Raw genomic sequence first — 49308 nt, forward strand, 5'->3', positions numbered from 1 at the left:
GCCTCACCGATGTCGCAGACCGGCGTCGTGGCCGGGCGCAGCATCGCGGACCTGGTCAACTCGTCGCTGGAACTGCTGGTGCTCGCGCTGTGCGGCCTGGTGATCGGCTGGTCGTTCCGCGACGGGCTGCTCAACGCGCTGGTGGCGTTCGCGCTGTTCCTGTGGCTGCGGTTCGCGCTGGTGTGGATCGGCATCTACCTCGGCCTGCTGGTCAAGCCCGAGGCGGCGCAGGCGTCCTGGATGTTCCTGTTCCCGCTGACGATGTTCGCGAACACGTTCGTCTCGCCGGAGCTGATGCCGGGCTGGCTGCGGGTGGTCGCGGAGTGGAACCCGCTGTCGTCGACCGTGGCGGCGGCGCGGGAGCTGTTCGGCAACCCCGGGGTCGGCGGCGACTCGTGGGCCGCGCAGAACTCGCTGCTACTCGCCGTGCTGTGGCCGGCGGTGTTCGTGGCGATCTTCTGGCCGCTCTCGGTGCTGAAGTACCGCAACCTGAGCCGTTAGGGCCAGATCGGTCCGGAGCTGGTCGGCGAGCCACCGCGCGAGCAGCCGCCGCCAGTTCCGGACCCTGGCCAGCAGCTCGGGCCGGAGCGTCTCGTCGTCCTCCCACTCCTGCCAGTCCTCGCTCGCGAGCCAGCCGATGCAGCCCGCGATCCGGTGCACGCGCAGGAGGTCCAGGTCCGGCCTCGTGCCGTAACCGATCCAGAACGCTTGCGGCAGCGCGGTTCCGTGCAGGTAGAGGTGCTCCTCGAGCGCCGCCAGCTCGTCGAGCGGGTTGCCCTGACCCGGGTTGTCCCAGTCGATCAGCGTGGCTTTCCCCTCTCCGACAATGATGTTGTAGAGGTTCACGTCGTTGTGCAGCAGGCCGACCTCGTGGATCTTCCGGAACGCCAGGCCGATGCTGCGCCAGACCTCTTCGGACACGGGCAGCGCGTCCGCGAGCGTCCGGCCCTCGACGTACTCGACCAGCACGTCACCGCGCCCGTTGTGCGCGAGGACCTCTGGCGCGCCGGGCACGACGAACTTCGGCAGGTCGCGTGCCACCTTGGGTTGCCGCAGCACGGCTTTGCGGCCGTCGGCCAGCGTCACCAGGTGCAGGACGTTGGTGAGGCCGTCCCCTTCCAGCGGCTCGACGCGCACGGCGGTCTCCAGCAACCGGAACAAACACCCACCTCCAGTAGCAAACGGTGTAACGCGGACCACTTCGGACGAGAGACATCACGGGGGACGCATTCGGCGGCGATGTACGCATGGAGGCACACCGATGGTCCAACGTCCTCGGCGGTTCGCACTGTTCGCGGTCCTGGCACTGGTTCTACCACTGGCCGTGACCGGACAGGCACTCGCTGATCCCAACAACAACTCCCCTGCGAAGCTCACCAAGGCCGTGACGCTGAACGGTGTCCTGCGGCACCTCGACGCGTTCCAGTCCATCGCGGACACGCACGGCGACCGGGCTGCCGGACGTCCTGGATACCAGGCGTCGGTGAACTACGTGGTCTCGCAACTGACGGCGGCAGGGTACTCACCGAGCGTGCAGGCGTTCGACTTCCCGTACGTGGAGGACAACTCACGGCTCGACCGAGTCGCGCCCGTCCCGCGGAGCTTCCAGCGGGACAGCGAGTTCACCCGCAACGGCTTCACCCCGACGTACGAAGGCGACGTCACGGGTGTCATCCAGCCGGTCGACGTGATCGTGCCGCCCGCTCCGGTGGCGAACACCAGCACCAGCGGCTGCGAGGCCGCCGACTTCGCCGGGTTCGTGCCCGGCCGCGTCGCGATGGTCCAGCGCGGCACGTGCGGGTTCAACGTGAAGGCGTTGAACGCGCAGGCGGCGGGAGCGGCCGCGGTCATCCTGTTCAACGAGGGCCAGCCCGGCCGCACCGGCCTGTCGGTGCCGATCGGGGACACGCCGGGGCTCGCGATCCCCGTGGTGTTCGCGACCTACGCCGCGGCCGAGGAGCTGATCGTGCTCACGCCCGGCGCCACGGTCCGGGTGAAGGTCGACTTCACGGAGGAGACGCGGCAGGCGTGGAACGTGTTCGCCGAGTCCCGTGACGGCAACGCGAACAACGTCGTGATGGCCGGCGCGCACCTCGACAGCGTCCAGGACGGGCCGGGCATCAACGACAACGGCAGCGGTTCGGCGGCGCTGCTGGAGACCGCGATCCAGATGAGGAAGGTCAAGACCAACGCGAAGGTCCGCTTCGCCTGGTGGGGCGCCGAGGAGGAGGGCCTGCTCGGGTCCGAGCACTACGTCGCGACGCTGCCGCAGGCCGACCAGGACAAGATCGCGCTGTACCTGAACTTCGACATGGTCGGCTCGCCGAACCACTTCTACGGCATCTACGACGGTGACGACTCGAGCGGCACCGCGCCCGTGCCGATCCCGCCCGGCTCGGCGCAGATCGAGGACGTGTTCGAGAAGTTCTACGCCGACCGCGGGTTGCCGTCGGAGGACACGGACTTCTCCGGCCGGTCCGACTACGGGCCGTTCATCGCGGTGAACATCCCGGCCGGCGGCCTGTTCACCGGGGCCGAGGACGTGAAGACGGCCGAGCAGGCGGCACGGTACGGCGGCACCGCGGGCGTCGCGTTCGACCCGTGCTACCACCAGCCGTGCGACGACAGGTCGAACCTGAACCTGACCGCCCTGGACGTCAACGCCGACGCGATCGCCACGGCGGTGATCACGTTCGCGTTCGACACCTCGACGGTGAACGGCGTGCGCGCGCCCGGCAAGTCGCACGGACGCGCGCCGCGGGGTTCCGCTAGCTAGCCCAGAGGTCGCACCGGTGATCGATCGGTGCGACCTGCTCGGTCGCGAGGAGCCGGACGTCCTGGCGTGTCCAGCCGGGACGTCCGGTCCGCGCGAACCGGGTCCAGGCCTCGACCATCTCCTCGGACAGCGCCCGCTGCTCCCCTTCCGGCTCGACACCGGCGTAGCGGAGCAGGAACGGCAGCTCCGAGCCGTGGTAGGCGCCGTACGGGAAGTCCGGCATGCCCGGGAAGATCATCGGCGGGTGCGGCTCGGCGAACTCGTAGCCGAACGCCCCGGTCTGCGCGCGCAGCTCCGCGGTCGGGCAGTGCGACGTCATGTCCGAGAGCGCGGCGGTCAGCGGCACCCGCTCGTCGCCACCGCGGGGCGGGTAGGCGGCGAGGACGCGCTGGGCCTTGGCCGCGCCGAAGGCCTCGGTCAACGCCTGCTCGTACCCGGCCGCGTCCAGCACCGGGTAGAACATCGCGGCGAACACCGAGAACTCGTCGCGCGCGGTGCCCGCGAGCACCGGAATCCGGTGGAAGCGGCCCTCGCGGAGCGCCGTGACCGGGTTCTCCGGCAACGCTTCCGTGTCGTACGCGGGCGAGGAGAACCGCGGTGTCAGCGCCTTGACCTGCTCGACGGTGAGACGGCGCAGGCACGCGACGTCCGCGCAGCCCGACGCCTCGGCACCGGCCCGTTCGACGTCCTCCCGCTTCGCCCAGGTGTGCTGGACGGTGTTCTCCCCTGCAGGAAGCCCGAGCCGGCACGGTCCACTTTGGATGATCGCCCGGTGGAACAGTCCCCTGGTGCGCGGCGAGGTCAGCTGGGCGCACGTCGACAGGCCGCCCGCCGACGCCCCGAAGAGCGTCACGGTGCGGGGATCTCCGCCGAACCGCCGGATGTTGCGCTGGACCCACCGGAGTGCGGCCTGCTGGTCGCTCAGGCCGAACGCGCCGGAGCCCGCGAGCCCCGGGAAGCCGAAGTACCCGAAGGCACCGAGCCGGTAGTTGATGGTGACGACGACGGAACCCTTGCGCACCAACTGGTCCACGCCGTAGTCGGACCCGGCGCCGCTGGTGAAGCCGCCGCCGTGGATCCAGACGAGGACAGGCCGGTTCGCGGCCTTCGGTGGCGTGGTGACGTTGAGGTACAGGCAGTCCTCGGCGTCTTCGCACCGAGGACCGGGCTTGTCTGCCTCGAGAACGCCCTGCCAGGGCTTCGCGGGCTGCGGATCGCGCCAGCGGTTGTCCCCCACCGGCGGTGCGGCGAAGGGGATGCCCTGGAACGAGCGCAGGGCTTCGACGGTGGTTCCTGACACGAATCCGGTGTCAGTGCGGACGATTCCCGCGGCGTGGGCGGGAACAGCGGTTGCGGCAACGAGTACGGCCGCCATCAATACGGTTGAGGTTGAACGCATGTCACGCTCAACCTAACGATCACCGCAACCGCTTTAGACGACGGCCTTGTTGCGGGACAACAACCGTGCCGCCACCGCCGCTGGCAGGTACATGAGCACGCCGTACACGGCGGGCGGGATCGCCATCGTCTCGTCGTTCAGCACGGTCAGCGCCAAGGTGATCGCGATCGTGGCGTTGTGGATGCCGATCTCCATCGCGCTGGCGATCGCCTGCTTGCGTTCGACCTTGAACGCCTTGGGCACGTAGTAGCCGATCAGCAGGCTGAAGATGCTCAGCAGCAACGCCACCGGGCCGAGCGTGCCGATGTTGTCGATCAGCTGCTGGTAGGCCTGCGCGATCGCGGCGATGATGACGAGCACCAGCACCACGACGGACGCGATGCGCACCGGGTCGTTCATCTTCAGCGCCCACGCCTCGAACCTGCGGCGCACGAGCATGCCGATCGCCACCGGCACCAGCACGATCGCGAAGACCTGCACGAACTTCGCCGGCTGCAGCCCGACCTCGGCGCTGTCCGCCATGAAGTGCGCCATGCTCAGGCCGACCACGAGCGGCAGCGTGAAGACCGCCAGCACCGAGTTGATCGCGGTGAGGGTGATGTTGAGCGCGACGTCGCCGCCCGCGAGGTGGCTGAAGAGGTTCGCCGACGTGCCGCCCGGCGACGCGACGAGCAGCATCATGCCGACCGCGAGCACACCCTTGAGGCCGAACGCGAGCACCAGCCCGAGACAGATCGCGGGCAGGACCACCACCTGGCAGACGAGCGCGATGACCGCGGCCTTCGGGTACTTCGCGACCCTGGCGAAGTCGTCGACGGTGAGGGTGAGTCCGAGTCCGAACATCACGAGTCCCAGCGCCAGTGGCAGGAAGATCTGTACGACTAGCACGGCGGCCTCCGAGAATGTCCAGCTTGTGCAGTGTGATCTGTTCGGAAGATCCTGGCGTTACTCCCCCGCCGTTGGAATCGGCCAGGTGGCGGCACCCAGGCTCCCGGCGCACCCTGGTGCGATGGCGCGTCTGGTGACCCCGCGCTTCGCCCTGCTGACCGCCGCCGACCTGTGCTACTTCACGGCGGCGGGCATCTCCGTCTACGCGCTGCCGCTCTACGTCACCGGTCCGCTGCACGAGTCCAAGGCCGCGGCGGGCCTCGCGTTCGGCTCGTTCGCGGTCTCCGCTCTGCTGCTGCGCCCGTTCGCGGGTCGCCTCACGGACCGTCTCGGCAGGAGGCCGCTGCTCATCGGTGGCGCGCTGGGTGCCGCGCTCAGCCTCGGCCTCACCGCTCTGGCCGCGGACCTGCCGCTGATCATCGGGCTCCGGCTGCTGCTCGGCGTGGCTGAGGCCGCGTTCTTCGTGGCCGGGTTCGCGGCCCTGGCCGACCTCTCGCCGCCTGAGCGCCTCGGCGAGGCCCTCAGCATCAACTCGCTGGGCCTCTACCTGGGACTCGCCGCCGGGCCACCGCTGGGCGAGGTTCTCACGCAACGGTCGTTCCCCTCGGCCTGGCTGGCCGCCGCCTCGCTCTGCGTCGTGACCGCTGCCCTCTCGGCGTTCCTCGGCGAGACCAGCGCGCCGGCGAGGCACGAGGGCACGGCGCTGATCCACCGGCCCGCCATCGGGCCGGGTGTCGCGCTCTGCGCGGCGATCGCGGCCAGCGGCGGCTTCCTCGCGTTCACCTCGCTGCGGGCGCAGGAGACAGGCATGAGCAACACGAGCCTGCCGCTCTTCGTCTACGGCGCCACGGTCGTGGTCGCCAGGATGGTGTTCGCGAAGGTGCCGGACCGCGTGCCGCCGCTGAAGCTCGGCGCGATCGCCATGGCGGTGATCGCGGCAGGGCTGTTCCTCACGCCGTTCAGCCTGCTCGGCGGGAGCGTCGTGCTCGCGTTGGGCGTCACGTTAAGCACGCCCGCGTTCTTCGCCGCCATCTTCGCCACCGCGCGGCCGCACGAACGCGGGGCGGCGTCCGGGACGGCCAGCGCGTTCCTCGACATCGGGCTCGGCGGCGGGCCGATCCTGCTCGGTCTCGTCGCGACCGTCTCCACCGCCGCCGCCCTGGCCGCGGCGGGCGTGATCGCCCTGCTGGGCTGTCTGTGGACGATCCGGCTGCGACACTGACCGTCGTGCAGATCGGCGTCTTCACCGCGGGCGATCTCTCGCCCTCGGAGATCGTCGCGCTGGCGGTCGCCGCCGACGAGGCGGGCTTCGACGTCTTCGCGGTCGGCGAGCACCACAACCCGCCGTACAACTCCTCCTCCCCTGCCACCCTTCTCGCGCACATCGCGGCCGTCACGACGCTGCGGCTCTCCACCGCCACCACGCTGATCACCACGAACGACCCGGCCCGGCTCGCCGCCGAGTACGCGACGCTGGCCCTGCTCGCCCCCGGCCGGACGGACCTCGTCCTGGGCAGGGGCACTACCGCGAAGGTGTTCGGCTGGTTCGGCAGGGAGATCGAGTACGGCCTGCCGCTCACGATCGAGAACTACGCGGCGTTGAGATCTCTCTGGCCGGACGTGCCCTACGTCTGGCACGCCTGCACGCGCTCGCCCGAGGTCGCCGACCTGGCGGCGGAGCACGACGACGGGCTGTTCGTGTTCGCCGGCCAGGCCGAGCACGTCGCCCGGTACCGCGATCAGGCCGCGCATCCCCGGATCGGCGTGCTGGCGCACGATCTGCACGAGGGCCTCGCGCACGGACCCGACCGGCTGCTCGTGAAAGTCGGCAGCCCCGCGGACGTCGAAAAGCTAGGGTCGGCGGTGTGTTCAGCCTTGCCAAGCCGCCGCTCTTCGCCAGACTCCACAAAGCACGGAACGTCCTGATCGCCGGAGCGGGCGGCGGTTTCGACGTGTTCGCGGGCATCCCGCTCGGCGTCGCGCTGCGGGCCGAGGGCAAGCGCGTGCACTACGCCAGCCTCAGCTTCAGCGACCTCGAACGCCTCGACCTCGACGCGTGGATCGAGCCGGGGCTCGCCGCCGTCGAACCGGAGACCTCCGGCGAGGACGCGTACTTCCCCGAACGCGAGCTCGCGCGGTTCCTCGGCGACACCGTCTACGCGTTCCCGCGCACGGGCGTGCGTCCGTTGCGCAGCGCGTACCGGACGATCATCGCGAAGCACGACATCGACGCGGTCGTGCTCGTCGACGGCGGCACGGACATCCTGCTGCGCGGCGACGAGCAGCACCTCGGCACACCCACGGAGGACATGACGAGCCTCGCCGCCGTCGCGGGCGTCGAGGGCGTGGTGAAGATCGTCACCAGCCTCGGGTTCGGCATCGACGCACACCACGGCGTGTGTCACGCGCACGTGCTGGAGAACCTTGCGGCGCTGGACAAGCAGGGGGCCTACCTCGGCGCGTTGTCGATCCCGTCGGACAGCTTCGAGGCTCGCGCCTACACGACCGCCGTCCAGCAGGCGCAGGACGCGACGCCGTTGTCGCCGAGCATCGTGAACGGCCAGATCGCGGCGTCGCTCCGGGGCGAGTTCGGGAACGTGCAGTTCACCACACGCACCGAGGGCAGCGAGCTGTTCGTGAACCCGTTGATGGGCGTGTACTTCAGCGTCGACCTCGACGCGCTGGCCCGTGGCGTGCACTACCTGCCGGCGCTGGAGAAGACGCGGACGGCGTTCGACGTGGCGCTCGCGATCGAGGAATACCGCGAGTCCGTCGACGAACGCCGCCCGAGGCGTGCCCTCCCTCACTGACGGCGCCAGATCACCAGCGCCACCACGAGAACCATCACCCCGATGGCGACCGCCGAGCCCAGCACCCAGAGTCCGTAGATCGCGAACGCCACGAACTCCGACCCGATCGCGGCCACGGACGTGACCGTCGCACGGGCGTCGGACGTGATCCGGTGCTGGAGCTCGGTCTCGACGTGCACCAGCACGAACCGGTACAGGCCGTAGAACAGTCCCAAGAGGATGATCGCGAGCGGAACGGCCAGCAGTGCCGCCGCGATCAGCAGCGCACCCGAGGCGAACAGCACCCAGCCGCGGAACGGCAGCCGGCCGCCCAGCGAGGCACCGGCCGCCCCCATCAGCGGAACGCCGATGGTCGCCATCGGCACCCACACCGTCGGCACGTCCCAGTCCTGCGCCAGCAGCGTGAAGTACTCCTCGAACGCGTCGATGGCGTACACCAGGGCCACTGCCAGTACGGCACGTTTGATCGGCACGGACGCCCGCAGACCGGTCTTCAGCGTCGCGAGGTAGCCCAGCTCGTCGTCGTCCTCGTCGCCGCGCTCCGGTTCGGGGAACCGAAGCGCGATCACGGACGACGCCAGCAACATCACGACGGACACCCAGCCCGCCAGCTCGTAACCGCCCTGGGAGAACAGCACGGTGGCGATGACGGCGACCGGCACCTGCGAGATCAGCTCGATGGTGTCGACGCGCGCGTTGAGGCGCCCGTACTGGTCCTCGTCGCCGTTGGCCGCGAGCGCGTCGTAGACGAGAGCCTCGAACGAGCCGGACTGCAGCGTGCCACCGAGACCCCACAGCACGAACCCGGCCGCGAATCCCCAGAACGACGGGAACAGCACCCAGGCCGCGTGCCCGAGTGCCTGCAGCACACCGGAAGCGACAAGGCAGCTCCGCCGCGAGAACCGGTCCGCCAGCGCACCCGACGGCACTTCGAACACGACCGAGGTCAGCGACCAGATCGCGAGCAGCACCGAGATGGAGGCGTCCGACAGTCCACTGTCGGCGAAGAGCAACGCGTACAGCGCGTAGATCGGGATGAGGTGCGAACACCACGCCCACGCCGTCGCGGTTCGGGATAGATCAGTTGAAGATCAATGTCGTCGTCGCATGACACAAGACTAAGCCGTCAGCGCCACTGAATAAATGGCGCTGACGGCTCGTGGTCGTGCGGGTACAGCTCGTGATCAGAACCCAGCGGTGATCTTCGTGAAGGCGAGCTCGGCCTGCTGGATGCCGGAGCAGCTCGCGGACACCTGACCGTCGCAGCCGCCGCGGTCGCGGTTGACCGACCAGAAGGCCAGTCGCCCGAGCCCGTTGGACTTCGACCAGTCGCGGATCGCGGTCCAGTCGTCGACCGTGGTCAGCTCGCGCTGGTCCGACAGACCGTTCATGCCCGAGATGCCGACGTGCTTGAACGCCTCGGCGTCGCTCCAGCCGAAGGTCGACTTGAGCTTGTTCTTCAGCCCCGTGGCCGCGCCGATGGTGTCCTGGCGGATGTTGGAGCTGCCGAAGTCGAACGGCATGAGCGTGAACACGTCGATGTTCGCGTTCAGCGCCTTGGCCTGGTCGATCAGCCGGTTGCCGTAGAAGTTCGGGCCGGTGGTCGAGGTGCCGAAGGTGACGATCGTCTGGACACCGGGGTTGTTCTGCTTGACGATCTTCAGGGCCGTGATGATCCGGTCCTGCACGACGGCGTTCTCGAACTCGTCGGTGTTCTCGATGTCGATGTCGATCGCCTTGAGCCCGTAGGCGTTGATGACCTGCTGGTACGCGCCGGCCAGCGCCTCGGGGGTCGAGCAGTTCGGGCCCAGCTTGTTGCCGCTCCAGCCACCGAACGACGGCACGACGTCACCACCGGCCGCGCGGATGGCGTTGATCGTCTGCTGGTCCGCGCCACCGGTCAGCGGACGCTGGCCGTCCCACGAGGGGGTGCAGCCGCCGCTGGACAGGATGAACGCGAGGGTGAACCACTTGACGCCGGTGTCCTTCATGACCTGCGTCGCGCTCTGCGGGTTGCCCCAGCCCAGGTACAGGTAGGGCGCGCCGCGGCCGGTGCCGGGCAACGGCGGGTTCGACGTCGTCGTGGTGGTCGTCGTGGTCGTGGTCGTCGTCGGGTTGCCGGTGCCGTCGCACGAACCACCGTTGACCTTGCAGTTCGACGGCGTCGCGCCGGAGCCCTTGACGGTGAAGCCGAAGCTCACCGAGCCACCGACGGGGACACTGCCGTTCCAGGTGTTGCGAACGGTGATGTTCTGACCGTTCGCCCCGTAGCTGCCGTCCCACAGCGACGCGATCGACTGCCCGCTCGGCAGCGTGAACTCGACGGTCCACGACGTGAGCGCGGACCCGCCGCTGTTGGAGATCGTGTACTTGGCCTCGTAGCCGCTGCCCCAGTCCGAGGTCTTGGTGAACGCCGCCGTCACGCCCGACGCGCCACTCGCGGGCGCGGCGACAACGCCTCCGACCACGGTGGCGATCGCCAGACCCAAGGTCAGGATCTGCCAGCGAAACTTCTTCATGGTGCTCCGTTCACGTGCAGGGGGTACGTGATGACGGGCACGTTAACTGGTCTAAACCACCTGTTCAAGGGGATGAACCGGACATCGTTCGCGCTCGTCAGAGCGTTGCGAGGGAACGCTCTCACGCCCAGTCCACTCGACATGGTCGTCAGCTGACCACCGACGGAAGTCGTTGACGTGGGAGAAACCGGTACCGCGACCGGGAGGCGCCGTCCTACGCTGCGAGCATATGGATGCTCACGAAATCGCTCGCCTCATGGCGACTTCCAGTCTGAACCTGGACATCCAGGTAACGCAGACCGCCTATCGTTTCCAGTTGGCTCGGACGTGGCAGATCCCCGAGTCCGCACGGGTCCTGGAGATCGGGTGCGGCCAGGGGGACATGACGGCGGTGCTCGCCGCCCAGGTCGGTCCTCACGGGACGGTCGCCGGTACGGACGTCGCCCGTCCCGGTTACGGCGCGCCGGTCACCGTCGGCCAGTCCGCGCAGCACCTGCTCGACGGTCCGCTGGGGTCGCGCATCAGCATGCGGTTCGAGACGGACGTGCTCACCGACGACGTCGGCACCGGGTACGACGTCGTCGTGCTGGCCCACTGCTCCTGGTACTTCGCGTCCGCCGGTCTGCTCGAGCAGACCCTGGCGAAGGCGCGCGAGCTGGGCTCCCGGCTGTGCTTCGCCGAGTGGGACCCGCAGCCCGCGCACCCGGACCAGATCCCGCACCTGCTGGCCGTGCTCGCCCAGGACCGGATCGACGGCGGCACGGACCTCAACGTGCGCACGCCGATCACCCGCGCGACGCTGCTGGAGGCGCTCGGCCGCACGGGCTGGCAGGTCGAGACCGTGAGCGACGTCGACACGAGCGCGGTGCAGGACGCCGACTGGGAGATCGCCATCGCGCTGGACGAGGCACCGGAGGGCCTGGCCAAGGAGTTGCTGCGCCAGAGCGCCCGCAAGAGCGGCAACGTCCCGCTCCCCGCCTACGCCCTCACAGCACGCTAGTGCGTTCCACCCGCTCCCGGTCGCGCTCCTCCAGCAGCTGCAGCAACGCGTAGGTCGTCTGCCTCTGCTCCTCCAGGAGCTTCGTCAGCCATGACCCGAAGTAGAGGAACCCGCCGACCCCGATCAGCCCGACGCCCAGGATCCCGCCCGACACGACGTACGGGATCTGCTCGAACGTGTAGCCGGTGTGCGCGACACCCCACCAGGCGAAGAGGATCGCCGCGATGCCCGCGGTCATCAGCATCGTGCCCGCGAGGCCGAGTCCGCTGCGCATCCGGGCGCGGCGCCGGTCCTGGATCGTCATGGGTTCACCCGCAGGTCGGGGACACCGGTCGGGTGCCCGGAGGGACAGGGGGCGCCGCCCAGCAGGAACGTGCCGAACGACTTCATGCCGAACGCTCCCGCCGCGGCGACCCCGAGGCCGGTGAGCACCAGCAGTGCCGGTACGCCGGGGAAGTCGAGGAGCGAGCGGGGTTTCGTGCGCGCCGACGCGACGGGCGTGACCGGCTTCGACGGCGGGGTCACGCCCGCGACCGGAGGCACGCCGCCCAGTGCGGGGGGCGGGGCGTCGGCGACCGGGGGCAGCGGGGCCACCGGGGCCGGTGCGTCGGGTGGGGTCAGAGGCGCCGAGGCGGAAGCGTTGGCGACGGCCTCGGTGTCACCGACGATCACGACCATCTTGCGCAGCGGGGTGAGCAGCGGCACGAGTTCCTTGGGCAGCAACGGGGCCACGATGCCGTCCAGGATGCCGCCGAGGCCGAGCTTGGTGCGCAACGCCAGTACGTCGATGGTCAGCGTGAGGCCGCGACTGGACGAGGTCGCCGCCGTGCCTTCGAGTTTGGTGGCGGCCGTGGGCCAGGCGAGAGTGACTCCCAGTGGTTCCAACGCCTTCAGCAGCCCGTCCGGTGGCGCGTCCGGGGCCTTGACCGGGAACTTCTGGCCCAGCACGGTGAACTCGGCGACCGAGAACGTGCTGGTGCCGCTGCCCTTGCTGCCGTCGCTCACGGCGACGGACTCGAACTTCACGCCGGAGATCACGACCAGCCCCGCCAGCACCGAAATCGTGTGCGCCGACGTGACGGCGGTCGACCTCGCCTCCGTCGCGCCGACCGCGCTGACGCTGCTCGACGACAGGCCGTCGGCGGTCAGCAGGAACGGCACCTCCTGCTTCGCGCCCGCGTAGGACTCGGCCTTCGCGGCGCCCGCGGCGGCCCTCATGCCCGGCTGCGACTGGTCGGCCGGGCCGCCGGGGTGTGCCGCGTTGGCCTGCACCGGGTAGGCGAACCCGAGCAGCTGCGGCAGGCCGGTGCCGACGGCCGCGCCCGGCCACAGCGAGCTGGCGAGCGAGCGGCCGATCGGGCCGGAGCCCAGTTCGGTCTGGGTGTAGGAGAGGTGCACCTCGCCCTGCGGTTCGGCCGGCACCGGGATCAGGTCGGTGTGCAGCAGCACCGACACCGGCGCGGCGTGGGCCGACAGCGTGAAGCCGCCGATGTCCGAAGCTTTCGCGGGTGCCGGGGACAGCAGGAGGAGCAGCAGGACGAGCGCGTACCTCATGAAGTCCCTCCGAAGTAGACGGTGGCCAGGTCGTCGTCCGCCGAGATCTCGCCGTGCGTCATGACGACGACCTGGTCGGCGACGGCGGAGGCGGTCTCGGCGAACTGCTCGACGATCAGCATCGTGACGCCGGACCGCGCCAGCTCCCCCACGACCTCGTACAGCTCGGCGACGATGACCGGGGCGAGCCCCATCGACAGCTCGTCGATGACGAGCACGGCCGGGTCGGTGATCAGCGCGCGGGAGAACGCGAGCATCTGCTGCTCGCCGCCGGACATCGAGCCCGCGAGCTGCTTCTGCCGTGCCTCGAGCTTCGGGAACCGCTCGTAGACCACGGCCGCGTCGCCGCGCATCAGCCTCAGGTTCTCCGCGACGGTCAGGTTCGGGAAGATCGCCCGGCCCTCCGGGACCACGCACAGACCGGCGCGGGCGAGCTCGTCGGGCGCGGCGTCGTTGACGTGCACGCCGCCGAGGTGGACGTGACCGGACGTGGCCCTGATCTGTCCACTGAGGACCTTCACCAGCGTCGACTTGCCCGCGCCGTTCGGGCCGAGCAACGCGGTGACGGTGCCGCGCGGCACGGACAGCGAGACTCCGCGCAGCACCTCGATGCGGCCGTAGCCGGCGTGGACGTCCTTGAGGTCGATCATCCGAGGTACGCCTCCCGGACTCCCTCGTGCGCACGGACGACGTCGGGAGTGCCGGAGACCAGCAGCCGCCCCAGGTTCAGCACGTGCACGTGGTCGCAGTACCCCATCACCAGGTCCATGTCGTGCTCGACCAGCACGACCGAGCGGCCCTCCGCGCTGAGCTGCCGCAGCAGCTCGCCGAACGCGTCGGTCTCCGCCCGGTCGAGGCCGGACGACGGTTCGTCGAGCAGCAGCAGGACCGGGTCGGTGGCGAGGGCTCGGGCCAGTTCGAGCAGGCGGGCGGCGCCGGTCGGCACGGTGTCGGCCTGGTTGCGGGCGAACTCGGCGATCCCGACGCGTTCCAGCAGTTCGTCCGCGAGCTTCACCGGCCGGCGCCGGCTTTCCAGCGCCACCACCACGTTCTCCCAGACCGTCAGCGACCCGAACACCTCGAGCCGCTGGAACGTCCGCGCGACACCGAGTCTGGACCGCTGGTGCGGGCCCTTGGCGGTGATGTCGTCGCCGACGAGCACGACCCGTCCGGCGGTCGGCTTGCGCAGCCCGCTGATCACGTCGAACAACGTCGTCTTGCCCGCGCCGTTGGGGCCGATCAGTCCCGTGACACCGGGGTCGACGACCAGCGACACGTCGTCCACGGCGGTCACCTCGCCGAAGCGGACCGTCACGCCCTCCACCCGCAACGTGCTCATGCGCGCCGCCAGGACCAGGCCCGGAAACCCCAGCTGACCAGTCCGTTCGGATCCCGCGCGAGCCCGGCCGCCGCCACGCCGAGCAGCACGACCGCGACCCCGGCGAACGCCGGGAACCCGCTCTGCAGCACGGGAAGCAGCATCAACAGCACCCCGCCGAGGAGCGCGCCGGACACCGACGTCACGCCCGCGATCACCGCGAACAGCAGCAGCGGCAGGTTGTTGAAGAGCTGGAAGTCGCTCGCCGCCACGGTCTCCCGCAACTGCGCGAACAACCCGCCCGCGAGCCCCGCGATCGCCGCCGACAGCGAGAACACCCAGACCCGGATCCAGCGGACGTTCAGGCCGAGCGTCGCGCACGCCGCCGAGCTGTCCTTGACCGCGATCATCCGCCGTCCGAGCCGGCCCCGCCGGATCGCGAGCACCCCGATCCCGACGAGGACGAACGTGCCCGCCGCCAGCAGCAGCTGCCCCGTCGCGGACTCGACCAGCCTCGGCACCTGCAGGCTCCCCCGCACCCCGAACGCGATCGGCGACTGCAGCACGAGCTTGTCCATGAGCTGCGCGAACCCCAGCGTCGCCAGCGCGAGGTACAGCCCGCTGACCCTCAACGCCGTCAACGCGATCAGCGCCCCGACCACGGCCGCGACCCCGGCACCGATCAGCAACGTCAGGGGCGACGGGCTGCCGAGCCGCGCCACCGTCACCGCGCCCACGCCGACGAACGTGAACTGCCCCAGCGACACCACCCCGCCGTACCCGGTGAGCAGCACCATCGACAGCAGCACGATCCCGAACACCAGTGCCAGCGCGAGCTGCCCGGCCACCACCGAGTCCACCAGCAACGCCAGCGCCACGACCACGCCGAGGAACAGCCCGGCACCCACGCCGGTCGTCAGCCCGTTCGGCACGGCGACCCCGCGCGTTCCCCTGACACCACCGATCCGCAGCGGCGACTGCGGCATCGCGAGCAGCACCACGAACAACAGCAACGCCGGAATCGCCGCCCGGAACGAGATCCAGAACGGCGACGAAGGCAGGTACGCCACCGCGTACGACTGCACCAGCCCGAGGCCGAGCGCGCCGACGAACGTCCACGGCAGACTCCGCAACCGCCCGACCAGCGCGGCCGTGTAGGCGGTGATCACGAGCAACGTCATCGTCACGTAGTCGAGCTGCACCACCGGCGTGAGCAGGATCCCGCCCAGCGCCGCCAGCGCCGACCCGATCGCCCAGCTCAGCGCCGAGAGCCGGGTGGGTCGCGTGCCGTACAGCGCCGCCAGTTCCGGCGCGTCGACGCAGGCCCGCATCGCGAGCCCGGTCCGCGTCCGGTTCAGCAGCACGTAGAGCCCGCCCGCGACGAGCACCGCGCAGACCAGCGTCACCAGGTCGTGCCCGCTGACGAACGACTGTCCGATGTGGATGCCGAGCTGGTCGAGGAACGGCCGCACCGGACGTGCCTGCGGAGGCCAGATCACCTGCGCCACCCCGATCAGCCCGACCAGCACGCCGACGCCCGCCACCAGGGTGATCCCGACCGGCGCACCCGCGAGGCGGCGCATGACGAACCGTTCGACCACCAGTCCGAAGAGCGGCGCGCACACGCCGGCCACGAGCAGCAACGCGAGCCATTGCGGCAGGCCGCGGTTCTCGGCGAGCTCCCAGTAGAGGAACGCCATGACCATGCCGATCGCGCCGTGGCCGACGTTGAACACCTTGGAGGTGCTGTAGGTCAGCACGAGGCCGCCCGCGACGACGGCGTACGCGCCGCCGGTGACGAGGCCGAAGATGGTGTAGGCGAGGAGGGCGGTCATCCGCCCACCCCCGTGTCGATCAGCTGCCCGCACGAGTACCCGGAGGCGGGGGCGAGCCGCGACCACGTCCCGCCCTTCAGCTTCACGAGCGTCATGCAGGCCGAGGTCCGCTTCCCGCCGACGTCCTGCGGCGCGACCATCCCCTCGGCCGTGAAGTCGTGCACCTGCCGCACCGCGTCGAGCATCGCCTTGCGCGTCAGCTGCGGCCCGACCTTCGCCGCCGTGGTGACGAACAACCGGGCCGCCGCCCAGGCGAACATCCCGAAGTACGAGGGCGCCGCGCCGGGAGCCACCCGCCCCAGCCACTGCTTGTACAGCGCCACCTGGGCGTTCGACTCCTCGAACAGCGCGCCGTTGGTGTAGACGACGGTGCCGTCGACCGCCGCGCCGCCCTGCCGCACGTAGGCCGGGTCGTAGGCGGACGGGTCCGTGATGAACGCCTCCGGCGTGTACCCCTGCTGCCGCATGGCCTGCTGCAGCCGCACCGCGTACTGCGCCGACCCGATCCAGTAGACGATCTTGGTGCCGGTCTCCTTCAGCTTCGCCACGTACGGCGCGTAGTTGACGTCCGCGATGTCGATGGCCTGCGAGTACACGAACTTGATTCCGCGCGCCTCGGCCGCCTTCTGCATGCTGCGGGCGTTCTGCGCGCTCGCGTCGGCGTTGAGGTACATGTACGCGGCGTTGCCGATCGCGCCGGGGAAGCTCGACTTCACCAGGTCGGGGCCCGCCGACGACACGAGGTTCACGACGTTCGACGCGGCACCGAAGCTCACGGGCGTGCGCTGGCGTTGGGCGGTGACGGTCGAGGCCCGCAGGTCGGGGATGCCGCACCCGGTGGCCGCCGGGCCGCCGCCCTGGTCGAACGCCGACATCGAGCCGACCAGCGCGAAAGCCTGCTCGCAGGCCTGGGAGGTGGCCTGCTGGTCGCCGCCGCTGTCGGTGCGGGAGTCGAACGAGACGAGCTTGAGCTTGCGCCCGCAGACCGAGCCCTGGGTGGCGTTGAAGTACTCGACGAACGCCTTGGTGGCCTGCTGCGCCGACTGGAAGAGGCCGGGTACCGGGCCGCTGATGTCGGAGATGTTGGCGATCGTGATCTCGCCGGCCGTGACGCCCTTGTCCGTGGCGCCGCCGGTGCCCTGGCAGCCGCCCGCGATGCTGCCGGGCGGGTTCGGTTTCTTGTCCGCCTGCTGCGGGTTCGCGGCGCCCGGCTGTTCCGCGGTGCCCTCGGACACCGCGCCGTCCTCGCCGGTCACCACACCTTCCTGGGTGCCCGCCGACCCTCTCTGCGGCACGACAAGGGCTGCCCGTTGCTCGTCGGTAAGCCTGCTTCCGCATCCGGCGAGCAACGCGCAGATCGTGAGTGCGATCAGTGCGGTCCTGCGACGCATGCGAACGAACGCTAGGGGTCTGCATCCATCCAGACCCAAGCAAGCTCTAGAACGCGTTCTACATGCAAACAATCGCGCGCAACCCCGTCACTAAAGCGTGGTCACGTCGTTATTGAAGGCCGCGTGAAGGAACACGTTCTACCTACGAAGGCGGCAGCAGTTCCGGACGGCGCGGCCGGATCACGTCACCGGACGACTCACCGCGCACCCGGCGCATCACCCACGGCACGACGTGCTCTCGGGCCCACTTCCAGTCCTCCGCGCGCCGGACGCGCCGGTCCTGCAGCGGCGCGACGCCGAGCAGCGTCCGTTCCAGCGCGTGGTCGACGCCCAGGCCCTCCAGCGTGGAGATGGCGACCTCGGTGTGACCGAGCGAGTTCAGGTGCAGCCGGTCGGCCGACCACATGCGACGGTCACGCAGCTGGCGCATGTTCCACATGTCGACGAGCACGCACGAGTGCTCGTGGGCGATCGCGCGCACGTGTTCGTTGTAGATGGCCACGCGGCCACGCATCTTGCGGAACACCGGGTCGTCACCACCGTCGACGCCCGTGAAGAGGATTACGCGCGCGCCCGCGGACACGAGCCGTGCGACGGCCGCGCGGTATCGGCGCATCAGGGCGTCAATGTCCACCTTGGGCCGCATGAGGTCGTTGCCGCCCGCGTAGAGCGAGACGAGGTCGGGCTTCATCGCGAGCGCGCGCTCGAGCTGCTCGCCCAGCACCTGCGGCAGCAGCCGGCCCCGCACCGCGAGGTTGGCGTAGGTGAACTCGGGGTCCACCGCACCCAGCACGTCGGCGACGCGATCGGCCCAGCCCCGCACACCGTTCGGACGACCAGCGTCTTCGTCGCCCACACCCTCGGTGAACGAGTCCCCCAACGCCACAAAACGCTTGCTCATGCTCACGACCTTATGTCGGGCATTCGGACCAAGTTCGGCGGGGGTTGCGGCCGCTTCGATAACGTTTCGATAACAGCGACGTCTCGAACTGAGGCAGAGCCCCATTCCTGGCCGTATCCCCGTTCGTGCGACTCCCCCTGGACTTGGCGAAGCCGACGCGACTGATGGTCGCGATGGCCGGCTGTGCGCTGGCGGTGCTTCTGAACACCGGAACCGCTGTCGGCCAGCCGACCACGACGCCGTCCACCCCCATCTCGACGCCGCCGCCCGACAGCGGCGGCAAGGGCGACGAGGTCGTCCAGACGCAGTGGGGGCCGCTCGGTCCGGCCGACCGGGACTTCATGAACCGGGTGAAGCAGGCCGGACTGTGGGAGAAGCCCGCGGGCGACAAGGGCAAGGCCAAGCGCGCCGACCAGCCCAAGATCCAAGAGGCCTGCAAGCACCTCATCGAGGGACACACGCTCCTCGACAACGTGGTGAACCGGGCGGGCGTCCTGCTCGGCCACACGTTGCCCACGGAGGCCTCGGACGAGCAGAAGGGCTGGCTCGCCGAGATGGACGCGGCGAACGGCGACGAGTTCGACGTCGTCTTCGCCAACAGGCTCCGCGCGGCCCACGGCAAGGTCTACGCCTACGCGGCGCAGATCCGGGCCGGCACCAAGAACGAGCTCATCCGCATCCTTTCCACGCAAGCGATGATCACCGTCTTCGACCACATGAAGGTGCTCGAGGAGACCGGCAAGGTCGACTTCGCCGGACTGGAGACACCGCAGCCGCTCGCGCCCCCACCCCCCGCTGCGGACAGCACCGGGACCCCGGACGCGACGGGCGACCAGGCGGCGGCCGACCAGACGGCGAACCCGACCGACGGAGTGATCCCGACCGTGCCGGAGGGCACCAGGTTCACCAGGACCGCCGAGCAGGGCGTCTTCGGTGACAACAACGGTGTCTTCTTCGGCGCCATCGCGGTGCTCGCGCTCGCGCTGGTGGGGATGCGAATGATATCCCGATCGAAGAAAACACGGCGGAAATCTCGTTCGTACTAGAAAAAACAGCACACCCAGGTCAATTCCGAAGATAGCGGCCCCATTCCGCCGTCAGCTTCGCCATGCCGTTTTATCTGACTACCACGAGGTGGCAAATGGCTATTCACCGTAGGAAATCCACGATCTGGCTCACCGCCGCAGCTGCGGCGATGGCCGTGGTCGCGGGCGGTGCCGCGGTGGTGGCCGTCAGTTCTTCTGATGGCACCGCACTCGCCGACGGGCCGGACAAGAGCTTGTTCGTCGACATCACCAAGGTGAAGCCGAACGTCAAGAAACCAAGGCAACAGAACAACGCCACCACCGGCACGTTCACCGTGAACTGCGGGCGCAACGAGAACAAGCACTTCAACCCGGACAACTTCATCGCGCAGCCCGGCGTCCGCAACGGTGCCCAGCACCTGCACGACTACGTCGGCAACCTGTCCACGAACGCGGACTCGAACAACCAGTCGCTGCAGGCCGCCGGAACCACCTGCAAGAACGGCGACAAGTCCGCCTACTTCTGGCCCGTCGTCCGCATCGTCGACGAGGAGGCGGAAGAGGCCGCCGAGCCCGCTGAGCAGGCCCCGCCGAAGCAGGACGACAAGGCCCAGCAGGACAAGGACAAGGCCGCCAAGGAAGCGGCCCAGCTCGAGTGCCCGGACGTCGCGTCGCTGCTCCCCGAGGACGTGCCGGACGCAGCCCAGGCGGAGATCGACAAGGAACTCGAGAACATCGAGAAGGTGACCGCGGAGGCCGAGAAGAAGGTCGCCGGCACCAAGGCCCAGGACCGTGACAACGTCATCGTCGGCCCGACGCGCGAGAAGCGCGCCGCGATCCTCAACCGCATGATGCTGGCGTTCAGCCGCCAGGGTCAGCAGGCCCCCGACCTGAACCCGGCCGCCGCGTGCGCCGTGAAGGACAAGGCCCAGGGCCAGGAAGGCCTCGACAACGGCGGCGAGAACGCCGACGACGCCCAGGCCGAGGGCACCGAGAACAAGAAGAACCAGAACAACCCCGAGGAGAACGCCGAGAACGAGCTCGAGGGCAACGAGGGCGAGATCCAGCAGCCGGCCGTCGTCGACCTGACCTTCCGCGGCTCGCCCGTCGGCAAGGTCACCGCGATGCCCAAGTTCCTCCGTGTGCTCTACGGCGACGCCAAGGCCGGCCAGAACGGCCCGAAGAACGCCAAGGCGTCCTGGACCTGCACGGGCTTCGAGGACAAGGTCCTGATGGACAAGTACCCGATCTGCCCGCAGGGCGCGAAGGTCAAGCGCGTGCACGACTTCCCGAGCTGCTGGGACGGCAAGAACATCGACTCCGCGAACCACCGCGACCACATCGTGTTCCCCGACGCCAACGGCAAGTGCAAGCAGGGCTTCAAGGCCGTGCCGCAGCTGCGCATCTCGCTGACCTACAACATCCCGCTGGACGTCCAGCAGGAAGGTCGCTACCTGGTCGACTCCTTCCCGGAGGAGGAGCACAACCCGCTCACCGACCACGACGACTTCGCCAACGTGATGTCGCAGAAGATCATGAACCGTCTCGTCAACTGCGTGAACACCGGCAAGAAGTGCCGCGAGTGACGCTCTGACCGAGTGACGTGAAAGGCCCCGGTGCACCTCCCGCGCACCGGGGCCTCTCGCTGTCCACAGTGGAGCATCAGTCCGAGTTGGGCCACAACAGGACGCCCGGGCCGTCCGCCGTGATCACCGGGATCCACGCCTCGTCGGCACTGTGCATCCGGCTCTCGTCGAGCCGCAGCCGGACGTGCTCCGCACCAGCCGCGCCCGCCGTCCGGTCCCGGACGGCCTCGACGATCTCGCGCAGCCTGGCCAGATCGGCCTCCGGCCAGTCGTGGCCCCACTTCCCGGCGCCGCCGTACACGTTCTCGAACAGGTCGCGCAACGCGCTCAGCTCGTCCGGACTCGCCAGCGGGACGAGGTATCCCTGCACCTCACCCTGCCGGCAGGCGGTTCCGCCGTACTGCAGCCGGTAGCGGACCCCGGTCTTCATCTCGACCACGACGTACAACCAGTCGTCGTTCGTGTCCATGTCGAGGTCTACCCAGCGAGTGGAGCTCATGAGCCCATTCTCCGGTTCACAACGATGAACCGGTTCACCACCGTGAACCTTGTTCCGGAATGATTGACCACAAAGGTATAGACCACTAACACTGACCGCATGGTCACCCGCTCCTGCACGGTGCTGATCGCACTGATCGCATCCCTTCTGGTCCCGGTCACCGGCCCAGCCCAAGCGGCGCCGGCGACGTTCGTCCACCCCGGAGTCGTGGTCTCCCGGCCACAGCTGGACTTCATGCGCACCAAGGTCCTGGCGGGCGCTCAGCCGTGGAAGACCGCCTACGACCGCATGATGGCGTCGAAGTACGCCGACCTGAACCGCACGCCGAAACCCCGCGCCGTCGTCGAGTGCGGTCCCGTCAGCAACCCCAACAACGGCTGCACCGACGAACGCGAGGACGCGCTCGCCGCCTACACCCTCTCCCTGGCCTGGTACGTCACCCGCGACACCAGGTACGCGACCAAGGCGATCCAGATCATGGACGCCTGGTCGAACACGATCCGCGACCACACCAACTCGAACGCCCCGCTGCAGACCGCGTGGTCGGCCAGCAGCTGGCCCAAGGCCGCCGAGATCATGAAGCACGTCTACGGCACCTGGCCCAACAGCGCCCGGTTCGCCACGATGCTGCGCACCGTCTACCTGCCCGAGATCCAGAACGGCCGTGCGAACACCAACGGCAACTGGGAGCTCAGCATGATGGAGGCGTCGATCGGCATCGCCGTCTTCCTGGAGGACAAGGCCGCCTACGACAAGGCCGTGAGCATCTTCCGGACGCGCATCCAGGCGTTCATCTACCTGACCACCGACGGCGCGCTGCCGAAGACGCCGCCGGGCAGCGGCATCGACACCAGGGCCGAGATCATCTCTTACTGGCACAACCAGTCCACGTTCGTCGACGGCCTCACCCAGGAGACCTGCCGGGACTTCGCCCACACGGCCTACGGACTGAGTGCCGCCTCGCACCTCGCCGAGACCGCGCGGATCCAGGGCCAGGACATCTGGGGTGAGATCAAGGACCGCATGCGGCACGCGTGGGGCCTGCACACCAAGTACCAGAACGGCGAACCGGTGCCGTCGTGGCTGTGCGGCGGGAGCTACTCCCGTGAGCTCGGGCCGACGCCGGAGGTCAGCTTCAACGCCCTGAACACGCGGTTGGGGATCGCGATGGCGAACACCAAGCTCTACACGGAGTCGAAGCGTCCACACGGGACTGACAACCTGTTCATCGCCTGGGAGACGCTGACTCACGCAGCCAACCCCAGCTAGAAGCGACCTGGTGCCGCGGACCGAGGTCGGACGAGCCGATTCACGCTCAGCGGGGTGGATCGCGAATCGTCACGGCAAATTTCGGCCCGCGGCACTAGCGTGCCCTCATGACCGAGACACCGGACGTGAAGCCACGCAGCCGCGACGTGACCGACGGCCTGGAGCGCACCGCCGCGCGCGGCATGCTCCGGGCCGTCGGCATGGGTGACGAGGACTGGGAGAAGCCGCAGATCGGCGTCGCCTCGTCGTGGAACGAGATCACGCCCTGCAACCTGCCCCTCGACCGCCTGGCGAAGGCCTCCAAGGACGGGGTGCACGCGGCGGGCGGGTATCCGCTGGAGTTCGGCACCATCTCGGTGTCGGACGGCATCTCCATGGGCCACGAGGGCATGCACTTCTCGCTGGTCTCGCGCGAGGTGATCGCGGACAGCGTCGAGACCGTCATGATGGCCGAGCGGCTCGACGGGTCGGTGTTGCTCGCGGGGTGCGACAAGTCGCTGCCCGGCATGCTGATGGCGGCGGCCCGCCTCGACCTGGCCAGCGTGTTCCTCTACGCCGGGTCGATCCTGCCGGGGCGGGTCACGCTGTCCGACGGCACCGAGAAGGAAGTCACGATCATCGACGCGTTCGAGGCCGTCGGGGCCTGCGCACGCGGGCTGATGAGCCGCGCGGACGTCGACCTCATCGAACGCGCCATCTGCCCCGGCGAGGGCGCGTGCGGCGGCATGTACACCGCGAACACCATGGCGAGCGCGGCCGAGGCCCTGGGCATGTCGTTGCCCGGCAGTGCCGCTCCCCCGGCCACCGACCGCCGCCGGGACGGGTTCGCGCGCCGGTCCGGGCAGGCCGTGGTCGAGATGCTCAGGAAGGGCATCACGGCACGGCAGATCATGACGCGTGAGGCGTTCGAGAACGCCATCGCCGTCGTCATGGCGTTCGGCGGGTCCACCAACGCGGTGCTGCACCTGCTGGCCATCGCGCACGAGGCAGGGGTGGAGCTGAGCCTCGACGACTTCAGCCGCATCGGGTCGCGCGTGCCGCACCTCGCGGACGTGAAGCCGTTCGGCCGGCACGTGATGACGGACGTCGACCGCATCGGTGGTGTGCCCGTGGTGATGAAGGCGCTGCTGGACGCCGGTCTGCTGCACGGCGACTGCCTCACCGTCACCGGCCGCACGGTCGCGGAGAACCTCGCCGACATCGCCCCGCCCGACCCGGACGGGCTGGTGCTGCGCGCGCTCGACAAGCCCATCCACCACACCGGCGGCATCACGATCCTCAAGGGCTCGCTCGCGCCGGAGGGTGCCGTGGTCAAGTCCGCGGGCTTCGACTCCGACGTCTTCACCGGCACGGCCCGCGTGTTCGACCGCGAACGCGCCGCGATGGACGCCCTGGAGGACGGCACCATCACCGCGGGCGACGTCGTGGTCATCCGCTACGAGGGCCCCAAGGGCGGGCCGGGGATGCGCGAGATGCTCGCGATCACCGCGGCGATCAAGGGCGCGGGCCTCGGCAAGGACGTCCTGCTGCTCACCGACGGCCGGTTCTCCGGCGGCACGACGGGCCTGTGCGTCGGGCACGTGGCGCCGGAGGCGGTCGACGGCGGGCCCATCGCGTTCGTGCGCGACGGCGACCAGATCACGCTGAACGTCGCCGAGGGCACGCTCGACGTGGACGCCGACCTGGAGAGCCGCAAGGAGGGCTGGGCGCCGTTGCCTCCCCGCTACGAACGCGGCGTGCTCGCCAAGTACGCCAAGCTGGTCGGCTCGGCCTCGCGCGGAGCCGTCTGCGACTAGCCCTGTCCTGCAAGTCTGTTCGATGAGAGTCACGGTCGAGAGACTCGGAGGGGTGCCGCCGCGACGTCCTCATACCGGAGGGCGGTGCCGCCTCCGCGGCCCTCGGCCGCGACTGTCGCGGACGAGACCTGCAGGGCCTAGAAGCGGAGACTGGCCGCCGAGCGCACCAGCGAGGTGACGGGAGCGCCCGGCGGCCAGGCGAGCAGTGTCGTGACGTCCGGCGCGTCGACGACGGGCACGGCGACGTGTTCCGGCCACTGCCACGCGCGGCTGGACGCGGGGATGACGAGCAGGGTCAGGCCGAGCGCCACGAGCTGGGCGAGCTGCGACTGGGTGCGCACCTCGGGCCCGGGGCCGTCGGGGTAGGTGCCGTCGAGCCGGGGCCAGCGGGCGATCGGCAGGCCCGGCACGTCGCTGACCTCGGCCAGCGTGACGCTCTCGCGCTCGGCCAGCGGGTGCGCGGCGGGCACGATCGCGACCTGGCCCTCGACATGCAGGTCCTGGGTCTCGAACCCGGCGAGGTCGTCGTAGGGCCGGTGCATGATCGCCACGTCGGCCTGGCCGTCCCGCAGCCGGTGCGCCTGCTCCCCCACCTCGCACAGCAGCACCTCGACCGGGTCGCTCACCGCGTCGAGCAACGCGCGCAGCAGCTCGTGGGACGCGCCCGCCTTCGTCACGAGCACCAGCGGCCGGTCGGGGTCGCCTGCCCTGCGGGTCCGGTGGGCGGCCGCCTCGACCGCGGCCAGAGCCGATCGGGCCTCCCGCAGCAGCACCCGGCCGGCCTCGGTGAGCGCCGCGCCACGACGGTCGCGGTCGAGCAGCCGGATGCCGAGCCGCCGTTCCAGCTGGTGGATCGCCCGCGAGAGAGGTGGCTGGGCGATGCCGAGCCGTGCCGCCGCGCGTCCGAAGTGGAGCTCCTCCGCGACGGCGACGAAGTACCGCAGTTCACGGGTTTCCAGGTCCACGGTCCGAGCCTAATACCTGTGGGGTATCAGGGCGCACTGAATCGATCTTGGACACCCCGTCCGCGGCCGCCGAGCATGGACCTCGTGAAAGACAAGAAGACCGCGCTGGTCACCGGCGCCAACAAGGGAATCGGCTTCGCCGTCGCGGAGGGCCTCGGCGCGCTCGGCTTCACGGTCGGGGTGGGCGCGCGGGACGACGTCCGCCGCAAGGACGCCGTCGAACGCCTGCGCGCCAAGGGGATCGACGCGTTCGGCGTCGCGCTGGACGTCACCTCCGACGACAGCGTCGCGCGGGCCGCCGCGTCGATCGACCGGCTCGACGTGCTCGTCAACAACGCCGGCGTCGGCGGGGCGGCGCCCCAGGACCCCACCACGATCGACCTCGGCACGATCCGGACCGTCCTCGACACCAACGTGTTCGGGGTCGTCCGCGTCACGAACGCGCTTCTCCCCGTGCTGCGCCAGGCACCGTCGCCGCGCATCGTGAACGTGTCGAGCAACATGGGCTCGCTGGCGTTGCGCACCGGCCCGGTCATGGCCGCGTACGCGCCGTCGAAGTCGATGCTCAACAGCATCACCGTCCAGTACGCGCGGGCGTTCGACGGCACGAACGTCGTCATCAACGCGTGCTGCCCCGGCTACGTCGCCACCGACTTCACCGGCCACGCCTCGACGCGCACGCCTGAGCAGGGTGCCGTGATCGCGGTCCGGCTCGCCACCCTGCCCGACGACGGACCACGCGGCGGCTTCTTCGACGACGACGGCGTCATCCCGTGGTGACGTCCCCCGGTCGGCTGAACCGCCACGCGCGCGCGGTCACCCGGTCGGTGGGCCCTCGCGATTAAGTCCACAGTGGCGGGTACCTCGCGGTGGCAGGCAACCAAGGCAAACGCGGAGGGACGGCACGATGATCGACCAGACGCACGTTGAGGCTCTGTACGACTGCGACGTGATCGACAACCGGGGCGAGAAGATCGGGTCGGTCAAACGGGTCTGGCTCGAGGACGGCACCGGCAAGCCGATGTGGGCCGAGGTCCACACCGGACTCTTCGGAATGAAGGAGAGCTTCGTCCCGATCCAGCAGGGCGAGGTGGCGGGCGGCGGGATCACCGTCCCGGTCTCCAAGGAGCAGGTGAAGGACTCGCCGAGCGTGCACACCAAGGACGACCACATGTCGGACGAGGAGCAGGAAGCGCTCTACCGGCACTACGGGATGATCCCGCACGCCAAGACCGGCGAGCACGACCGTCTCGACGGCAGGCAGGACTCCAAGCGCGCCGGCATGCGCAACGAGGCCGGCATGCGGAACGAAGCCGGTACGCGGGACAAGGCCGGTGTGCGGGACAAGGCCGGCATGCGCGGCGAGGGTGACGCGGCGGAGGTCACGCTCTCCGAGGAGAAGCTCGACGTCGGCACCCGCAGCGTCGAGACGGGCCGGGTGCGGCTCGTCAAGCACACCGTCACCGAGCAGCGCAACATCACCGTGCCCGTCACGCACGAGGAGGTTCGCGTCGTCCGCGAGCCCGCGACGGGCGAACCGCGCCGGGCGTTCGCCGACGAGCAGGCCGAGGTCACGCTGCACCGCGAGGAACCGGTGGTGCGCAAGCGCACCGAGGCCACGGAACGGGTCCGGCTGGAGAAGGACGCCGTCACCGAGCAGAAGGAGATCAAGGGCCAGGTGCGCAAGGAGCGCGTCGAGGTCGAGCGCGACGACGAACCACACGGCCGCCGCTGACCGGACGTCCAGCGAACCGCCCACCACTTCCGCCGGTGGGCGGTTCGCCGCGTTCTGCGTCACGCCACTAGTACAGGCCGTCCAGCACGTCGGAGTAGCGCTTCTCGATCTCGCGGCGGCGCGGCTTCAACGACGCGGTCAGCAACCCGTCCTCGACGCTGAAGTCGTTCTCCAGCACCGCGAAGCGCTTGATCGTCTCGTGCCGCGCGAGCTGCGCGTTGACGATCTCGACGGCCTGGGAGACCTCGGCCTGGGCGTCGGCGAGGCCGGAGGCGGTGTCCGGGTCGAGCGTCACCAGCGCCACGCAGTACCTGCGGCGGTCGCCGTGCACGATCACGTTGCTGATGTACGGCGACGCCGCGTTGATCATGCTCTCGATCCGGGTCGGCGCCACGTACTTGCCGCCCGAGGTCTTGATGAGCTCCTTCTTGCGGTCGGTGATCGTCAGCCGGCCGGCGTCGTCGAGCTCGCCGATGTCGCCGGTGTGCAGCCAGCCGTCGACCAGCGACTCGGCGGTCGCGTCCGGCCTGTTGTGGTAGCCGCGCATGACACCGGGCCCGTGCAGCAGCACCTCGCCGTCGTCGGCGATCTTGACGTCCATGCCGGGGATCGGTGGGCCGACCGTGCCGATCTTGATCATGCCGGGGCGGTTGAAGAACGTCGCCGCGGACGACTCGGTGAGGCCGTAGCCCTCGAGGATCGTGATGCCGGCCCGCTCGAAGAACTCGGCGATCTCCGGGGCGAGCGGCGCCGAGCCCGACACGAAGTAGCGGATCCGGCCGCCCACCCTGTCGCGCAGCTTGCGATACACCAACCGGTCCGCGAGCCAGCGCGTCGCCGGGCCGTGCTCGCGGTCGGCCCACCGGAAGATCTTCTCGGTGACGCCGCCCTTCTCCCGCGCGCCCGCGACGATCCGGCCGTGGATCTTCTCGAAGATGCGCGGTGCGGCGGCGACGATGGACGGCCGCAGCTCGCCCAGGTTGTCCACGATCCGCTCGACGCTGCCGTCGACGGCGGTCGGCACGCCCGCGGCGATCATCGCCATCGTCAGCACCTTGCCGAACGCGTGCGAGAGCGGCAGCCACAGGAAGTGCAGGTCCGTCGGCTGCAGAATGCCCAGGGACGCAACGGCTTCCGCCGTCGTGAGCCAGTTCTCGTGGGTGAGCTCGACACCCTTGGGCGTGCCGGTCGTGCCCGAGGTGTAGATCAACGTCGCCAGGTCGTCCGGCGCGAGGTCACCGATCAACGCCTCGTAGTCGCCTTCACCTCGCGGAACAGCACCGAACCGCAGCACCTCGACGCCGTCCGGCATCAACGCGGCGTGCTCGTCGTCCTCCACGACCACGATCCGGCTGCCCGAGTCGCCGATGATGTGCGCGACCTCCCCGGCCGTGCTGTTCGGGTAGATCGTGGTGGTGGCGCCCCCGGCGGCGAGCACGGCGAGGTCGGTGACGATCCACTCGATGCTCGTGCGGCCCATCAACGCCACGCGGTCGCCCTTGCGCAGACCGGCCCCGGCCAGCCCGAACGCCTCCGCCGCCACCCGTTCCTGCAGCTCGGACCACGTGAGCGAGACCCAGCCACCGCCGTCGCGGTACCGCATCGCCTCGGCGTCGGGCGTGCGGGCGACACGGTCGCGCAGCAGGCCGGGAATCGACAGCGCCATTGCTTCTCCCCTTCTCTGGAGCGTCGCTCCAGAGCGGTACTCTAACCCTCATGCCCGACCGACGACAGTCTCTCCTCGACGCGGCGCTGAAGCTCGTCGAGGAAGGCGGCCTCGACGCCGTCACGATCGCGGCCCTGACCGAGCGGTCGGGCATGTCGAACGGCAGCATCTACCACCACTTCGGCAGCCGCGGGGGCGTGTTCGCGCAGCTCTACGCCGACAGCTACGGCCGCTGCGTCGCCGCGATGCTGCCCGCGCTGCGCACCGACTCGGCCTCCGAGGGCGTGCGCGGCCTGACGCTGAGCTACCTCGACTGGGTCATCGCGAACCCCAGCCGGGCACGTTTCCTCTACGCCGCACCGGACCACGCCGACCCCGCGGCCAAGATGGCGGAGTTCGCACCGGTGCTGGCGTGGTTCCTCGACCGGATGGCGGCCGGCGAGCTGCGCACGGTGCCGCCGTGGGCGCTGGAGCCCGTGGCCATGGGGCCGGCGCACGAGTCGGTGCGCCGGTTCCTGCTCGGGGTCTTCGACCTGACCCAGGCGCGGGAGCTCGTCGCGGACGCCGTGTGGGCCGTGCTGAAGCCCTAGGCGCTGTCCTGCAAGTTCGTTCGGTGAAAGGCGCGGGCGAGAGACCCGGAGGCGGTGCCGCCGCGACGCCCTCATCGGGCGTATTCGGGCGTTGCGGCGGTGCCGCCTCCGGGTCCCTCGGCCGCCACTGTCGCCCGACGAGACTTGCAGGACAGCACCTAGTCCCTGCTGACCTTGGGAGCAGGGAAGACGAGGTCACCGTCCACGCTCCCCACCTGCACCACCGTTCCGTGCACCTTGCCGCGCACGACGTGCGTGACGTGCTCGCCCGTCTGCGCGTGCTCTTCCTCGTCCCCAGTCATGCCACCATTGTCCGTCATCGACCGCCGCGGGTCGCCGTAGAACACGTGTTCGATTAGGCTGCGGCCATGCGCCAGGGATCCCTCTTCGATCTTGAGGCGGAGCCGGAGCTGGCCCCGCTCGCCCCGCGCCGCACCGAACTGGCCCACGGCGCGTGGATCGACGTCCAGCCGGGCTGGCTCGCGGGCGCCGACGCGGTGTTCGACCAGCTCGTCGCCGAGGTGCCGTGGCGGGCCGAACGCCGCCAGATGTACGACACCGTGGTCGACGTGCCGCGCCTGCTCTGCTTCTACGCGGGCGCCCTGCCGTTCGACGTCCTCACCACGGCCCGGGAAGACCTCAGCAGGCACTACCTGGCCGAGCTGAACGAACCGTTCACGACCGCCGGGCTCTGCTACTACCGCGACGGCAAGGACAGCGTCGCGTGGCACGGCGACACGATCGGCCGCGGCCAGACCGAGGACACGATGGTCGCGATCCTGTCCGTCGGCACGCCCCGCGCCCTGCTGCTGCGGCCGCGCGGGGGCGGAGAGACCCACAAGTACGCGCTGGGGCACGGGGACCTGCTCGTGATGGGCGGCTCGTGCCAGCGCACCTGGGAGCACGCGATCCCGAAGACGTCCACTGTGGTCGGTCCGCGGATCAGCGTCCAGTTCCGCCCGCACGGAGTCCGCTAGCCACCAGCTCCTCCGACACCTCCCACACGCGCCGGGCCTCCTCGACGTCGCGCAGGCGGCTGTAGAGCGCCTGCTCGGCGGGCGGTCCGCTCAGGTGGGCGACGCGGCTCGGGCCGTAGAACGGGGCCGGGTCCGGTGCCGTCGCGGCGAGCAGGGCCGGCAGCTGGGCGGACTCGACCGTGCCGAGGACTCCCACGGCCGACAGGACCCTGATCGCGCGAACGCCGAGGGTGTCCGAGGCGCGACCGACCTCGGGACGGGCGGCCAGCAGGTTCGTGGGCGCCACCCCGGGGTGGCACAGGGTGCTGGTGATGCCCCAGCCGCCCGCCTCGCTGCGCCGCGCGAGCTCGAGCCCGAACAGGCCGAACGCGATCTTCGACTGGCTGTAGGCCTTGCCGCCGCTGTACGAGCGCTCCCAGTTCAGGTCGTCCCAGTTGATGGCGTTCTGGTTGGCGGCGATGCTGATCTGGCTGGTCACGCGAGCACGGCCGGCCTCGAGCAACGGCAGGAGCCCCAGCACGAGGGCGAAGTGGCCGAGGTGGTTGGTGCCGAACTGCAGCTCGAACCCGTCCGCGGTCGTCTGCCGTTCCGGCGGGGTCATGACGCCCGCGTTGTTGATCAGGATGTGCACCGGCCTGCCCTCCTCCAGCAACCCCGAGGTCAGCGCGTCCACCGAGGCCAGCGAGGAGAGGTCGAGCGAGCGCAGCGACACGGTCGCGCCAGGGGTCTGCCGGCGGATGGCCGCGATCGCCGCCTCGCCCTTGCGCTGGTTGCGGACCGGCATGAGGACCTCGGCCCCGGCCGCCGCGAGCCGTCCCGCGATGCCGAGCCCGACCCCGTCACTGGCGCCGGTGACGACGGCTCGCTGACCGGACAGGTCCGGGATCTCGACGTCGAACTTCCTGCTCATCGTGCACTCCCCTGTTTCGTCGTGGTGTCTCCTCCACGATGGACGGACGGCCGGAGCGCATCCAGGACCTGATGATCCGTGGCTACGGCGCCGCGCGCGCGTTAGAAATGGGGCAGACGAGAGGAGGCCGCCGTGGCGATCGACCGAGCCGGTCTGGCCGCGTTCCTGCGGCACCGCAGGGAGGCCTTGCAGCCCGAGGACATCGGTCTGCGCCGCGGACCGCGGCGGCGCACCAACGGCCTGCGCCGCGAGGAGGTCGCCGCCCGCTGCAACATGTCCACCGACTACTACGCGCGTCTCGAACAGGAACGCGGCCCGCACCCGTCCGAGCAGATGATCGCCTCGATCGCCCAGGGCCTGCACCTGTCGCTCGACGAACGCGACCACCTGTTCCGGCTCGCGGGCCACGGGGCACCCGCCCGCGGCGCCCTCAGCGAGCACGTCAGCCCCGGTCTCGCGCGGATCTTCGACCGCCTGCACGACACCCCGGCCGAGATCGTCACCGAACTGGGCGAGACCCTGCGCCAGACCGCGCTCGGCATCGCGCTCACCGGCGACTCGAGCCGTCACACCGGCCCGGCCCGCAGCCTCGGCTACCGCTGGTTCACCGACCCGTCGGCGCGCAGGCTCTACGAACCCGCCGACCACGAGTTCCTCGGCCGCATGTTCGCCTCGGGCCTGCGCGAGGCGCTGACCCGGCACGGTCCCGGTTCCCGCGCGGCCCACTACACCGACCTCCTGCTCGCCGGCAGCGAGGAGTTCCGGGCCGTCTGGGACAGGCAGGAGATCGGCCTGCGCCCCAAGGAGTTCAAGCGCTACGTGCACCCCGAGGTCGGCGCGCTGGAGCTGCAGTGCCAGACGTTGCTCGACCCCGACCAGTCCCACTTCCTGCTGGTCTACACCGCCACGCCGGGCAGCGAGAGCTACGAGAAGCTGCAACTGCTGTCGGTCATCGGATCCGCTGCGCCGACGGGCTGACGAGCGGCACCAGCAGCCCCTGTAGCCGGTCGGGCTCGCGGTTCACGGACACGAGCCCGACCTGCTGGCGCGGTGGGCTCAGATCACGTCCACGAACACCGGGTTGGCGTAGAACCAGAGGTCCTGCCACGGGTCCGAGTTCGCGATCTCGTCGATCATCGGGTCACCCGACGACGTGAGCCGCTTGCCGTCGCTGCCCCGCAGCCGCAGGTAGAACGACCGCTCGACGTTCGCGAACGTGTGCGTGAACCGGATCTTGCCCTTGCGCGGCACCTCGAACGTCTTCGCGACGGTCGTCTCCGGCGCCACGAACAGGTCGCGGTCGGCGGACGGGCCGGTCACCGGTCCCGAGATCAGGTCGACCTTGGCCAGCACGGGCGTGGCGCCCGAGAAGTTCGGGCCGGTCGTGCGGTCGATCTCGATGGTGACCTCGACGTCACCGCCTCTGCGCACGAACGTCCGCCCTCCCAGCGTCACGCCACGCAGGTCGTCGCGCGAGCGCACGCGCAGCTCCAGGCCGTTGATCAGGTGGCCGTGCACGGTCAGGACCTTGCCGGCCTGCAGGCCGCGCATGACGTCCACATAGGACTTCGACCGCGAGCCGACGACGTTCGCGCCGTACTGGCCGGGGAAGAAGTCGCCGTAGGTGGTCTGCTTGACACCCGAGTCGATCGGCGCGCCCTTCGACCCGGTGGTGGCGTAGTCCTGCCTGCCGGGCGTGAGCGTGTCGTTGAAGACCTGGTGCACGTCCGAGTTCGCGGTGATCCACCACGGACGGCCCTCGGCGAGCAGCGAGTCCCACAGGCCGCCGACCTTCGCGGTCATCCAGTCGAACCCGCCGTGCGTGCGGTAGGACTCCGGCGGATAGGCCTGGAACGACTCCGGCAGCGGGGCGGCCGTGTCGTAGTAGCCGCGCGCACGGCCGGAGCCGCCCGCGGACTTCGGCGTGCCGGCGGCCTGGTGGCCGGGCGCGCCCTCCATGCCGACCGCCACGCCGGGAGCCGCGTCACGCCAGCCGCGGATCTCGTGCGGGCTGTCGACACCGCGCCGGGACGGGTGGTTCGCGAACATCAGCGCGATCTCGGTCCGTCCCGAGAGGACCTGCGCCTCCAGGTACCGCAGCGCGGCGAGGGCGAGCGGCTCCGAGTTGTTCGCGATCCGGCCGTCGTAGGACAGCTCGAACGCCTTGAGGATGTCGACGGTGTGCCTGCCGGGCGGCAGGAACACGGTGGCGTGCTCGGCGCCGGGGATGTTCCACTCGAGGCCCTGGTAGACCAGCACGTCACGCTGCGACCGGCGGACCTTCTCGATGTCCGGCGTGATCTGGTCGATCGAGAACTTCTGGTGCGCGACCCCGCCGTGGTCGGTGATCACCACCCAGTCGAGGCCGAACTCGTGCGCCTTCCCGACCTGCTGCGCGATCGTGTACTGGCCGTCGTCGGAGTACTGGGTGTGGATGTGGTGGTCGCCCGCGTACCAGCGCTCACCGCCGCCCCACGGGTTGACCGGGACGTGCGCCCGGGCGGTGCCGGTGCCGGCCGCGACGGCGCCGGCCGCTCCGGCCGCGATGCCCAGGCCCGCCAGGAACTTGCGGCGCTCGACCGACGACGGGCGGTCGTCCCCGGGGTCGAGCCAGCTGCCTTCGACGGGCTCGACCTCGTGGTGGTGGTGCGTGTGATCACCGTGCGGGTGATCGTGGGAGTGGGCCATGCGCCGATCTCAGCCGGTCGACCTGTCGTGGCAAACGAACGGCAGATGAACCCTTGTCACGGGAAATTCGTTCACACCGCCTGGACGGCCAGCAACGCCAGGTCGTCGTGGTCGTCGCGGTCGAGCCACTTCAGCACGGCCGCCTCGCAGTGCCGGGCGATCTCCTCCGACGACAGCCCCTTGCACTCCTTGAGCACCGCCCGCAGGCGCTGTTCGCCGAACAGCTCCGTGCGGTTCGTGTGCGCGCGGGCCTCGGTGAACCCGTCGCTGTAGAGCACCAGCGTGTCGCCCGGCGCGAGCGTCACCTGCTCGCCGGAGAACCGGACGTCCGCCAGGATTCCGACGATCGCCCCCGTCGCGCCCACCTCGTCCACGGTGCCGTCCGCCCGCAGCACCAGCGGCGCGGGGTGGCCGCCGGACGCGAGCGACAGCCGCACTCCCCCGTCCGCCAGCGGCACGAGCTCGCCGACGACGAGGGTGGTGAAGAGCTTCGAGCCGGTGGCGCGCAACGACGTGTTCAGCAGGTGCAGCAGCCGCACCGGGTTCGTCTCGACCAGCGAGAGCGCCTGCAGCGACTGCCGCACACGTCCACTGTGGACCGCGGCCTCCAGCCCGTGGCCGCAGACGTCGCCCAGCACGAACGTCGCCGAGCCGTCCGTGCGCGGGTGCACGTCGTAGAAGTCGCCGCCGACGAGTGCCCGCTGGTGGGCCGGGATGAACACCGAGGCCAACGTCACACCGCGCACCTCGGGCAGCGGCAACGGCAGCAGGGCCGACCGCAGCACCTCGATGGTCCGCTGCTGCTCGGTCAGCTTCGACGACGACTCCAGCGCCACGGCCGCGTGCTTGCCGAACAGCCGCACGCGCTCGACGTCGTTCGGCGCGAACTCGCCCTTGCGCACCACGACCAGCGCCCCGCCGACGCCCAGCGGCACGGCCAGCGCGCAGCCGAAGTCCTCCGGCACGCCCCAGCTGCCCTCACCCAAAGAGGTGATCCTGGTCAGCGTCGACGTGCCGGTCAGCACCTCCGAGATCTCCGACGCCCTGCGGGGCGTGCGCGTGACCGTCGGTTCGCCGCCGTCGCACCGCCACCACTCGAGCCGGTCACGTGTCGCGGGCACCACGGCGACGCAGTGCTCACCCAGCAGTTCCGCCGCGATCTGCACGATCGTCTTCAGCGTCAGTTCGCGCGACACGCCGCCCGCGAGCCGCAGATGGGCGTGGTCGAACGTGGAGTCCGTGAAGTACCAGGCACTCCAGCCATCGCCGAGGTCGTGCTGGCGGCCCGCGACGTGCACGTCGAACTTCCCGCCGACACCCAGGCGGGGGAACCGGTCCGCGGCCGCGGCGTTGCGCACGCGCACCACTCCGGCGGCATCCACGACGAAGACGGCTTCGCGCAGCCCGTCCACCAGGCGCTGCCAGCCGTCGAGGTCGATGCCCACGGCGCTGCTCATCCGCTTCCGGCCAGCGCGCTCGGCCGAATCATCACGGCCTCCTGCGGGTAGTTGGCGTGCATCGCGGCATCAAGTTACCTCGCTCCCAACCTAACGTGGCAGGCTTGGCTGCGACCACCGAGGCACGGAGGCTTGGAGTGACCACGGCCAACGAAGAGACGGACGCGACCCTCGAACGGGTTCTCTCCGCCATGAGAGACCTGCGGGACGGCAACTTCCGCCGCAGGCTCGTCGTGCCGGGGAACGGGCCTGTCTCGGCGCTCGCCGACGTGTTCAACGAGATCGCCGAACGCAACCAGTGGCTGGCCGGTGAGCTGGGCCGGGTCCGCCAGGCCGTCGGCCAGGAGGGCAGGCTGACCGAACGGGTGGCGCCCGCGGGCACCGCCGGGGGCTGGTCGCTGATCGCCGACTCGGTGAACGGCCTGGTCGAGGACCTGATGCGGCCGACGAGCGAGCTGAGCCGCGTGCTCGCCGCCGTCGCCGAGGGCGACCTGACCAAGCGCATGTCGGACCAGACGCTGCGCGGTGAGTTCGCGACGCTCGGCTCGACGGTGAACGGCCTGGTCGACCAGCTGTCGAGCTTCGCCGACGAGGTCACCCGTGTGGCCCGCGAGGTCGGCACCGACGGCCGCCTGGGCGGTCAGGCGAAGGTCCCCGGCGTCGCAGGCACCTGGCGCGACCTGACCGACAACGTCAACTCGATGGCGAACAACCTGACCAACCAGGTCCGCAACATCGCCCAGGTCGCGACAGCCGTGGCGAACGGCGACCTGACGCAGAAGATCACGGTGGACGTCTCCGGCGAGATGCTGGAGCTCAAGAACACCCTGAACACGATGGTCGACCAGCTCTCCTCGTTCGCGGACGAGGTCACGCGTGTGGCCCGCGAGGTCGGCACCGACGGCAAGCTCGGTGGTCAGGCGAAGGTCCCCGGTGTCGCCGGCACCTGGCGCGACCTGACCGACAACGTGAACTTCATGGCGGACAACCTGACGACCCAGGTCCGCAACATCGCCCAGGTCACGACCGCGGTGGCGCTCGGCGACCTGACCCAGAAGATCACCGTCGACGCGCGCGGCGAGATCCTCGAGCTCAAGACCACGATCAACACGATGGTCGACCAGCTGTCGAGCTTCGGCGACGAGGTCACCCGTGTCGCCCGCGAGGTCGGCTCGGACGGCCGCCTCGGCGGTCAGGCGCAGGTGCCGGGCGTCGCGGGCACGTGGCGCGACCTCACCGAGTCGGTGAACGTCATGGCGAACAACCTGACGACCCAGGTCCGCAACATCGCCTCGGTCACCACGGCCATCGCGCGCGGCGACCTCACGCAGAAGATCACGATCGACGCCCGCGGCGAGATCCTCGAACTGAAGACCACGATCAACACGATGGTCGACCAGCTCTCGTCGTTCGCCGACGAGGCCACGCGCGTGGCCCGCGAGGTCGGCACCGAGGGCAGGCTGGGCGGTCAGGCGACCGTGCCGGGCGTGGCCGGCACCTGGCGCGACCTGACCGACAACGTCAACTTCATGGCGAACAACCTGACCAACCAGGTCCGCAACATCGCGCACGTCGCCACGGCCGTCGCGAACGGCGACCTGTCGCAGAAGATCACGGTCGACGCGCGCGGCGAGATCCTCGAGCTGAAGTCCACTTTGAACACGATGGTGGACCAGCTGTCGAGCTTCGCCGAGGAGGTCACGCGTGTCGCCCGCGAGGTCGGCACCGACGGCCGTCTGGGCGGTCAGGCCCGCGTGCAGGGCGTCGCCGGCACGTGGAAGGACCTGACCGACAACGTCAACCTGATGGCGGACAACCTGACCGACCAGGTCCGCAACATCGCCGCCGTCGCCACCGCCGTCGCGAACGGCGACCTCTCGAAGAAGATCACCGTCGAGGCGAAGGGCGAGGTCGCGACCCTCGCCGACACCCTGAACGGCATGGTCGACACGCTGCGCGCGTTCGGTGACGAGGTCACCCGTGTCGCCCGCGAGGTCGGCACCGAGGGCATCCTGGGCGGTCAGGCGCGCGTGTCCGGCGTGGCCGGCACGTGGAAGGACCTCACCGACTCGGTGAACTTCATGGCGGACAACCTGACGAACCAGGTCCGCAACATCGCCCAGGTCACCACGGCCGTGGCGCAGGGCGACCTGACGAAGAAGATCGACGTCTCGGCGCGCGGCGAGATCCTGGAGCTCAAGACCACGATCAACACGATGGTCGACCAGCTCTCGTCGTTCGCCGACGAGGTCACCCGCGTGGCCCGCGAGGTCGGCACCGAGGGCAAGCTCGGTGGTCAGGCCGAGGTCGACGGCGTGGCCGGCACGTGGTCGAAGCTGACCGACAACGTCAACCAGCTCGCCTCGAACCTCACCACCCAGGTCCGCGCCATCGCCGCGGTCGCCACGGCCGTGACCGCGGGCGACCTGACCAGGCAGATCACCGTCGACGCGTCCGGGGAGCTCGCCGAGCTCAAGGACAACGTCAACCAGATGATCGCGAACCTGAAGGAGACGACGCGGGCCAACCGCGAGCAGTACTGGCTCAAGACCAACCTGGCTCGCCTGTCCGGCCTGATGCAGGGCCACCGCGACCTGCGCGCGCTGGCGTCGTTGATCATGAGCGAGCTGACGCCGCTGGTCAGCGCCCACCACGGCGCGTTCTTCCAGATCGAGGAGGACGACTCCAAGCAGTCGCTGGAGCTCACCGCGACCTACGGCTTCCGCCTGGACGCGGCCCGCATGACCCGCGTGGCCATGGGCGAGTCGCTGGTCGGCCAGTCGGCGCTGGAGAAGAAGACGATCCTGGTCGAGAAGGTCCCCGGCGGCTACCTCACGGTCTCGTCCGCGCTGGGCGAGTCGGCGCCGGTGAACCTCGTGATCCTGCCGGTCCTGTTCCAGGGCGAGACCCTGGGCGTGATCGAGCTGGCGTCGCTCAACGAGTTCTCCGACGTCCACCTCGACCTCCTGGACCAGCTCAAGGAGGCCATCGGCGTCAACGTGAACACGCTGCTGGCCAACTCCCGCACCGACGCCCTTCTGGTCGAGTCCCAGCGCCTCACGACGGAGCTGAGGGCCGGTTCCGAGGAACTGGAGGACCGCGCCCGGCAGCTGCAGACGGCGTCGAAGTACAAGTCCGAGTTCATGGCGAACATGTCCCACGAGCTCCGCACGCCGCTGAACTCGCTGCTGATCCTCGCGAAGCTGCTGGCCGACAACCTCGACGGCAACCTCAACCCCAAGCAGGTCGAGTTCGCCCGCACGATCCACTCGTCCGGCTCCGACCTGCTGCAGCTCATCAACGACATCCTCGACCTCACCAAGGTCGAGGCGGGCCACATGACGCTGCACGAGGACCCGGTCCGGCTGGACGAGCTGGTCCGCTACGTCGAGACGCTCTGCCTGCCCCTGACCGCGGAGAAGAACCTCGAGTTCTCCGTGCGGGTGGACCCGAACGTGCCGGAGACGCTCCACACCGATGAGCACAGGCTTCAGCAGATCCTCAGGAACCTGCTCTCGAACGCGGTGAAGTTCACCCACGACGGCGGCATCCGCCTGCACGTGCGCATGGACGACCCGTACACCGTGGCGTTCGACGTGCACGACACCGGCATCGGCATCCCGGCCGAGAAGCTCGCGGTCATCTTCGAGGCGTTCCAGCAGGCCGACGGCACCACGTCGCGCAAGTACGGCGGCACGGGCCTCGGGCTCTCGATCAGCCGCGAGCTGGCCCAGCTCCTCAACGGCGCCCTGCGGGTGCGCTCGGAGCCGGGGATCGGCTCGACGTTCACCCTGTGCCTGCCGCTGGGCAAGGTCGTCTCCGACGTGATCGTGCTGCCGGAACCGACCCCGATCGTCGCGCCGGCACCGGTGCTGGCCAACTCGGCGTCGATCCGCTTCCACGGCGAGAAGGTGCTGGTCGTGGACGACGACCTGCGCAACGTCTTCGCGCTCACGAGCGTGCTCGAGCTGGTGGGCCTGGAGGCGATCTTCGCCGACAACGGCATCACGGGCGTGCGGGCGCTGGAGCAGTACGACGACGTGGCCATCGTCCTGATGGACATCATGATGCCCGAGCTGGACGGCAACGCGACGATCTCGGCGATCCGCGCGATGGAGCGCTACGCGGACCTGCCGGTCATCGCCGTCACCGCCAAGGCCATGAAGGGCGACCGCGAGAAGTCACTGGCCTCCGGGGCCACCGACTACGTCACGAAGCCGGTGGACACCGAGCACCTCATCCGCCTGATCGCCTACTACCTGGGCGTGTCGTCGGAGGCCTGACCCCGGTCAGGCCTCCGACGGGGCGACGGCCTCCTCGACGGCCACGTCCACCGACTCGAAGAGGCTCAGCACCTCGGCCACGTCGGCGAGCTCGAACAGCCGCCGGACGGGTCCCTGGGCGGCGGCGATCCGCAGCTGCCCGCCGGCCTCGGCGAGCCTGCGGTGCCAGTCCAGGACCAGGGCGAGCCCGGTCGAGTCCATGAAGGCCAGTTCGGCCAGGTCCAGCACCGCGTGCGATCCGCTCACGTCCGAATCCAGCCGTGCGGACAGCAAGGGCACGGTGTCGATGTCCAGTTCCCCGGCAACGGCGAGAACTCGCCATCCCCGCTGGACCTCGCTGCCGACGTTGAGCTCCATCGTCGCCGTTTCCTTCCGCCACGCCCGACTCGTGCGACCCAAATCGTGCAGCACGACGTCCGACCATGCGACCACCGGGGGGCTGAAAGATCCGGACGACCCGCCGGATGTGCGACGATGCGCCTTGTGTTGAACGACCCACTGGCAGAGGTGCGGGTGACCCTGACCGCCGAGGGCGGTTCGTGCGCTCGCGCACGTCAGGTGGTGCGCGAGGCCGCGGCGTCGTGGGAGCTGGGCGAGGATCTCACCGACGACGCGCAGCTCGTCGTCACCGAGCTCGTGTCCAACGGCATCGACCACGGTGAGGGACCGATCACACTCACGGTGAGCCGGAAGGCGGGCGGCATGCTCGTCGAGGTGCACGACCAGTCGTCGCGGATGCCCCAGCTCAGACCCGTCGACCCGACCAGCCCGCGCGGTCGCGGCATGCAGCTCGTGCAGGCGCTGAGCGTCGAGTGGGGCACGAGACCGCAGAACAGCGGGAAAGTCGTCTGGGCTCAGCTAGAAGCCTGAAAACCGGGTACCTCACTCGGTATGACCGCTCTCCCGCCTGACCCCGAACCCGACCTCGCACCCGGTCCCGAGCCCGGCGGCGGGGTGAATCCAGGAGAGACCCCTCCGGACTCCGGATCGACCACCACGGGTCTGTCCCACCGCGAACGGACACCGCCCAAGGCGACCGCGGGGCGCATCGTGATCGCGATCATCGTGCTGTTCGCCGTGCTGGTGGCCGCGATGCTCCTGACCCGGGCTTTCCTGCTCGTGTAGGCACCGCGCCGGACGACTCCGGTTGTGGACGTCCGCCGCCGACGCGTACGGTCGGTGTGGACGGGAGTCCTCATGAACCAGCTTGGACAGAGAACCACCTACATCCAGTCCATCCCGATCGTCGCTCTCACCGGCGAGATCGACATGACGTCGTCGGCACCGGTGACCAGCAAGCTCGCCGAGCTGCTCGATCGCAAGCCCCCCGCCCTGGTCCTCGACCTGCGGGAAGTGCGCTTCTTCGGGTCCGAGGGGATCCGCGCGCTCGTGGAGACCCAGCACCAGGCCGACGAGCTCGGCATCCGGTTCGGCGTCGTCAGCGACAGCCGGATCGTGCTGCGCCCTCTGGAGATGACGGCGGTCGACCAGCTGCTGTTGCTGTTCAACGACGTCGACGACGCCGTCACGGCGCTGAGCGCCTAGGAGCTGTCCTGCAAGTTCGTTCGGTGACAGGCGCGGGCGAGAGACCCGGAGGCGGTGCCGCCGCGACGCCCTCATACCGGGCGTATCCGGGCGTTGCGGCGGTGCCGTCTCCGGGCCCCTCGGCCGCCACTGTCGCCCAACGAGACTTGCAGGACAGCGCCTAGTCACCACGAGTGCGTGATCTCAAACGCGTCCCCGGCTCCATCACCTGAAGGTGTGAGCGCGCCAGCGCCCGGTTCCGCCCGGTCGTCTGGTTACGTTTGGACCCGTGCGTCGCTTGATCATCATCGCCCTCGCCACCGTCCTCACCTTCCTCTCCACCCCGGCCACGGCCGACCCGGTCCTGCTCACCGGCGAGGAGTCCCGCTACCCGCACGCGATCCGGCTGGAGCACGGCACGTACCGCGGCTCGATCCTCGTGGCCCTGCACGGCTTCCACTCCGTGAACGTCCTGCGGGCAGGCAGGTCCGGCAAGAAGTTCCGCCCGGTCGGCACGTTCGTCGACGAGGTGAGCGCGCACGCGACCTGCTGCGGCCACCTCTACGAACTGCCGAGCCAGGTCGGCGACATGCCCGCCGGCACCGTGCTGTGGGCTGGGTCGGTGGGGCTGCGGCACGAGGGCCTGAAGGCGCGGATCTGGCGCAGCGACGACGCCGGCGAGACGTGGCACCACCTGTCGGAGTGCGCGCGGGCCCAGCCCGGTGGCGGGCTCTGGGAGCCGGACCTGTCCGTTGACGCCCGCGGGCGGCTGAACTGCTACTTCGCGGACGAGACGCACGAGAAGCACAGCCAGTACATCGGGCGGTCGGTGTCGCGCGACGGCGTCATCTGGTCGGGCAAGGAGAAGGTCGTCGCGGTGTCGGACGGGTCGCTGCGGCCCGGGATGCCGCAGGTCAAGAGGCTGCCGACCGGCGAGTTCTACATGATGTACGAGATCTGCTCGCAGCCGAACCAGTACTTCTGCGAGGCCTACCACCGCAGTTCGGCGGACGGTGTCGGCTGGGGCGACCCGAAGTGGCACGGCACCAGGCCGACGACGAAGGACGGCAGGTACTTCGCGCACACGCCGTCGATCACTCTCGCGCCCAACGGCACGCCAGAGGGACGCGTGATCCTCATGGGGCAGATGCTGATGTCCGCCGACGGCAAGGTCGACCCCGGCAACGGCCGGACGGTCTTCGTCTCCGAGAACGGCGGCAGGGACGGCTGGTACGCGGTCCCCGCGCCGGTCGCGGTGCCGGGTGCGCGGGACGAGAGCTGCCCCAACTACCACCCGAGCGGGGTGGCGTCGCTCGACGGCCGTGAGCTCATCGGGTTCGCCAGCGACTTCGCGGCGAACGGCAGCTGCCACACGAGCTGGGCCACGAGCAGCCTGCCGCCGTTCCCCGGGTAGGGCTCAGTCCTTCTGACGCGGCTTCGGCAGCTGCTCGGTCTTCTGTTCGGCGGGCGCGGGAGACGCGGCGGGCTCGTCGTCGGCGGGCCCGTCTCCTTCCAGCGGCTTGAGCACCGACATCGCCGCGTCCACGGCCGCCTGGGCGGCGTGGAACTGCGTCGCGAGGTTGTCGTGCGCCGAACGCAGCGACGCCTCCTTCTCGGCCGCGGCGGCGGCGCGCTGGTCCGCCTCGGCGACGGCCGCGGCCGTCTTCTCCTCGGCCGCGCGCACCAGCGCCGACGTGCGGGCCTCCGCGTCGCGCACGAGCTTGGCGGCCTTCTCGTCGGCCTCGCGCACGGTGGTCGAGGCCTTCTGGTCGGCCTCGGCGACGGTGGCCGCGGCCTTGTCCTCGGACACCCGCAGGGTCGTCGCCGCCTTCTCCTCTGCCGCGCTGACCAGGGCGAGAGCCTGGGCGGACGCGTCGGAGGTGGTCTTCTCGGCGCGGGCCAGCGTCTCGGTCTCGAGGTCGTTGAGGAACTTCTCCGCCTCCGCCTGCTTGGCCTGGAGCTCGCCGGTGAGCTTCTGCAGCGCCGCGGTCCGCTTGGCCTCCGCGTCGGCGACGATCTGCTCGGCCTCGGACTTCGCGTCGGCCAGCACCTTCTGGTGCTCGGCGGTCAGCGTCGCCTTCAGGCCGTCGTACTCCTTGTCCAGTTCGTCGTGGTACGCCTTGTACTTCGCGTCGAGCTCGGCGCGGTGGGCGTCCAGGTCCGCGGACTTCTTCTCGAACTCCTCGGCGACGCGCTCGCCGTTCGCCCGCACGTCGGCGACCAGGGCCTCGTGCTCGGCGGCGAGCTTCGCCTGCAGCGACGCGTGCTCCGCCTCCAGCTCGGACCTGCGGCCGGTGGTCTGCTGGTCGAGCTCGGCGTGGCGCTGCTGGTAGTTGACCTCCAGCTGCTTGCGGCGCGCCTCGGTCTCGGCGAGCAGGCGCTGGTGGGCCTCGCGCTGGCCGGCCGCCCACTTCTCGGCCTCACCCCGCGTCGCGGCGGCCTTGTCGAGGGCGTCCTTGCGGATGTCCGCGATCTCTTCCTCGGCCAGGCTCATCATCACGCGGACGCGTTCGGTGACGTTCGACGCGCTGACGGGAGCGTTGGCGAGGTTCTGCAGCTGGACCTTGGTCTTGTCGAGGTCGGCGCGCATCGCGTTGAGGAGTTTGGTGAGCTCACCCACCTGCGCGGAGGCCGCGTCGCGGGCACGGTTCGAGTTCTTGAGATCGAACTCCAACCGGGTGACTCGTTCGTTCACCTGTCGCTGGTTGTAACCACGGAGGACAACGTCGAAATGCGGTGTGCGGGCAGTAGGCTGCCCGGCTCCATCAGCCCCGGCCATATGGCTCACCCTACCGAGATAGTCGCGAAGATCGTCACTCGATCTGGTTAAACCCACTACCGGCCGCAGTCTGACCGGGTGGTGGGTATCCACTTTCCTCTCATCACGCGAGAATCGCGTGAGCAAGACCGATCAGGATGACACCCATCACGTGAGACAGTCCTCCCAACTGGCAAGAGTCGCACGGTAACGTGCCTCGACTGATGACCGCCGAGTAACACCGGGAGGGCACGGATGTTCCGCAAGGTTCTTGTCGCCAACCGCGGCGAGATCGCGATTCGCGCGTTCCGAGCCGCCTACGAACTGGGCGCTGGAACGGTCGCCGTCTTCCCTCACGAGGACCGAAACTCGCTGCACCGCCTGAAGGCGGACGAGTCGTACGAGATCGGTGAGGCGGGACATCCCGTCCGCGCCTACCTTTCCGTCGACGAGATCATCAAGGCCGCCCGCAAGGCCGGCGCCGACGCGATCTACCCCGGTTACGGATTCCTGTCCGAGAACCCGGAGCTCGCGATGGCCTGCCGTGAGGCTGGTCTCACCTTCATCGGCCCCGTCGCCGAGGTCCTGGAGCTCACGGGCAACAAGGCGCGCGCCATCGCCGCCGCCCGCGAGGCCGGACTGCCGGTGCTGGAGTCGAGCCCGCCGTCGTCCGACATCGACGAGCTGCTCGAAGCGTCGAAGACCATGCGCTTCCCGGTCTTCGTGAAGGCCGTCGCCGGTGGTGGTGGCCGCGGCATGCGCAAGGTCGACGAGCCCGCCGCGCTGCGCGAGTCGCTGGAGGCGGCGTCCCGCGAGGCGGAGTCGGCGTTCGGTGACCCGACGGTGTTCCTCGAGCAGGCCGTGGTCGAACCGCGCCACATCGAGGTGCAGATCCTCGCCGACGGCCAGGGCAACGTGATCCACCTCTTCGAGCGCGACTGCTCCGTGCAGCGGCGCCACCAGAAGGTCATCGAGATCGCGCCCGCGCCGAACCTCGCGCCCGAGCTGCGCGACCGCATCTGCGCGGACGCGGTGAAGTTCGCGAAGCACATCGGTTACCGCAACGCCGGCACCGTGGAGTTCCTGCTCGACCCCGAAGGCCACTACGTCTTCATCGAGATGAACCCGCGCATCCAGGTCGAGCACACGGTCACGGAAGAGGTGACCGACGTCGACCTGGTGCAGTCGCAGATGCGCATCGCGTCCGGCGAGACGCTGGAGGACCTGGGCCTGTCCCAGGACACCGTCCAGCTGCGCGGGGCGGCCCTGCAGTGCCGCATCACCACGGAGGACCCCGCCAACGGGTTCCGCCCGGACACCGGCACGATCAGCGCGTACCGCTCGCCGGGCGGGTCCGGCATCCGCCTCGACGGTGGCACGGCGGGCGCGGGCATGGCGATCAGCCCGCACTTCGACTCGATGCTCGTGAAGCTCACCTGCCGCGGCCGCACGTTCTCGCTCGCCGTCGCGCGTGCGCGCCGTGCGATCGCGGAGTTCCGCATCCGCGGCGTGTCCACGAACATCCCGTTCATCCAGGCCGTGCTGGACGACCCGGACTTCTACGAGGGCCGCGTCACCACGTCGTTCATCGAGAAGCGCCCGCACCTGCTGACGGCACGCCACTCGGCGGACCGCGGCACGCGCCTGCTGACCTACCTCGCGGACGTCACGGTCAACCACCCCAACGGCACGCGCCCGACCGCGGTCGACCCGCGCGAGAAGCTGCCGGTCGCCGACCTCAACGCGGAGCCGGCGCCCGGCTCCAAGCAGAAGCTGGTCGAGCTCGGCCCCGAGGGCTTCGCGCGCTGGCTGCGGGAGAGCAAGGCCGTCGGTGTCACCGACACGACGTTCCGCGACGCCCACCAGTCGCTGCTCGCCACCCGAGTGCGCACCAAGGACCTGCTCGCCGTCGCGCCGCACGTCGCGCGCCTGACGCCCGAGCTGCTGTCGCTGGAGTGCTGGGGCGGCGCGACCTACGACGTGGCGCTGCGGTTCCTCGCGGAGGACCCGTGGGAGCGCCTCGCCGCGTTGCGCGAGGCCGTGCCGAACATCAACCTGCAGATGCTGCTGCGCGGCCGCAACACGGTCGGCTACACGCCGTACCCCGAGGCCGTGACCAAGGCGTTCGTGGAGGAGGCGACGAAGACCGGCATCGACATCTTCCGGATCTTCGACGCGCTGAACGACGTCGAGCAGATGCGCCCGGCTATCGAGGCCGTGCGCGAGACCGGCACGGCGGTCGCGGAGGTCGCCCTGTGCTACACCAGCGATCTGTCCAACCCGGACGAACGTCTGTACACACTGGACTACTACCTCAAGCTGGCCGAGCAGATCGTCGGCGCCGGCGCGCACGTCCTGTGCGTCAAGGACATGGCGGGCCTGCTGAGGGCTCCGGCCGCGTCGCGCCTGATCACCGCGCTGCGCAAGGAGTTCGACCTCCCGGTCCACCTCCACACGCACGACACGGCAGGTGGCCAGCTCGCGACCTACCTGGCCGCGATCCAGGCGGGCGTGGACGCGATCGACGGCGCGACCGCGTCGATGGCGGGCACGACGTCACAGCCGCCGCTGTCGTCGATCGTGGCGCTGACCGACCACACCGAGCGCTCCACCGGCCTCAACCTGCAGAACGTCTGCGACCTGGAGCCGTACTGGGAGTCGGTGCGCAAGATCTACGCGCCGTTCGAGTCCGGCATCCCCGGCCCGACCGGCCGCGTCTACCACCACGAGATCCCCGGTGGTCAGCTCTCGAACCTGCGCACGCAGGCCGTCGCCCTCGGTCTCGGCGACAAGTTCGAGGAGATCGAGTCGATGTACGCGGCCGCCGACCGCATGCTCGGCCACCTCGTGAAGGTGACGCCGTCGTCCAAGGTCGTCGGTGACCTCGCCCTGCACCTCGTGGGCGCGGGCGTCGAGCCGAAGGAGTTCGAGGAGAACCCCGGCAAGTTCGACATCCCGGCCTCGGTCATCGGCTTCCTGCACGGCGAGCTGGGCGACCCGCCCGGCGGCTGGCCGGAGCCGTTCCGCAGCAAGGCCCTCGAAGGCCGTCCGGCCCCGAAGCCGGTGGAGGAGCTCTCCGCCGAGGACGAGGCGGGTCTGGCCGACGCGCGCAGGGCGACCCTGAACAGGCTGCTGTTCCCGGCGCCGACCAGGGAGTTCGAAACGCACCGCGAGGCGTACGGCGACACGTCGGTGTTGCGCTCCAAGGACTTCTTCTACGGCCTGCGTCCGGGCGAGGAGTACTCCGTCGACCTGGAGCCGGGCGTCCGGCTGCTGATCGGCCTGGAGGCGATCTCCGAGGCCGACGCGCGAGGCATCCGCACGGTCATGGCGACCCTGAACGGCCAGCTGCGCCCGATCCAGGTCCGCGACCGCTCGGTGGCGGCCGACATCCCGGCCGCCGAGAAGGCCGACCGCGCCAACGCGAACCACGTGGCGGCCCCGTTCGCCGGCGTGGTGACCGCGGTCGTGGCCGAGGGCGACAGCGTCGACGCCGGTCAGACCGTCGCGACGATCGAGGCCATGAAGATGGAGGCCGCGATCACCGCGCCCAAGGCCGGTGTCGTGCGACGCCTGGCGTTGCGCGGCGCCCAGCAGGTCGAAGGCGGAGACCTGCTGATCGTCCTGGAGTAGTTGTTCGGTCGCGAAGGGCCCGGTCTCCTGTCGAGGCCGGGCCCTTTCGTGCTGCGGGGGGCCTGGAACTCCACGACGATTCCGTGCGTTGCACCGAGCACGGGGTCAGGGAGAGGGAATCGCATCATGAAGAAGGCGTTGGCCGGCCTGCTCGGCCTGGCAGGGATGGCGTGGGCGCTGAAGGACCTGCCGCGACAGCTGGGCGGCAAGCCGGACCCGGTCCACATGTCCCGTTCGCCGCGCTACCGCGACGGGAAGTTCCACAACGACAAGGAAGTTCGCACGGTTCCGGACAGAGACTCGTTCTCGATCAGCGACTTCGTGCGCGGTGGACAGGACCGCAAGCCCGCCGCGGCGGTGCCGCTGGTGGGACCCGCCGCGCCGGTCACCGACGGACTGCACGTCACCTGGTACGGCCACGCGTCCGCGCTGATCGAGATCGACGGCGCCGCCGTGCTCCTCGATCCTGTGTGGAGCGATCGCGTCTCGCCGTCCGCCCACGTCGGTCCCAAGCGACTGCACCCGGTTCCGCACGATTTGTCGGATTTGCCCAACATCAGTGCCGTCGTGATCTCGCACGACCACTACGACCACCTCGACATGGAGACCGTGCAGACGCTCACCGCCGGGACGTCCGCGGTGTTCGTGGTGCCGCTCGGGCTCGGCGCGCACCTCGCGCGGTGGGACGTGCCCTCCGGCCGCGTCGTGGAACTGGACTGGGACGAGTCGCACACCGTCAACGGGTTCACGCTCACTTGCACTGCGGCACAACACTTCTCCGGCCGTTCGGTGCAGCGCAACGTGACGTTGTGGGCGTCCTGGGTCATCAAACGCGGTGAGCGTGCCGTGTTCTACAGCGGCGACACCGGCTACTTCCCGGGTTACGCGGCCATCGGTGCGGAGCACGGGCCGTTCGACGCGGTGCTGATGCAGGTCGGCGCGTACAACGACGCGTGGGCGGACATCCACATGACGCCGGAGGAAGGCGTTAAGGCGTTCCATGACCTCGGTGGCGAGCTGCTGATCCCGGTGCACTGGGCGACGTTCAACCTTGCGCTGCATCCGTGGGGCGAGCCGATCGACCGCGTGTGGCGGGAGGCCAAGGCGAGCGGGCTGAAGCTCGCGGTGCCCAGGCCGGGGGAGCGGGTTGACGTTGACTCGCCTGGGGAGGTTGACGGGTGGTGGCAGGCGTTGGCCTGATGTTTGTCGGACCCTCTGAGCAGGTTGAGTTGTAGGGGTCCTCGGATCGGGGGATGCCTGCGTTCGCTTGCGTTCGCCTGCGTTCCCGGGTTGTGTTCGCCTGCGTCGCTTGCGTTCCCCGGTTGCGTTGGCGGGTTCCTGTTGTGTGCTTCCCCTGGGGCTCTGCCCCCAGACCCCCGGCAATCTGAGATGGGGGCCAGCGCCGTGAGCGGGTTGATGGCACGCCTGTTGCTTTGAGCGGCTGCCTGTTGCTTTGTTGGTTGCGTTGGCGGTGGGGTCCCATCACGAGTCGCACCAAGAGCGGGCCACACCTGAAGAGGGGTGTCAACTCGACGAAAAGAGTTTGGAGTTTAAAA

The 49308-nt window shown here is 69.8% G+C and carries 43 protein-coding genes (1 of these 43 cut by a window edge); 22 read left to right on the forward strand and 21 right to left on the reverse strand.

What is annotated here, in order from left to right; genetic code table 11:
- Positions 1 to 501 carry the 3' portion of an ABC transporter permease gene (locus tag ACWF7A_RS25290; RefSeq protein ID WP_452252963.1) on the forward strand. Its footprint begins 279 nt before the window's first position, so the window shows 501 of its 780 coding nt (coding positions 280-780); its start codon lies beyond the left edge, outside the window; it ends in the stop codon at positions 499 to 501.
- Here ACWF7A_RS25290 and ACWF7A_RS25295 read toward each other — a convergent pair.
- Entirely contained in the window at positions 418 to 1161 is a 744-nt protein-coding gene (locus tag ACWF7A_RS25295) for an RIO1 family regulatory kinase/ATPase domain-containing protein (RefSeq protein ID WP_452252964.1), read from the reverse strand. The two genes, ACWF7A_RS25290 and ACWF7A_RS25295, sit on opposite strands and share 84 nt — an antisense overlap.
- A gap of 100 nt (positions 1162 to 1261) precedes the next feature.
- On the opposite strand from ACWF7A_RS25295, the gene ACWF7A_RS25300 reads away from it, so the two are divergent.
- Complete coding sequence (locus ACWF7A_RS25300) at positions 1262 to 2776, forward strand: M28 family peptidase (protein ID WP_452252965.1); 1515 nt, start codon at positions 1262 to 1264, stop codon at positions 2774 to 2776.
- Here ACWF7A_RS25300 and ACWF7A_RS25305 read toward each other — a convergent pair.
- Positions 2769 to 4175: a carboxylesterase/lipase family protein gene (locus tag ACWF7A_RS25305; protein WP_452252966.1), complete on the reverse strand. Its 1407-nt coding sequence runs from the start codon at positions 4173 to 4175 to the stop codon at positions 2769 to 2771. The two genes, ACWF7A_RS25300 and ACWF7A_RS25305, sit on opposite strands and share 8 nt — an antisense overlap.
- A 33-nt stretch (positions 4176 to 4208) precedes the next feature.
- Positions 4209 to 5063, reverse strand: coding sequence for a bile acid:sodium symporter family protein (locus ACWF7A_RS25310; RefSeq protein ID WP_452252967.1), 855 nt, complete (start codon positions 5061 to 5063; stop codon positions 4209 to 4211).
- Between the two features lie 121 nt (positions 5064 to 5184).
- Between ACWF7A_RS25310 and ACWF7A_RS25315 the strand changes: the two genes are divergently transcribed.
- From ACWF7A_RS25315 to ACWF7A_RS25325, 3 genes are read left to right on the forward strand one after another with little or no spacing between them, the layout of a single operon-like run.
- A complete protein-coding gene (locus ACWF7A_RS25315; RefSeq protein WP_452252968.1) occupies positions 5185 to 6285 on the forward strand; it encodes an MFS transporter in 1101 nt (366 codons plus the stop codon).
- Between the two features lie 5 nt (positions 6286 to 6290).
- Positions 6291 to 6989 (forward strand): LLM class flavin-dependent oxidoreductase, encoded by a 699-nt coding sequence (locus tag ACWF7A_RS25320; RefSeq protein WP_452252969.1) that lies wholly within the window; start codon positions 6291 to 6293, stop codon positions 6987 to 6989.
- Positions 6929 to 7873, forward strand: a complete 945-nt coding sequence (locus ACWF7A_RS25325) for a DUF1152 domain-containing protein (RefSeq protein WP_452252970.1) — start codon at positions 6929 to 6931, stop codon at positions 7871 to 7873. Before ACWF7A_RS25320 ends, ACWF7A_RS25325 begins: the two co-directional genes overlap by 61 nt.
- Here the strand turns inward: ACWF7A_RS25325 and ACWF7A_RS25330 are convergent.
- Positions 7867 to 8886, reverse strand: coding sequence for an MFS transporter (locus tag ACWF7A_RS25330; protein WP_452252971.1), 1020 nt, complete (start codon positions 8884 to 8886; stop codon positions 7867 to 7869). The genes ACWF7A_RS25325 and ACWF7A_RS25330 overlap by 7 nt on opposite strands.
- 171 nt (positions 8887 to 9057) lie before the next feature.
- On the reverse strand, positions 9058 to 10392 hold the full coding sequence (locus ACWF7A_RS25335) for a cellulose binding domain-containing protein (protein WP_452252972.1): 1335 nt from the start codon (positions 10390 to 10392) through the stop codon (positions 9058 to 9060).
- Positions 10393 to 10708: 316 nt separating this feature from the next.
- On the opposite strand from ACWF7A_RS25335, the gene ACWF7A_RS25340 reads away from it, so the two are divergent.
- Positions 10709 to 11392 carry a hypothetical protein gene (locus tag ACWF7A_RS25340; protein ID WP_452252973.1) on the forward strand — a complete coding sequence of 228 codons (684 nt, stop codon included), beginning with the start codon at positions 10709 to 10711 and terminating at the stop codon, positions 11390 to 11392.
- Here the strand turns inward: ACWF7A_RS25340 and ACWF7A_RS25345 are convergent.
- The 7 genes from ACWF7A_RS25345 to ACWF7A_RS25375 all read right to left on the reverse strand — a co-directional run bounded on the left by ACWF7A_RS25345 (position 11379) and on the right by ACWF7A_RS25375 (position 18391).
- Positions 11379 to 11696 carry a hypothetical protein gene (locus tag ACWF7A_RS25345; RefSeq protein WP_189157986.1) on the reverse strand — a complete coding sequence of 106 codons (318 nt, stop codon included), beginning with the start codon at positions 11694 to 11696 and terminating at the stop codon, positions 11379 to 11381. The two genes, ACWF7A_RS25340 and ACWF7A_RS25345, sit on opposite strands and share 14 nt — an antisense overlap.
- Entirely contained in the window at positions 11693 to 12946 is a 1254-nt protein-coding gene (locus ACWF7A_RS25350; protein WP_452252974.1) for a choice-of-anchor P family protein, read from the reverse strand. Before ACWF7A_RS25350 ends, ACWF7A_RS25345 begins: the two co-directional genes overlap by 4 nt.
- Positions 12943 to 13596 carry an ABC transporter ATP-binding protein gene (locus ACWF7A_RS25355; RefSeq protein WP_452252975.1) on the reverse strand — a complete coding sequence of 218 codons (654 nt, stop codon included), beginning with the start codon at positions 13594 to 13596 and terminating at the stop codon, positions 12943 to 12945. Before ACWF7A_RS25355 ends, ACWF7A_RS25350 begins: the two co-directional genes overlap by 4 nt.
- Positions 13593 to 14285, reverse strand: coding sequence for an ABC transporter ATP-binding protein (locus tag ACWF7A_RS25360; RefSeq protein WP_452252976.1), 693 nt, complete (start codon positions 14283 to 14285; stop codon positions 13593 to 13595). The genes ACWF7A_RS25355 and ACWF7A_RS25360 overlap by 4 nt, the downstream gene beginning before the upstream one ends.
- Positions 14282 to 16099: an ABC transporter permease gene (locus ACWF7A_RS25365; RefSeq protein WP_452252977.1), complete on the reverse strand. Its 1818-nt coding sequence runs from the start codon at positions 16097 to 16099 to the stop codon at positions 14282 to 14284. Before ACWF7A_RS25365 ends, ACWF7A_RS25360 begins: the two co-directional genes overlap by 4 nt.
- Positions 16096 to 17490 carry an ABC transporter substrate-binding protein gene (locus ACWF7A_RS25370; protein ID WP_452252978.1) on the reverse strand — a complete coding sequence of 465 codons (1395 nt, stop codon included), beginning with the start codon at positions 17488 to 17490 and terminating at the stop codon, positions 16096 to 16098. Before ACWF7A_RS25370 ends, ACWF7A_RS25365 begins: the two co-directional genes overlap by 4 nt.
- A gap of 142 nt (positions 17491 to 17632) precedes the next feature.
- The gene (locus ACWF7A_RS25375) at positions 17633 to 18391 is read right to left on the reverse strand and encodes an SGNH/GDSL hydrolase family protein (RefSeq protein WP_452252979.1); all 759 of its coding nucleotides are present in this window, start codon (positions 18389 to 18391) and stop codon (positions 17633 to 17635) included.
- A gap of 125 nt (positions 18392 to 18516) precedes the next feature.
- On the opposite strand from ACWF7A_RS25375, the gene ACWF7A_RS25380 reads away from it, so the two are divergent.
- Positions 18517 to 19437, forward strand: a complete 921-nt coding sequence (locus tag ACWF7A_RS25380) for a DUF4142 domain-containing protein (protein WP_452252980.1) — start codon at positions 18517 to 18519, stop codon at positions 19435 to 19437.
- A gap of 95 nt (positions 19438 to 19532) precedes the next feature.
- Positions 19533 to 21002, forward strand: a complete 1470-nt coding sequence (locus tag ACWF7A_RS25385; protein WP_452252981.1) for a DUF1996 domain-containing protein — start codon at positions 19533 to 19535, stop codon at positions 21000 to 21002.
- Positions 21003 to 21078: 76 nt separating this feature from the next.
- On the opposite strand, the gene ACWF7A_RS25390 is transcribed toward ACWF7A_RS25385, so the two are convergent.
- The gene (locus ACWF7A_RS25390; RefSeq protein WP_452252982.1) at positions 21079 to 21501 is read right to left on the reverse strand and encodes a DUF6210 family protein; all 423 of its coding nucleotides are present in this window, start codon (positions 21499 to 21501) and stop codon (positions 21079 to 21081) included.
- 99 nt (positions 21502 to 21600) lie between these two features.
- Between ACWF7A_RS25390 and ACWF7A_RS25395 the strand changes: the two genes are divergently transcribed.
- Positions 21601 to 22770: an alginate lyase family protein gene (locus ACWF7A_RS25395; RefSeq protein WP_452252983.1), complete on the forward strand. Its 1170-nt coding sequence runs from the start codon at positions 21601 to 21603 to the stop codon at positions 22768 to 22770.
- 107 nt (positions 22771 to 22877) lie between these two features.
- Positions 22878 to 24566 (forward strand): dihydroxy-acid dehydratase, encoded by a 1689-nt coding sequence (gene ilvD, locus ACWF7A_RS25400; RefSeq protein WP_452252984.1) that lies wholly within the window; start codon positions 22878 to 22880, stop codon positions 24564 to 24566.
- A 137-nt stretch (positions 24567 to 24703) separates the two neighbouring features.
- Here ilvD and ACWF7A_RS25405 read toward each other — a convergent pair whose 3' ends face one another.
- Entirely contained in the window at positions 24704 to 25525 is an 822-nt protein-coding gene (locus tag ACWF7A_RS25405; RefSeq protein ID WP_452253004.1) for a LysR family transcriptional regulator, read from the reverse strand.
- An 81-nt stretch (positions 25526 to 25606) separates the two neighbouring features.
- Between ACWF7A_RS25405 and ACWF7A_RS25410 the strand changes: the two genes are divergently transcribed.
- Positions 25607 to 26311 carry an SDR family oxidoreductase gene (locus ACWF7A_RS25410; protein ID WP_452252985.1) on the forward strand — a complete coding sequence of 235 codons (705 nt, stop codon included), beginning with the start codon at positions 25607 to 25609 and terminating at the stop codon, positions 26309 to 26311.
- A 127-nt stretch (positions 26312 to 26438) separates the two neighbouring features.
- Entirely contained in the window at positions 26439 to 27266 is an 828-nt protein-coding gene (locus ACWF7A_RS25415) for a DUF2382 domain-containing protein (protein WP_452252986.1), read from the forward strand.
- A gap of 67 nt (positions 27267 to 27333) precedes the next feature.
- Here ACWF7A_RS25415 and ACWF7A_RS25420 read toward each other — a convergent pair whose 3' ends face one another.
- A complete protein-coding gene (locus ACWF7A_RS25420; RefSeq protein ID WP_452252987.1) occupies positions 27334 to 28932 on the reverse strand; it encodes an AMP-dependent synthetase/ligase in 1599 nt (532 codons plus the stop codon).
- 50 nt (positions 28933 to 28982) lie between these two features.
- Here ACWF7A_RS25420 and ACWF7A_RS25425 point away from each other — a divergent pair, with 50 nt between their 5' ends.
- Complete coding sequence (locus ACWF7A_RS25425) at positions 28983 to 29522, forward strand: TetR/AcrR family transcriptional regulator (RefSeq protein ID WP_452252988.1); 540 nt, start codon at positions 28983 to 28985, stop codon at positions 29520 to 29522.
- 158 nt (positions 29523 to 29680) lie between these two features.
- Here the strand turns inward: ACWF7A_RS25425 and ACWF7A_RS25430 are convergent, their stop codons facing one another.
- Positions 29681 to 29824 (reverse strand): hypothetical protein, encoded by a 144-nt coding sequence (locus ACWF7A_RS25430; protein WP_452252989.1) that lies wholly within the window; start codon positions 29822 to 29824, stop codon positions 29681 to 29683.
- 66 nt (positions 29825 to 29890) lie between these two features.
- Between ACWF7A_RS25430 and ACWF7A_RS25435 the strand changes: the two genes are divergently transcribed.
- Complete coding sequence (locus ACWF7A_RS25435; protein WP_452252990.1) at positions 29891 to 30499, forward strand: alpha-ketoglutarate-dependent dioxygenase AlkB; 609 nt, start codon at positions 29891 to 29893, stop codon at positions 30497 to 30499.
- Here ACWF7A_RS25435 and ACWF7A_RS25440 read toward each other — a convergent pair.
- Positions 30465 to 31409 carry an SDR family oxidoreductase gene (locus ACWF7A_RS25440; protein WP_452252991.1) on the reverse strand — a complete coding sequence of 315 codons (945 nt, stop codon included), beginning with the start codon at positions 31407 to 31409 and terminating at the stop codon, positions 30465 to 30467. The two genes, ACWF7A_RS25435 and ACWF7A_RS25440, sit on opposite strands and share 35 nt — an antisense overlap.
- A gap of 138 nt (positions 31410 to 31547) precedes the next feature.
- On the opposite strand from ACWF7A_RS25440, the gene ACWF7A_RS25445 reads away from it, so the two are divergent.
- Entirely contained in the window at positions 31548 to 32387 is an 840-nt protein-coding gene (locus tag ACWF7A_RS25445) for a helix-turn-helix transcriptional regulator (RefSeq protein WP_452253005.1), read from the forward strand.
- 78 nt (positions 32388 to 32465) lie between these two features.
- On the opposite strand, the gene ACWF7A_RS25450 is transcribed toward ACWF7A_RS25445, so the two are convergent.
- Together ACWF7A_RS25450 and ACWF7A_RS25455 are read right to left on the reverse strand one after the other, a co-directional pair.
- Positions 32466 to 34097 (reverse strand): PHP domain-containing protein, encoded by a 1632-nt coding sequence (locus tag ACWF7A_RS25450; RefSeq protein WP_452252992.1) that lies wholly within the window; start codon positions 34095 to 34097, stop codon positions 32466 to 32468.
- Positions 34098 to 34168: 71 nt separating this feature from the next.
- Entirely contained in the window at positions 34169 to 35554 is a 1386-nt protein-coding gene (locus ACWF7A_RS25455; protein ID WP_452252993.1) for a PP2C family protein-serine/threonine phosphatase, read from the reverse strand.
- Between the two features lie 137 nt (positions 35555 to 35691).
- Here ACWF7A_RS25455 and ACWF7A_RS25460 point away from each other — a divergent pair, with 137 nt between their 5' ends.
- On the forward strand, positions 35692 to 39837 hold the full coding sequence (locus ACWF7A_RS25460) for a HAMP domain-containing protein (protein ID WP_452252994.1): 4146 nt from the start codon (positions 35692 to 35694) through the stop codon (positions 39835 to 39837).
- A 6-nt stretch (positions 39838 to 39843) separates the two neighbouring features.
- Here ACWF7A_RS25460 and ACWF7A_RS25465 read toward each other — a convergent pair whose 3' ends face one another.
- The gene (locus ACWF7A_RS25465; RefSeq protein ID WP_452252995.1) at positions 39844 to 40194 is read right to left on the reverse strand and encodes an STAS domain-containing protein; all 351 of its coding nucleotides are present in this window, start codon (positions 40192 to 40194) and stop codon (positions 39844 to 39846) included.
- A 117-nt stretch (positions 40195 to 40311) separates the two neighbouring features.
- Here ACWF7A_RS25465 and ACWF7A_RS25470 point away from each other — a divergent pair, with 117 nt between their 5' ends.
- From ACWF7A_RS25470 to ACWF7A_RS25485, 4 genes are all read left to right on the forward strand, one after another.
- Positions 40312 to 40707 carry an ATP-binding protein gene (locus tag ACWF7A_RS25470; RefSeq protein ID WP_452252996.1) on the forward strand — a complete coding sequence of 132 codons (396 nt, stop codon included), beginning with the start codon at positions 40312 to 40314 and terminating at the stop codon, positions 40705 to 40707.
- Between the two features lie 21 nt (positions 40708 to 40728).
- On the forward strand, positions 40729 to 40962 hold the full coding sequence (locus tag ACWF7A_RS25475; protein ID WP_452252997.1) for a DUF6480 family protein: 234 nt from the start codon (positions 40729 to 40731) through the stop codon (positions 40960 to 40962).
- A 72-nt stretch (positions 40963 to 41034) separates the two neighbouring features.
- Entirely contained in the window at positions 41035 to 41382 is a 348-nt protein-coding gene (locus ACWF7A_RS25480; protein WP_452252998.1) for an STAS domain-containing protein, read from the forward strand.
- 268 nt (positions 41383 to 41650) lie between these two features.
- Entirely contained in the window at positions 41651 to 42775 is a 1125-nt protein-coding gene (locus ACWF7A_RS25485; protein ID WP_452252999.1) for a hypothetical protein, read from the forward strand.
- A gap of 3 nt (positions 42776 to 42778) precedes the next feature.
- Here the strand turns inward: ACWF7A_RS25485 and ACWF7A_RS25490 are convergent, their stop codons facing one another.
- Positions 42779 to 44035, reverse strand: coding sequence for a hypothetical protein (locus ACWF7A_RS25490; protein WP_452253000.1), 1257 nt, complete (start codon positions 44033 to 44035; stop codon positions 42779 to 42781).
- A 339-nt stretch (positions 44036 to 44374) separates the two neighbouring features.
- On the opposite strand from ACWF7A_RS25490, the gene ACWF7A_RS25495 reads away from it, so the two are divergent.
- Both ACWF7A_RS25495 and ACWF7A_RS25500 read left to right on the forward strand, forming a co-directional pair.
- On the forward strand, positions 44375 to 47752 hold the full coding sequence (locus tag ACWF7A_RS25495; RefSeq protein ID WP_452253001.1) for a pyruvate carboxylase: 3378 nt from the start codon (positions 44375 to 44377) through the stop codon (positions 47750 to 47752).
- A gap of 126 nt (positions 47753 to 47878) precedes the next feature.
- A complete protein-coding gene (locus ACWF7A_RS25500; RefSeq protein WP_452253002.1) occupies positions 47879 to 48952 on the forward strand; it encodes an MBL fold metallo-hydrolase in 1074 nt (357 codons plus the stop codon).
- The last annotated feature ends 356 nt before the right edge of the window (positions 48953 to 49308 follow it).

The organism is Lentzea sp. NPDC055074, assembly GCF_053608005.1.

Excerpts from the sequence above, each read along its gene's own strand:
- ACWF7A_RS25300 (WP_452252965.1), top strand. The coding sequence starts at position 1,262 with ATGGTCCAACGTCCTCGGCGGTTCGCACTGTTCGCGGTCCTGGCACTG.
- ACWF7A_RS25305 (WP_452252966.1), bottom strand. The coding sequence starts at position 4,175 with ATGCGTTCAACCTCAACCGTATTGATGGCGGCCGTACTCGTTGCCGCA.
- ACWF7A_RS25315 (WP_452252968.1), top strand. The coding sequence starts at position 5,185 with ATGGCGCGTCTGGTGACCCCGCGCTTCGCCCTGCTGACCGCCGCCGAC.
- ACWF7A_RS25335 (WP_452252972.1), bottom strand. The coding sequence starts at position 10,392 with ATGAAGAAGTTTCGCTGGCAGATCCTGACCTTGGGTCTGGCGATCGCC.
- ACWF7A_RS25345 (WP_189157986.1), bottom strand. The coding sequence starts at position 11,696 with ATGACGATCCAGGACCGGCGCCGCGCCCGGATGCGCAGCGGACTCGGC.
- ACWF7A_RS25350 (WP_452252974.1), bottom strand. The coding sequence starts at position 12,946 with ATGAGGTACGCGCTCGTCCTGCTGCTCCTCCTGCTGTCCCCGGCACCC.
- ACWF7A_RS25355 (WP_452252975.1), bottom strand. The coding sequence starts at position 13,596 with ATGATCGACCTCAAGGACGTCCACGCCGGCTACGGCCGCATCGAGGTG.
- ACWF7A_RS25360 (WP_452252976.1), bottom strand. The coding sequence starts at position 14,285 with ATGAGCACGTTGCGGGTGGAGGGCGTGACGGTCCGCTTCGGCGAGGTG.
- ACWF7A_RS25365 (WP_452252977.1), bottom strand. The coding sequence starts at position 16,099 with ATGACCGCCCTCCTCGCCTACACCATCTTCGGCCTCGTCACCGGCGGC.
- ACWF7A_RS25370 (WP_452252978.1), bottom strand. The coding sequence starts at position 17,490 with ATGCGTCGCAGGACCGCACTGATCGCACTCACGATCTGCGCGTTGCTC.
- ACWF7A_RS25375 (WP_452252979.1), bottom strand. The coding sequence starts at position 18,391 with ATGAGCAAGCGTTTTGTGGCGTTGGGGGACTCGTTCACCGAGGGTGTG.
- ACWF7A_RS25385 (WP_452252981.1), top strand. The coding sequence starts at position 19,533 with ATGGCTATTCACCGTAGGAAATCCACGATCTGGCTCACCGCCGCAGCT.
- ACWF7A_RS25390 (WP_452252982.1), bottom strand. The coding sequence starts at position 21,501 with ATGAGCTCCACTCGCTGGGTAGACCTCGACATGGACACGAACGACGAC.
- ACWF7A_RS25395 (WP_452252983.1), top strand. The coding sequence starts at position 21,601 with ATGGTCACCCGCTCCTGCACGGTGCTGATCGCACTGATCGCATCCCTT.
- ilvD (WP_452252984.1), top strand. The coding sequence starts at position 22,878 with ATGACCGAGACACCGGACGTGAAGCCACGCAGCCGCGACGTGACCGAC.
- ACWF7A_RS25410 (WP_452252985.1), top strand. The coding sequence starts at position 25,607 with ATGGACCTCGTGAAAGACAAGAAGACCGCGCTGGTCACCGGCGCCAAC.
- ACWF7A_RS25415 (WP_452252986.1), top strand. The coding sequence starts at position 26,439 with ATGATCGACCAGACGCACGTTGAGGCTCTGTACGACTGCGACGTGATC.
- ACWF7A_RS25420 (WP_452252987.1), bottom strand. The coding sequence starts at position 28,932 with ATGGCGCTGTCGATTCCCGGCCTGCTGCGCGACCGTGTCGCCCGCACG.
- ACWF7A_RS25425 (WP_452252988.1), top strand. The coding sequence starts at position 28,983 with ATGCCCGACCGACGACAGTCTCTCCTCGACGCGGCGCTGAAGCTCGTC.
- ACWF7A_RS25430 (WP_452252989.1), bottom strand. The coding sequence starts at position 29,824 with ATGACTGGGGACGAGGAAGAGCACGCGCAGACGGGCGAGCACGTCACG.
- ACWF7A_RS25435 (WP_452252990.1), top strand. The coding sequence starts at position 29,891 with ATGCGCCAGGGATCCCTCTTCGATCTTGAGGCGGAGCCGGAGCTGGCC.
- ACWF7A_RS25440 (WP_452252991.1), bottom strand. The coding sequence starts at position 31,409 with ATGAGCAGGAAGTTCGACGTCGAGATCCCGGACCTGTCCGGTCAGCGA.
- ACWF7A_RS25450 (WP_452252992.1), bottom strand. The coding sequence starts at position 34,097 with ATGGCCCACTCCCACGATCACCCGCACGGTGATCACACGCACCACCAC.
- ACWF7A_RS25455 (WP_452252993.1), bottom strand. The coding sequence starts at position 35,554 with ATGAGCAGCGCCGTGGGCATCGACCTCGACGGCTGGCAGCGCCTGGTG.
- ACWF7A_RS25465 (WP_452252995.1), bottom strand. The coding sequence starts at position 40,194 with ATGGAGCTCAACGTCGGCAGCGAGGTCCAGCGGGGATGGCGAGTTCTC.
- ACWF7A_RS25470 (WP_452252996.1), top strand. The coding sequence starts at position 40,312 with ATGCGCCTTGTGTTGAACGACCCACTGGCAGAGGTGCGGGTGACCCTG.
- ACWF7A_RS25475 (WP_452252997.1), top strand. The coding sequence starts at position 40,729 with ATGACCGCTCTCCCGCCTGACCCCGAACCCGACCTCGCACCCGGTCCC.
- ACWF7A_RS25480 (WP_452252998.1), top strand. The coding sequence starts at position 41,035 with ATGAACCAGCTTGGACAGAGAACCACCTACATCCAGTCCATCCCGATC.
- ACWF7A_RS25495 (WP_452253001.1), top strand. The coding sequence starts at position 44,375 with ATGTTCCGCAAGGTTCTTGTCGCCAACCGCGGCGAGATCGCGATTCGC.
- ACWF7A_RS25500 (WP_452253002.1), top strand. The coding sequence starts at position 47,879 with ATGAAGAAGGCGTTGGCCGGCCTGCTCGGCCTGGCAGGGATGGCGTGG.